We start from the raw sequence: 57,671 nt of genomic DNA on the forward strand, positions 1-57,671 counted from the left end.
GAGCGCCCACGAGCGAAGCTGGATGAGTTTCAGACCACTAATGGCCATGAATGATCCGAGTAACACGAGTTGTCCGCTCATTAACCGACCCAACATGATGAGCAAATCACCGGGGGAGCGAAACCAAGCTTGCCGCTTACTCTCAAGGAACAAATATAATGTTATCGCAGACAGAAGCAGGACGGCGCCAAACGCTGCGTAGGCGTACCCGATGATGTGCACATGGACTTTGACTTCGTGGCGTGGCAACGGGCGTGGCAATAGTCCGCCTCCCGGGGGCTCGAAGGCTTCAGCGGGAGATTGCGGAGAATTGGGAGCGGGCATATCTTCGTTCATATTTTTCTGCTTCTAGAGTAAGAAAACGTCTTTCGGCCGGATCGCGCTCCAGTACACCACTTGGGTAAGCGTATCTGTAGAAAGCAGATCCGTCAAAACAAACGGTAGCTTGGATGAGGGGGGATGGTCAGATTTTCGGTCGCTATGCAGGACTAGAATTGCCACGGTCAATAGAGGGTAAGAAGATCCCTTTGTCACAAGTATTTGTTTTTGGAACTGGCGGAAGAGTACTTCAAAACCCCAAGGGAATCGACCTTTCTACTTTCGATCGTGAGAGAGGTTTTTGAACGGGGTTGGTCTAGTATTCGGGCTGGGTCAAGATCAGATTAGCGGGAAATCGGTTCATGTGTTGTTTGGCTGACCTGGGAGGCTCCGACCGTCTGTCAGCTATACTGAGCATCCTCTTGCCTGAAATTCTGTTCCATCCCGCTCAACATGATTCTCATAACACGGGCAGTCTGGATCTCCCATATGGCGAGGAAGTTTCCCCATCCAACGATCCACAGGAAAGAGGTAAGAGAACGGGAGAAACGGGGTTCCAGTGGCGAAGCCCAAGATATGCGCAGACCAATTCACCATAACAACACTGTCATCCTGCTCCCCGACTTTTTCAAGGAGCATTTCAATTGGCATAAGAGGAATTGCAACAACGAATCCGACAACCATGCCAATGGAGTTACCGACGAGAGTGGGGATCGCCACCACAGAGTTCCTTGAATACTGACGAGCATAACACTCAGCCCAGTTCAATCCTTTCCCCCCTGTATAGCTACAGAGAGCGCATCCCGAGGAGACTACGAGAAGCAGTATGAGCATTAAGTGGGTACAAGATCGAGTTATTTTCATCATGGTCCTAATTCGCGTGAGCATGTTCTATCTATGAAGTATATTTGAGGTTGTGTATTTGGCAAGGAAGCCAAAGTGGTAAGGCAGGCAAGTTCTTTCGAGTAGGGGCAAGACTCTTTGAATTTTTCTCGCGGTAAGCCTTAGGTAGCCCACTGGATACGGGGAGCGAGGGTCACTGTGGTGGGCTCAGTTTTGGAAGATATGGCGACCCAACCAAGAATCGAACGACAAAAGCATTGTGCTAAATTTGTGCTAGAGAGCAGTTGACAAAATAGAATTAGTAGAACTGACCGCAACAGATAGAAAGGTATAAGTCTTCGATTATTCTAATTAAGCGAAAAACCAGACGAAAGATCAGGGCGTTCGAAAATCAATCAGTATCAGCCTCATAACCCAAAGGTCGAAGGTTCAAATCCTTCCCCCGCAACCAAAGCCACGTCTCAGCCGTAGTTCCTCCCGTTTACGCGCACAAGGCTCCATCTTCGTTCATGATGAATGGAGGCTGCCTCTTACCCAGCCGTATTCATTGACCCTCCCCTTTTATGACCTGGTCAATCAGAAATTATCACATGAAAGAAGTAAGTCTTTGGACGGATTCAGCACTAATGGTATAGTCCGAACAGCGTGGCATCGCGAGAGAGACAATAATGCATTACGTTCGCATTGGGAAAAAAATCGTGAATCTCGATAGCGTGAGCTATTGCGAAGTGCAGATCTGGCAAGATGCTATGAGTGTGAAAATGTTTTTCGCAGGTTCTGCGCATAACACTCCCTTAGTCTTTAGCGAAGATGAAGCGAAGGAACTCTGGAAGTATCTGGAGTATGTGGCAGAGAAACCGGTGTGATAGCCCCAGCTCGTTTTATCGACAAGTGACCTTGAATCTTCCCCAGTCTTCGCGGATCCGATTGACTCCCTTGTACACTTGTTTGAATGGATTGATTCGGCGAGCGCCTCCGTCGAGCTAAACCCAGTCACGACCAGCGTGATTCAAGATACCCTCTTCGCATCGGCCGCAGCTGAGGTGGCGGCAATCGGAATCATCCAGACGCCCCTTTTGAATTCTCGATAATATCCCATGACCTTCTTGACGTAGAGTTGGGTTTCTTTGTAAGGGGGGATTTTGCCATATCGATCAACCTTGCGTTCGCCAGCATTGTACGCCGCCAAGGCCAGCCGAATTTTCCCGTGAAACCGATCCAGCAGATATCGGAGGTGTTTTGCCCCACCGACGATGTTGTCTTCTGTATCATAGAGATTACGCACACCATGGCGAATGGCCGTCTCCGGGATCAGCTGCATGAGTCCGACGGCTCCCGCCTTGGAAATGACCATGGGGTTGAAATCCGATTCGGCCTTCATGACGGCAAGGAGCAACGCCGGTGAAACTTTATATTGGCGCGCCGCGCGAGCAACCGCTTGCTCAAGCTCCATGTCTGACACAGCTCGATGGTATCGAGCCGGAGATCCAAATTCCTTGAAGCGAGCATCTGCCGGGACGTTCGTCAGATTGACGGTTCCCGTCGGGCTCACATATTCATAGACTTGGGCGTCAGCCAGAACTGAGGGTGCAAATGGCACGACAATCACCCCAGCAACCAAGAGCCCAATAGCAAGACACAGGTTGAGGGACAGAACCACGTGTGCTTCCTTATTCTCACCATGAGTCATCTTCATTTCTCTTCCCTCCCTAGCTCCGGATTTCATGATCCTCCGTGACAGTCTCCGGATGTTTCTCGTTCGGGAATTGACTCAGTCCTGCCATGCTACTAGCGCAGTTTCCGTGCCTTTTATTGAACAGCAAAAAATGATTAATTGTAGTGTATTATCCAATACTTACGTGTTCTCATCGACCCCAACTTTTGTAGGAGCAGCAGGGTGGGGTTATTCCCTTTTTCGACTTCCTGAAGCGCATTTTGTTGTCCTTTCGCGGGATGGCGTGCCAGTGGACGGCTGTGATAGGCTTCTACGGTCGATGGTGAGAATGAGGATTGGCTAAAGATGATCAAGATCAGGTATTGCCCTCGCGTGCATTCGAATTTTCCCGTCGTGTTCACCAGTGAACGCTGCGTGGGGGAAGGAATCGTCGTGAACGTTTCCGTGCCCGGATGTGCCATTCAAAGCCGGAGCCGAATTCCGCCCGGTTCTTACTTGAAGATGAGAATGCTGGTGCCAGACACAAGCTCTCCACTCCATGTTGGGTTAGCCAAGGTTCGCTGGTCCGAAGGACGCCGTTTTGGTGTCGAATTCATCCGCATGCCTGGCGGAGATCAGGTTCGTCTTGGCCGTCTCGTTAAAACAAAGGTTCATTTTGAATCTCCCTCACCATCCAGGAGATGGCGAGGTGCACAGTGTTCTGGCGGTCGCCGACCATGTTGATAGCAGGGGCTTTGATGGGAAAGATCCTTCTTACGATTCTGTTGCTGTCGGTCAGTGGCTGTGCCGAGCCCTATACCGTCTTCCACAGTAAAACAGGGGATCCGATTTTACTTGGCCGGCGTGCTTACTCGTATAATGGTTGTCTAGAAACTATGCGGGAGGAAGCTGCTCGCCTGGGTGTTACGTTTCGTACCGTACAGGTGAAGGGTTTAACAGTAGGGCGGTCACTGCTCTGGCCATTCGAACCAGGCTTCGCGTGTGAGGCCGCCATTGGACCGGAGCGCCCGCCACAGGGTGCTTACCCCAACGTCCCCCCTCTCGCTCCTCAAGGCTGAGCAACACTACTCTCGTTTGGCTCCCCAAGTTCCCCATCGGAAAATTTGCATCGGGATCTGGCTCAAAGCTCATCATATTGAGACATGTTGACAATAGAACCCGGAGCGCAGTATTACTCACGCAACACCAATCTGATGTGCCTGATGGCTGGATTGCTTCCGAACGTAACGTTCTTCCATTTTCAATTACTAAAATATCAACAAGGAGGTGGTCCACGCTGACACAGCGGCGTGATCTGCTGGGGAGCAACATCAAAATTTTGGTGGAGTCTGTTGGCAAAAACTGCAGAATCGTCCCGTAAGGAGATATATGGAAGATTTGGTGATCGAAGAAGAAGGCACGTGTTCCGCACTGAAGATTACGCTCGGTGATTTTCTCGTCTTTATCAATTGGATGAACCAAACGGAAAAGGCCCTTGAGCGTGGCGAAATGCTGCCAGCAGTTCCCGACCTGGATTCGGGCAAGGTGAGGGGTTGGGTTCAACTCGTTCAGCGGTTGGAGGAGCGGTTCCGCCGGAGCGAGGAAAAGAAGTTGGCGCTAGAGGCCAATGTCATTGCACAGGAAGCGCAATTGGGACAACTCCTGTCCCATTTACATGCGAACATCGCCTCTCTCTACGAAAACCTCGGGCAGTCCCAGAAGGCCGAGGAGGTTCGCCGTCGAGCAGAAGCGCTTCATGTAGCCTGATAATCTGACTACCGCTCGCCCCCACAAGGGCTGGAGCTATTCTCGTCAATAATCGATACACTCTCGCACGGTGGACGGGGAGGCATTGGTGTGTCCTCATCAAAGGACCAGCCCAACAGTACTCGAAATCCTGTCTTCCTGTATCCCGAGTTTTACTGCCTGCCTAAATTACTCATTTCCTTGGTCGCATATAACCTCATGTCTATAATGAGGGCTGCACAGACTCACGGTTTAGCGAGCGGGAGGGACGAGCGGTCGGGCGCCGGAGCAGGGTTGTGCTTCCGAGCGATGAATGGCTCCTATGATCAAGGTTCTCCTCGTCGAAGATAACGACGTCGATGCCAGGCTGACGCAAGATCTGCTTGCGGAATGGAGCGTCGAGGAATTTCAAGTTGTCCATGTGACCACCCTTGCGGAAGGTCTGGCCCGCTTGACCGGTGAACGATTCGACGCCGTACTTTTGGACCTCTCACTCCCTGACGCGTTCGGTATCCCCACATTGCGACAGGTTCATGCCACAAGCCCCTCGACACCAGTTGTGGTCCTCAGCGGCGTTAGTGACCAAAGCCTGGCTCTTCAGGCCGTCCAACAGGGGGCACAGGACTATCTGGTTAAGGGTCAAGGGCACCCCGAATTGTTGGCTCGCGCAGTTCGATATGCCATTGAGCGCAAGCGCACCGAAGAACGGCTGACCTACCTCGCACAGTATGACCACCTGACCGGACTGGTGAATCGAACATTGTTTCGTGATCGACTTATTCAGGGTATGGCGCGCAGCAAGCGCCTCCAGCAATCACTCGGGCTGATGTTACTCGACCTTGACCGTTTCAAGGCGGTGAACGATACAATGGGACATGACATCGGAGATGAGTTGCTCAAGTCCGTGGCCGACCGTCTGAAGTGTTGTGTTCGAGAAGTCGATACGGTCGCTCGGATGGGTGGAGACGAGTTTACGATTATCCTGGAGGGTGTCGCATCAGAGGAGAATATTACGGTAGTGGCGAAACGGATCGTCGAAGCCATTGCGACCCTGTTCGAGATCAAGAACCGTCAGATCTCGATCGGGGTCAGCATCGGAATTACCGTTTATCCACATGATGACAAAGAAGTCGACGATTTGCTCAAACATGCGGATGACGCGATGTACCAAGCGAAACAACAGGGTGGAAGCGGATTCCGATTCTATGGATCCAACGATCAGCAGATGCCCGATCTTTTCTCCCAATTCAGCCAAACACCGAGGACGTAGCACAACTATTCTCTCTGTTCCTCACACTCTTCTGCACCATTTTCCCCCATCTCTGCTCCTCGAGCTAATTATCGGCCGATATCAGCCAGCGGCTTCTCCGTCACACAGACTCGCCCCAGAGGGTTCGGCATGAAAATGTTCGACTGTTCCAAAGCTGCACCGTCGGGTGTCAGATGACAATCCGGCGTAAGGACGATTCCCCATTGATGGTTGTCAACACAGGTGTTATCTATCAGTAATGCTTCAGCATGGTGAAACAGCAACATCCCGCTGAGCATGTTCTCTCGGCACTGGTTCCGAACCAGCTCAGGGTAACTTCCTGGGTCCCGAACAGCGATACCGAAGTGGTGATTCCCAAAACACCGATTGTCCGCGAGCCTTGGCTGGGCCCCGGCAAACACAAAGACTCCTGACTCACGATTGTGGCACACCTCGTTATCGATGAACGCTGCGCGCGACTGTGGGCCATAAATCACAACGCCAGAGAGAATGCCGTCCGTGGCGCGACACTGCGTGACCGTACAAGAAGAATCCATAAGGTTTATCGCAGAATTCTGATCGCTCCCAACGTAGCGAAAGGTAATTCCGCTGATCCGTCCACCGGGCACCTGTTGGAGATACAGCGGCCCGCCGCGACGTGAAAAAATCTGAACCTGATCTCGCCCCGCACCGACCAATAGGATCGGCCGACCAGAAATGAAAATCTTGTCCTCATAGATTCCCGGCTGAACAAAGACTTGGTCCGTCTCTCCTGCATCGTTCAACGCAGCGCTAGGCCGTGCATACGCGTTAACATCTTGGGCATCGACAATGAGGGTTTTACCGCCAAGTGGGTTTGGTGGCGGATCGAGCTTGGGTAGCGGTGTCTGCTCCACGACCATCGCCTCACTCTGCGTCTGGATCATTGGGTGTGAGGAGACAAGAAAGGACGCGGCATTATTTCGGTCGCTCAAGACGAAGTCAAGATTGGAGGCTACGGATAGCCGGTGCCGTGTCAGCGGAACACCAATCCGGAATTTGTCAAGCAGGCGAAGAGTCCTCATCCGTACAAATCTGTCTCGTCAGCACGTGACCCTTGCCAAATCACCAACCAGACGTTCGCGTCAAAGCCTCTGGTTTTCCACCGATTTTCTCCGACTGGATTTCTTCCGTTGTGGCACGGTGATTGCGACACAGCGTGACGATACGACACAAAGTTCCCGCGTCATGGAGGGGATCATGAGGAACAGGCTGAAACACCTGATGTTCGTCACTGCTGCTGTCATTTTCTCGCTCGATCTCGCTGTCGCCGCATCACCTCAAATGCAGGACACTTCCAGACACCTGTATGACCGAGTCATGGAGGAATTTAAACACAAGGATTATGAAGCGGCGCTCGCCGGCTTTCGATTTTTTCTCGAGCTTCACGGACAATCGTCGTTAGCCGCGAATGCGCAATATTGGATTGGAGAGTGCCACTACCGATTGGGGCACTACAAAGAGGCGTTGAAGTCATTTTACGATGTCGTGTCCTACTATCCGCTTAGTCCGAAGTTGGCCGCCTCTTCACTCAAGATCGGCCAGACCTACACGAAGATGAAAGATCACGAGAAAGCCCGAATGATGTATGAGCGAGTGATCGACCAGTATCCCGATAGTTCGGAAGCTGAAATCGCCAGAAAAGCGCTGGAGGTGACGGCGATACGGAATGAGCCGACCACTTCGTCCACCGATGTGACTGAGGAGCGATAGCGCTAACGATGACGGATGACCTATTCCGGGTCGACAAGACCAAGCAGCGCCATGAGCTGTGGAATCGTGTATGAGGTACGCAGAGGCAGAGTAGTGTACCGAATGCCAGCAGCCTCGACTACCGCCTTGATGACTTCCTGCCTCCTCCCCTGGCGAGCCTGAGACGCTTGATCATCTTCTAATTGAACCACCTGCTCGACTAGTCTTGAACCGGGATGGACCAGGACAAAATCCAGTCGTTTGAGCGCGATCTGCTGCAACACTTCCGATCGGACAGACCTTTCCGCATCCACACGAACAATGGACCAGAGCGGAACCTGCGTGAATACAAGGTACTGGTCTTGGACTGCCAGTCGCAGGAGGTTATAGAGGAACAGTTCCGTGTCCGTGAGCAACGCCTGCGGCTGGAGCGTCACATGGGGAGGCATTACACAGGTCCCAGTTTTGGTTTTGACGGAACGGGACGAGACAGCGAGCCACCAGATCAACAAGGCGACTCCGATTCCGAGACCGATGAGCCCCCAATCCATTGCGCCCTTACTGGCTACGGAGCTGTTCACGCCACTGAGGATTACCGGGCACGATTGTTCCCAATAACACCGGATGCGAAGCACCAGTCACCGCGGGAATATTCCCCCACTGCCCGGTGGCGGTTTGATAGGCCAGAACAGCAAACGCGACCGCTTCAAATACCTTACTATCCCATCCAAGTACCTCAAAGGTCGTCACAGGGATCGGGTCAAAAACGGTGGCGAGATGAGCCATGATGGCTCTATTGCGGACGCCGCCTCCGCCCACCACGACTTCATCAATTTTTCCATGAATCCATCGCCGAGCAGTTCCAACTGCTTTGGCTGTCCACATGCTGCAGGTAGCTAATAGATCCTCTACAGAAAGCCTCAGTTGTTGCTGTGTGGTAATCAGATCTTCGATCAAGTGTGGGCCGAATTCTTCACGGCCAGTCGATTTGGGCGGCCGCTTCGAGAGAAAGGGATGCGCCAGCAGTTTACTCAGCAGCCGATCATTTACCCGTCCCTTCGACGCGAACTTGCCTTCACGATCCATTAAGAGACGTCCAGCAGTGAGTCTCAGGATCAGGCTATCGAGGACCATGTTCGCCGGTCCCGTGTCAAACGCTTGGACGCTTTTCTGTTTCCCGCCCGGGGGTACGAAGGTGACGTTGCTGATCCCTCCCAAGTTGACGATCAATCGGCCACGGAGAGGATGCTTGAGCAAGAGCGCGTGCGCCATCGGTGCGAGAGGCGCTCCTTGCCCGCCAGCAGCTATATCACGCGGACGAAAGTTTGCGATGGTCGTGATCCCGGTTCGTTCGGCAATGACTGCCGGCTCAGCGATTTGCAATGTCGACCGAACAGCGCCGACGCCGGGCGCGTGGATCCCTTGCGGAAGATGATGGACCGTTTGTCCGTGCGATCCGATGAGGGCCACGTCGGTGGGACGGAACCGCGCTCGGCGAATCACTCGTAGCGCCGCATTGGCAAACCATTCTCCAAGAAGCGCATTGAGATGACAAATCTCCATAACCGTGCCGGAAACCGAAGCAGTTAAAATCCGCTGCTGCAAGGATCGAGGATAGGGGAGGGTTTCTGCTGCAAGGGTGCGAGCCTTCAGCGAGCGGCCACGCCCGGTAATTTCTACAAGCGCTGCATCCACTCCATCGCCGGACGTGCCGGACATCAGCCCGACAACTTTCATAGCTTTACCAGTCTCCTTTCGTTGCGTGGTGACCCACCGGAGTGGTTACGCTAATCGAAGCGTCGCAACCGGTCAAGCAGACAATGATTCAGCGACTGATAAAAGGAACACATCCGGCGTTCGTTGACAACCGTAGAGGCCGATGTTACGGTCCTCGCCCATGCCACGCGCCTGGTTGCTTTGCTTGTTTTCCGTGCTATGTGTCGCAGCCTTTCCTTTTCCAACTCACCATATCGCAGCTGCCGCCAGCCAGTCGCCTCTTCAAGTGGTTACGACCATTCCTGTCTTAAAAGATCTCGTCGAGCAAGTCGGCGGGCCGTATGTTCGAGTCACCTCCTTACTCAGCGGGTATGAAAACGAACACACCTATGCCCCGAAGCCCAGCGATTTGGTGGCAGTCCGAAAGGCACGATTGTTGTTTGAAGTCGGCCTCGGGCTTGAGGTCTGGGTCTCGTCGCTCGTCAAGGCAGCCGGCAGTCCCTCGCTCCTCATTATAACTACATCGAAAGGCATCGGGCTGGTCCGAGACCTGCCGGATCATGACGGCCCTACCTATGACAGCGGAGAGGGCGACCATGGAAATCCTCATATCTGGCTGGACCCGGAAAACGCCACCACCATGATGCGGCATATCGTGGAGGCGCTCATCAAGGCTGATCCCGCCCATACCGCGGAGTTCCGGAATAATCAAGCGGTGTATCTCCGGAAATTGGATCAACTCCGTACCGAGCTCAACGATCGACTTCGCCGCGTGACTGATCGTCGAATCATCGTTCATCATCCCGCATGGCCCTACTTTGCACGGCGATTTGGATTCCAGATCGTAGGAACGATTCAATCGCAACCAGCTAGCGAGCCGTCCGCTCTTCAACTGCAGAGCCTCATCACAACGATCAAGAAAGATCGCGTCAAGGTCATCGTGTCGGAAATTCAGCTGAGCCAAAAGCTTCCCGATCTGCTAGCGAAGGAAACGGGGGCGCGCGTGGTGGTCCTCACAACACTTCCGGGCGGTCTGCCTCACACCGAGACCTACCTCGACATGCTCCGCTATAATGTGCTCCAATTAGCCAACGCGCTTGAGCCGGTGTAAGAACGTCTCTATGCCGGCATCTGCATCCAACTCGGCTAAGGAAAACCCTGTGCACATGACTGGCTCATCGAGACCCATCATCCGTTTTGACCACGCAACCTTTGGGTTCCCTGGAGTCATCGCGCTCAAGGAGATTTCGCTCGCCGTCAATGCCGGTGAGTTCATTGGAGTCATTGGTCCGAATGGCTCAGGAAAAACGACCCTGTGCAAGGCCGTTCTAGGATTGATGGCACCCCTGGAGGGCAGTCTGAAGATCTTCGATTGTTCCTGTGAGGAATTACGCTGCCACCATCGAGCCCAAATAGGCTACTTGCCACAAAAGGGTGTCGTCGATCGCAACTTTCCTGTGACGGTCCTTGAAACCGTCATGATGGGCCGGTACGGAGCACTCGGGCTCTTCAAGAGGGCCTTGGCGAATGACCGGAAGATCGCTGTGGAGGCCCTCACGCACGTGGGGATGGAGGCATACCAAAGCACGGCGCTTGGTCACCTCTCGGGTGGCCAACAACAGCGAGTCTTTATCGCACGGGCGTTGGCTCAGCAACCACAAGTGCTCTTACTCGACGAGCCAACGACTGGGCTGGATATCACCACCCAGTATAATGTCGTTGAGTTGATCCAACACCTCCATGAAGAGCTGGGCCTCACCGTCCTGCTGATTACCCACGACATCAATATGATTCGATCGCGCGTAGACCGTCTCGTGCTTCTCAAAACCCGCCTCCATGCAGCAGGCCCTCCCGAAGAAGTCCTCAAGCCCGAGATTCTTCGCCAGGTCTATGGTAAAGACCTGGTCATTACGGAGAAAGACCTCGTCATTGTCGAGGACTATCATCACCACCACCATCACTAATTGCTCGAACCGAGATGCTTGACCTTTTGACCTACGACTTTATGCAACGGTCACTGCTCGCCGCGGCGATGGTGGGTGGGCTCTGCTCCGTCGTAGGGGTGTTCGTTATATTGCGCGGGTTAGCTTTTGTGGGCGCCGGAACATCGCATGCAGCCTTCGCCGGCGTGGCCTTGGGATACTTGATAGGCTGGCCGCCGCTCCCACTGGCAATGGCCTTCGGTCTGGCCACGGTATGGACTACCGGCTGGCTGGAAGAAAAAGGCCGAATGAAGCTGGATGTGTCGATTGGGATTCTCTATACGACGACGATGGCTCTGGCAATCCTCTTTATCGGACTGATGAAGGCATATAACGCAGAGGTGTACGGTTATTTGTTCGGGAGTGTGTTGTCTGTAACCAGCGAGGAATTACGCACGATCGCAGGACTCGGTATTCTTGTCACCGGCGCTGTCGTCATTTTCTCAAAAGAACTCTACTTTATCGCCTTCGATCAAGAAATGGCGGAGGCCTCCGGTGTGCCGGCTCGCCGGGTGTTTTTTTTGCTCTTAACTCTCGTGGCTTTGACTGTGGTTCTCTCGCTCAAAACAGTTGGGGCCATTCTTGTTTTCGCGATGATTTTGATCCCCGCATCGACTGCGTATCAGCTCACCCATAGCCTCTCGACGCTGACGTGGTATTCCGTGATCATCGGGGTGGGTTGTTCTGTCGGAGGAGTTGTGCTCTCATCGATCTGGGATATTCCGTCAGGCCCTGCCATCGTCCTGCTCGCAACGCTGCTGTTTTTTGTGGCCGTGCTGTGCTCTCCCAAAAGACAGCGCCATGCTTTGGCAAACAGTTGACCCGGTCAGTCTAATTACTATTGATTCGGCATCCAAAGTACATAAATTATTTCGTTGATTAAGGCTTCGCCGTAGGGTAGAGAATACGTTGGGTGTGTTATCCACGGAACCCTTCGCCCGACCGAAGCCCGTGCACGGCGATGATTCGATTGCACGGTGACGACTCATTTGTGAGACTTCGCGGGCATCACCCAGGTCATGAGCTTGCCGTCTTCGCGGCGCTGAATTTGTGCTAGACCAAGCTAAGATTCATGATCGTGGTTCCCATCAGAGGAGGATGTATATGATCACCGCGCGGGGGGTATTCGCTAGTTTTTTCATGATCATCATGTTCGCTATGGTCAATCCGGTTGACCGTGCGAAGGCAGAAGAATGGAAATCTCAATCAGGCGGGACCGAAGCAGGTAAGGTCATGCTGGGCATGCGCGCAGGATTTGCCCCCGTCACTCAAACGACTTCAGATTCCTTAAATACCTCGACCGACGTCGGCTCTTTGGTTAACTTTCAAGCGATGTATAGCCTCAACCAATGGCTCCTCGTCGGCATGATGTTGGAGTGGGAACGGCACAGCATGTCGTCGGGTGGCACAGACATAGGTCATCAGGACACTGTGTCCGTGTTGCCGACGGTGGAGGTGCGTCCCATCCGGTATGGCCCTCTCACCCCATACGTCAATATGAGCTTCGGCGTGAACGTGAATAGTTTCGGTGAAAGCAGTTCGATTGCCGGAACCACAATTTCTCCAAGCAACACCTTCGCCTGGCGACTTGGCTGGGGGACGGACTATATGATCACTCAACAGTTCGCGCTCAATGCTGAAATGGCCTACAAACGAAACGACGGCCACGTGACCATCAACGGCGTCCAGAATAACGATTGGAACGCTTCGTCGTTCGGGTTCTTGTTTGGTGCAAAGATGTTCTTTTAATTTTGTTGATTCTGCTCGAGGCGGAATACCGGAATTTCCCGGATTCCGCCTTCTCAGACACGCCTGAGAGAACATCAGTCATCTCCCGACAAAGCAATGACAGGTAGAGAATTGACAGAGCAGTGGCACGAAATTAATCTGCGCGTGTGTGCTTGCTGCGGCTCCAGACCATGCCTGTCTGTTCCTTCGAGCTAAAGCCGAGTTTTTCGTAGAATCCCGGCATACGCGTGCAGAGCCAGAAAAGTTCGACCTTCTTCAAGCGGGGATGGTTGAGGATACGCTGGACAAGTTCTGTGCCGATACCCTGCCCCTGATAGGCTTTGTCGACCACGATGTCCCAGATCGATGCTCGATAAATATAGTCGGTGAGCACTCGACCGAACCCGACCAGTCGGTCACCGTCCCACGCGCAGACGAACAGATCCGTGTTCGTCAACATCACTTTTGCATCGGCTTCCAGGCGCCCCTTGGCCCAGGGCGCCTGGTTGAAGAGGCGGATCAGCTTGGCGGGATCGAGTTCGCGTGGCTCAGAAAAAGTAACGGTCGACTTAGTCTTGAGGGTCGAGGGCATTGTGTACTACAGTATCTCCCGTTATTTTTCTCAACCAAACGCGCACAGTGTAAGGAATTCACCATGGTAACGCAAGTCCGTAGCTGCCCCAAGTGCTCCCAGTTAATGTGGTTGAAAGACGATCAGTATGAACGTCTCGATGAAGCCACGATTCGCGCGAGGTGCCCACATTGTGGTTCGACAGTCCGCTTCAAACTGGTTTCAGAAGGAGCGAACGCGGCGGGCCCGAAGATGGGTCACTGAAATATAAGCTGTCAGCACTCAGCGATTAGCTCTCAGCGTTAAGATGCTTTCTTCGGTAACCTTTCGCCTGGGAAACTGACGGCTGATCGCTGAAATCTTCCCCGCTCCATCACAGCCCGCGCCCGGCACCATCGAGCTCTGGCTTATTGCCGGGCAATATTTTATTCAACGCGGCCCGGTAGTCCAACAGACGTTTCTCGTCAAGCCGGCCCACTTCGATTTCGTTATCCTGCCGCATCCGTTCGAGATGATCGAGCACCGCCAAGAGCGGCTGAATGGAGCCGAGCAGTTTGCCTGCCTCGAACGCCTCAAGAGAGTCGACGAATAACTCGTTCAGACCCTTGTATGCAGTCCCTCCACTTTGGCTCCGAAAACGAGAGACGAGCCTCTCGTAATCATCCACCGCTTCCTCTTGTGGCTTGTACCCCGATGGAACAACCGACATGTGGACCACCGCTGGGAGCTTGACTGCATAGGTCTTGAGTTGCGAAATGAGGCCACCGATCGTGTCTAAGACTACGCTTGTGTCCATAGCGCACCAATGACAACAGCGGTCGAGGAGCTGACTGTATCAGGGCCCTGAGTGATTGATCAATTGGCGTTGATTCTTCGTGAAGAGTTGGAGCGTTTGTTGGACATGCGTCATGTCGGGCGGCGGAGGCATTGTGTACTCGCTGAACCCTCCGGTAACCGGATGGTGAAACCCCAGGGTCCGCGCATGCAACATGACTCGAGGAATCTCGATACCAGCGACGGAGGCCACCCTCTTCCCTCCATAGGTCTGATCACCCAGGATCGGGTGACCGAGTGAGTTGAGGTGCACACGGAGTTGGTGCGTTCGGCCGGTCTTCGGGTAAAGCAGCACATGAGCCGCCAGTTTCCCGAACCGTTGATCCACTTTGTACTCCGTGACGGACTCCTTTGGTCGCGTCGTTCTCGCCGAGAACTTCTTTCGTTCTTTCGTATCGCGCCCGATCGCGAGTTCAATCACACCGTGTCCCTTCTTCGGCACACCCCAGATCAAGGCTTCGTAAGTTCGTGTGATCGCATGGTGTTTAAACTGTGCTGCGAGGGCGCGATGGGCTTCGTCGGTTTTGGCGATCACCATTACACCAGACGTGTCTTTATCGAGCCGGTGCACTAACCCAGGTCGTTCCTTTCCGCCAATCGACGACACGGTGCCACCCGATGTCTGAAAGTGATGCAAGAGGGCATTGACTAAGGTGCCTGACCAATGACCTGGGGCAGGGTGCACCACGAGATCCGCCGGCTTATTAAGGACCAGCAGAGCCTCATCCTCGTGGAGAATCTCGAGTGGGATTGATTCGCCCTTGAGTTCCAACGGTTCCGCCTTCGGAAGGTCGAAGGCAATTACGTCACCGGGCTTAATCTTCTGGCTGGGCTTCACAACGTGACCGTTGATCTTCACACGGCCCTGTTCGATCAGCCGCTGGACAGCCGATCGCGAGATTTTGGGTTCCCGATTGACGAGGAACACATCCAATCGCTTCGGCTGTTCACCGGCTGTGACGACGAATTCGGTGTGCATGTTCCAGCAACGCTACTAAAGACGTTCGGTTGAATGCAATGGAAGATTAGTGACGACGGAGTTTGCCTCCTCTTATGAATCGGACTATCCTGGTGAGCGTGGAGGCTGGTCCGGAACGAATCGAAGGAGGCAAAGGTATGAGCTGGAGAATGGGCCTGTTTGTAGTAGTGCTGTTGTCTGGATCAGCCATCAGAGGGCATGCCGGGGATCTACCGGGCATTCCCCCTGACACGGTCGCGGACTATATTCATGCGGTCATTGAAGCGGACCGTACCTTCTACACCATCCATGTGGTGGAACGGATGCAAAAGCAGGGTGGGGCAGTTGCGGCAGAGAATTGGCGCGCCGAGAAAAGGACTCTCCCTTTGCCCGCTCAGTTCCTCATGGAAGCCAGTGATCTAGCCACCAAGACCGGCACGAAAGTGCGTTACCGACTGATCAGCCTCTGGCCGATTAATCCGAACAATGCCCCGGACGAGGAGTCGGAAAAGAAAGGCTTGGAGGCTGTGCGGCAACGTCCTGAGGAATCAGCGACCGGGGTGGTCAAAGTCGACAATCAGCCTTACTTCCAAGCAATCTACGCTGATCGCGCTGTCACTCAAGCCTGCGTCTCCTGTCACAATGCGCATCCCCATAGTCCAAAGAAAGATTTCAAGGTCAACGACGTCATGGGCGGGCTGGTGATCCAAATTCCATTGAGCAAGTAAGGCAGTTTTTAGGTCGTAACGACGTTCAACCTTTCGCTCTCGCAGCTATCACGGCCATCTGATTTTGGCGAGAGATGCGGGGTGTCGAATGACCCCCGTGAACCATGAACTGGTGATGCCGGTGAATCAACAGCGCGCGTTGCACTGCCTCCTCACTCTGGCTCTCCTCTCCGGCCATGCGATAGAGGGAGGCTATGACCGCCAGGGTCACGGCTTCACCAGCAGAGTCGTGCAGTGATTGATACAGCGTAAGCGCGCGTTTGGCAGACACTATCCCGTGCTCCGGCTGACCCATGGACTCATGCACGTAAGCCAGACGACGTTCGAGGTCAGCCTCCAGGCGCGTGTGGAGAGCCTTTTCGGCTAAAGGGAGGGCTTTCTGATAGTAGGTTCGCGCGGCTTCCGGCTGATCCAGTATCCACCGTGCGTCACCGAGCGCCAGTAGGGCCGCGAGGGTTCGTTCCTCGTCATGACGGCGTTGAGCATCCTCCAGAGCCTGCTGGAGAACCTTTTCTCCTTCATCGGCTCGACCGTCGCTGATGTGCAGGAGTCCCAGCTGTATCATTGCCTGACACGCTCCGCTAGGATTACGAGATTGGCCCGACCGCTGCATGGCTCGCTCAAACAGGCGACCAGCTTCCTCACGATCTCCCAACCATGCGGAGACTCGGCCGAGGGCCAGCAGGGCGTCAGTATGGACCGGTTGGTTGGGGAACTTGGAGAAGAGCGATACAGCTTCCATGAGTCGAGCAGCCGCAGCTTCTCTACGACCTTGACGTTCAAGAATCAATCCTATTTTTGTCAGGGCGAGAGCCTCACCCCGACGCTGTTTGCTCGTACGAAAGAAGTCCAGCGCTTGCTCATAGTAGGTCAAAGCTTCAGGAAAATGGTTCTGCACATCGTGTATTTCGCCAATTCGAAGCAGCTCGTCACCATTTAATTGTCGAGCTGACGACACTGATTGAAGGAACCACAACTCCTCGAACGCCCACGCAGCGGTAACAGGGAAAAGAAGGAGAGCAAGGAGAAGTCCTAAGGCAACCATTGCGATACCTGCGGAGGGAAGCAACAGGGGATAAACGGATCCCAAGCCCACCTGTCATGGAAGAGAATGCATTTTTGCGCGTACGAACTGGTTCTCAGGATGCACCAGCGCGGGGTTGGGGTCAAGCAGGATGCAGCGGAACAGAATACCTCTAATTCTATATCAGGGATCTGAACATGATGTGAGCGTCCTGGTACGTCGCATCGTTCTTGCGAACCGCTTCGGGAACCACCCCAAGGGCACGGAAGCCGAGCTTCTCCCACAGATGCCGCGCCACCTGGTTTTCTGAAAAAACGAGATTGAAGAGCACACCCCGATAGCCAAGCTGTTTGGCATAGTCTAGCATCAGTGCGCCCAGCAACCAGCCTAACCCGCGATTCCGCCACTCTGGCGCCACAATGAACCCCGCATTTGCGACGTGTCTTCCTCGACCGAGCCAGTTGGGCTTGAGGTAGAATGCTCCGAGCAGTTCCGGCTCTCGTTTACGCGGTCTTTCATAGGCCACCACTGTGCTTTTTCCCTTCACCCAATAGTCTTCAAACTCGTCTTGGCTGAGTCGTCGATCGTGTGGATACGAGGTACCCTCCTCTACAATCCGATCATAGAGTTTGGCCAGCAACGGCAAGTCGGAGTTCCCCGCCAACACCAGCTCAATCGGCATCCCGTTCTTGAGCCTAGCTTCAACAGGGAACTGCATGAATGGTCAGGGAACTTGTGTGGTTTGCTTCCAGTAGCTAGGCATGCCCGGCCTTGCTGGCGCGTTCGGCGATCCTTTTGCGAAGGCGGGCCTTTTCGAGGCTGATCTGAGCTTCCTTGAGATCGGACGGTAGGCCGCCCACTTTGAGGCGTTGCTCAGCCTCTGCCACTTTTTGTGCGGCACGCTCGACATCGATATCCTCAGCCTTCTCAGCGATCTCGGCTAGGATTGTCACCTTCTTCGGCGTGACTTCGGCAAATCCCCACAGGACGGACATAAAGTTGGTCTGATCGCCAATTCGATAGCGTAACTCGCCGATTTTGAGCATGGAAAGAAAGTAGGTGTGACCTGGCAGGACGCCGAACTCGCCTTCCACACCAGGTGCAATGAGTTCATCCACCTGCTGACTCAGGAGAAGTTTTTCCGGCGTCACAACCTCTAACAGAATCTTCCCTGCCATTCTTTCCTCGTGAAACGTCCCTCGTGAAACGCGAGCGTCTATTTTTTTCCCAAACTTCTTTTTCTTTCACCATCAAAAGGCGGGGGTGAGCGAGATGCTCTCAATTGCGCGCATCCACCGACCACAGTCTTATCGTGGGGGGTGCGCGAGCACGGAGGGCACTCGGTTATCCCGCCTTCTAAACCTTTCCTCCCATCTTTTCCGCTTTCGCCACCGCTTCCTCGATCGGTCCCACCATGTAGAACGCCTGTTCCGGCAAGTGGTCGTATTTCCCCTCGAGGATGTCCTTGAAGCTCCTGACCGTATCCTTGAGCTTGACATACTTGCCCGGAGTCCCGGTAAAGGCTTCTGCAACGTGGAACGGCTGTGAGAGAAAGCGCTGAATTTTTCGAGCACGGGCCACGACCATCTTGTCGTCTTCCGAGAGCTCATCCATTCCGAGAATGGCGATAATGTCCTGCAGATCCTTGTATCGTTGCAGGGTCGACTGCACACCGCGAGCGACCTTGTAATGCTCCTCGCCGAGGATTTGTGGGTCGAGAATACGCGAGGTGGAGTCGAGGGGGTCAACGGCCGGATAAATGCCCAGCTCTGCCTGCTGCCGTGACAACACCGTGGTCGCGTCCAGGTGTGCGAACGCGGTGGCCGGCGCCGGATCGGTCAAATCGTCGGCTGGCACGTAGATGGCTTGCACCGAAGTAATCGAGCCACGCTTGGTCGAGGTAATACGTTCCTGAAGCGCTCCCATCTCGGTTGAGAGGTTCGGTTGATACCCCACCGCCGATGGCATACGTCCGAGCAAGGCGGACACTTCGGATCCGGCTTGCGTGAAGCGGAAAATGTTATCGATGAACAGCAACACGTCCTGATTCTCTTCGTCGCGGAAATATTCCGCCACCGTAAGGCCGGTAAGACCAACACGGAGACGCGCGCCCGGCGGCTCGTTCATCTGGCCATAGACGAGCGCCGCCTTCGACTTGGTGAAATCGTCGGGATCGATGACCTTCGACTCCTGCATTTCGTGCCACAGGTCGTTGCCTTCGCGGGTCCGCTCGCCCACGCCCGCAAACACGGAAAAGCCTCCGTGGTGGAGGGCGATATTGTTAATGAGTTCCATGATGATGACGGTCTTGCCGACACCGGCGCCACCGAAAAGCCCGACCTTGCCGCCCTTGCTGTACGGCTCAAGTAAGTCAACGACTTTGATCCCGGTCTCCAGCACTTCGGTCTTGGTGTCCTGATCTTCCAACTTTGGGGCGGGCCGGTGAATGGGATAGGTTTTCTTTGTCTTGACCGGACCCTTTTCGTCGACCGGTTCGCCCAGCACGTTGATGAGGCGACCGAGCGTTTCTCGGCCCACCGGTACAGAGATGGGTGCCCCGGTATCCTGCACGTCCATCCCGCGTGTGAGACCATCGGTTGAAGACATGGCCACGCCACGCACGCGATTTTCCCCGAGGTGTTGGGCGACCTCAAGCGTGATCCGGATGGCTGGTTTGCCCGCGGCTTTGTTCTCTTCCTGATTCACGGTGAGCGCATTGTAGATATTGGGCAGATGGCCGGGGGGAAATTCCACGTCTACCGCCGGCCCGATAACCTGAATGACTTTGCCTGTTGCAGTCGCCACGGGATGCTCCTTTTCTAGAGTTTCCAAGTGTCCGCTCCTGAGCACCGACCCTAATTCCGGACACTCAGACCGTTCATCTTCGGCACTTTCGTCTCATTTCAATGCCTCGGCTCCACCTACGATATCCATGAGCTCTTTCGTGATCGCCGCTTGTCGTGTCTTATTGTAATAGAGGGTGACTCTCTTGATCAGCTCACCCGCGTTACGCGTCGCACCATCCATCGCAGCCATCCGCGCGGCTTGCTCTGCCGCGGACGATTCAAGGAGAATCCTGAATGTCTGCGCCTGCAAGTGCTTCATCAGCAAAGGGTCCAGCAGTTCCAGTTCATCAGGCTCGTAGAGGTAGCTGCCGCTTAACGCCTCACGGAGTTGCCCATCCTCCTCAAACGATTCGATAGGGAAGATCTGCTCGACGATGACCCGCTGTTGGAGCGCTGACTTGAATTCATTGTAGATGATGTGGGCTTCGTCAAACGCGCCCTTCGTATACGCCTCAGTGGCCCTCTCCGCGATCTCCATCCCGTGCTCGTAGGACAACCGGTCAAAGATGTCCACGTACGGCTCATGGGTTGTCCAGTGCCGGCGCTTGAAAAAGTCCCGTCCCTTGCGCCCCACGAGGCCGACTTCTACTTTCACGCCGCGAGCCTCACACTCGCGGATGAACTCCAACGCCTTGCGAACGATATTCGCGTTGAATGCGCCGCATAACCCCCGGTCGCTTGTCACCACGACGACTCGTACCATCTTGATGGGACGTTTCTGTAACAGAGGGTGCAGGTCTCGATTCACACGGCGACTGAGGTTGGCCACGACCTCGCGCATCTTTAACCCATAGGGACGAAAAGCCAGGATGCGGCTCTGCGCGCGCTTCAGCTTTGCAGAGGCCACCATCTTCATGGCCTTCGTAATCTTCTGCGTGTTCTTAACGCTGGCGATCTTCCGTCTTAGGCTTTGCAGGCTTGGCATAGATTCGACTGTCTGTTCTCAGTTTTCCGCGATCAGCTTGCCACGAGCGAGCGCTACGGCTACTTCGCGCCGTACCCCATCTTTTGTTTGAAAGTCGTCAAGATTTCCTTCAATCTGCCGCTGACCTTGTCGTCGATCTTCGCGAGGCCGGTGATCTCTTTTTTCAGGTCAGGATGGTGCTGTTGTACATAGCGCAGGAAATCTCCCTCGAACTGCTGTACCTTGTCGACCTCGACATCATCGAGAAACCCATTGACGCCGGCATAGATCGAGAGCACCTGATCAGCGACGGGCATCGGCTTATACTGTCCTTGCTTGAGCAACTCGACCATGCGGACGCCCCGCGCGAGCTGCCTTTGCGTCGCCTTGTCGAGTTCGCTACCGAACTGCGCAAAGGCCGCCATCTCTCGATATTGCGCGAGATCGAGCCGGAGGGTCCCAGCGACCTGTTTCATGGTCTTGATCTGAGCTGACCCACCGACACGCGAAACGGACAGCCCGACATTGATCGCGGGACGAATACCTGAATAGAACAGGTCGCTGCCCAAGTAGATTTGGCCGTCGGTGATGGAAATCACGTTAGTCGGAATGTAGGCCGACACGTCACCGGCTTGCGTCTCAATAATAGGTAGTGCCGTCAAGCTGCCTCCGCCGAGCTTGTCACTGAGCTTCGCGGCGCGTTCGAGCAGCCGCGAGTGCAGATAAAACACGTCGCCGGGAAAGGCTTCCCGGCCAGGAGGCCGACGAAGCAACAAGGACAGCTGCCGATAGGCCACAGCGTGTTTCGAGAGGTCATCGTACACGATCAACGCGTGCTTCCCGTTATCCCGGAAATATTCGCCGATCGCAGCGCCCGCGAAGGGTGCAAGGTACTGCATAGGTGCGGCATCGCTCGCTGTGGCCGAGACAACCAAGCTATAGTCCATCGCGTGATGCTCTTCGAGGGTCTTCACCACACGGGCCACTGTGGAACGCTTCTGACCCACCGCGACATAGATACAGAAGACACCAAGACCCTTCTGATTGATGATCGTGTCGACGGCGATGGCAGTCTTGCCTGTCTGACGATCACCGATGATCAATTCGCGCTGGCCGCGACCGATGGGGATCATGCCATCAATGGCCTTGATGCCAGTCTGTAAGGGCTCGCGCACGGACTGTCTGGTGATGACACCAGGCGCCACCACTTCGATGCGAGAACTGCGTTGGGCCTTGATCGGACCCTTGCCGTCGATCGGCTGGCCAATGGCATTGACCACGCGACCGACGAGGGCTTCGCCCACTGGAACCTCCGCGATACGGCCGGTGCGTTTGACCGGATCGCCTTCTTTGATACCCACATCATCGCCCATCAAGACGGCACCGACGTTATCTTCTTCGAGATTCAGCGTGATGCCATAGAGCCCGCCAGGGAACTCGAGCATTTCGCCGGCCATGGCTCCGTCGAGACCATAGACTTTTGCGATGCCGTCCCCAACTTGGATGACTGAGCCAGTTTCCTTGACGTCGGTTTGCTTTTCGAAGCCTTTGATCTTTTCCTTGATGATCGCGCTGATTTCTTCTGCCTTAATCTGCATGGCTACTCCTTCGTCAAGAGACTCTGCATGGCTTGTAATCGTCCGCGAATGGTGCTGTCCACAACGGTGCTTCCAATACGGATTTGAAGCCCGGCGAGATGATGTTGGTCGGTTTGAAACGTGACATCAACTTCTCGCCGGAGCACCTCGCGCAGGCGAGTTCTGATTCGATCTTGTTCTGTTTTCGGTAAGACTGCAGCGGATGAGACTGTCACCGGCTGCGTGCCTTTGGCTTGGTCAACGAGATTGGCAAAGGCATCTGCAATTTCAGGAAGGAAGGCGACGCGGTTATTTTTGACCAATTGTCCGAGAAACGCTTGGCCTACTGGAGGACATCCAAGGCGGGATCCAAGCGACGTGAGGACTGCGATTTTGTCCTCCACGCCGAACGCAGGCGAGGCTATGGCGTGGCGGAGAGAGGCCGAGGTCTTAAAGGCGTCAGCAAGCCCGTTCAATGCCGTACGGGTTGATGCGATGCTCGATTGGTCCAAGAGTTCGAAGAGGGCTTGTGCATAACGGCGCGCAACCGCTGTCTTAATCACGTCCTGGTCCGTTTACTTCTGCTTTGGGCAAAAGAAAAACATTCGTGCGGTCGGCACGAAAATGGGCGCGCCAAAGTAGCATTGGTGAGTGGAAACTGTCAATAAGTCAGCCAGGATGGAACGCGAATGCAGTGAACTAAACAGCTTTGCCTCGCATCCCATCCTGGGGAGAAACTCTGCAAGACTAGAAGGGTTGAATGATGCCGCCACCGAGTACGTGATTGCCATCGTAGAAGACGGCGGATTGTCCGGGACTCAATGCTCGCTGGGGTTGATGAAATCGGATGCGCAGAGTCGTGCTGTTGACGGGCAAAAGGCTCGCCGAGGTTTCTGGCGTGGCATAGCGGACCTTCACCTGTACATCACAAGATTCTATAGTCAGGCTTGGATCAAACAGATTCAACTCCGTCACATCGCAGGAATCACGCAGGAGACTTTCTTGCTTCCCGAGAACCACCGTATTGGTTTCGGATACCACTTTCTGAACATACAAGCGTTCTCCGACCGCAAGGCCCAGGCCACGACGCTGGCCCGGTGTGTAGAATGCAATGCCGTCGTGCTTCCCTAATTGATTTCCATCGGTATCGACGAAAAGTCCCGGCTTCCTCGCAGCGGGGGCTTCCTTTTCGATAAAGGTCCGGTAGTCGCCATGACTGACGAAGCAAATTTCTTGGCTTTCTTTGAGTTCATCAGCCGGTAAGTCCAGGGCTTCCGCTATCCGCCACACCTCTGACTTCTGCATCTCTCCGACGGGAAAGAGTAATCGCGGGAGCCACGCGGGACTCAGGCGGTAGAGAAAATAACTTTGATCCTTTATGGCGTCCGCAGCCTTTTGAATGACGCGACCACTGTTCCGAGTGGCCAGACGGACATAGTGGCCGGTCGCCACATAGTCGATGTCTCGTTCTCGTGCGAGCTCAATCAGACTGCGAAGCTTGACACGCTCATTACAGCGAACGCAGGGATTCGGAGTGATCCCCTGTTGGTATCCGGTCAGAAAATCGTCGATCACGCCGAGGCGGAATGTTTGTCTTGTATCGATGACCTCGTAGGGGATCTGGAGTTTCTGCGCGACAAACTTTGCAATACCAATCTTGCAGCAACCCCGATCTTGCCACCGCTTAGAGGGGGCGACGCTTTCGTCCTCATGCTCCCATACTTGAAGAGTGACGCCGCGGACATCGTAGCCTTGGCGAACGAGCAATGCCGCCGCAACAGAACTATCCACACCACCGCTCATGCCAAGTAATACAGTTGGGCGAGCCATAGGAGCGCTATTGTACCGGGGGGGAGGGAGGAAGGGCTAGAGGGCTGTATACGCTGGTTAGTGTGCTGCGATCGAGAGAGAGGACTGGCTCTCTGTGGGAGCAGGTAATTCATCATGCCAGTGATTTGCTCCCATGTCGCACATTCCGTGGAAATGCGACCCCTCCTCGATAGCAATCATGGGAGTGCGAATGTCTCCGACAAGGATACCGGGCTTGAGGATCTGAATTTTTTCGTTCGCCGTGATTGTCCCGTTGATTTTGCCACTATTCATCAAAACAGCTGCCGAGACGACTCCCTTGATAACGGCATGCTCGCCCACAATCAACGTACCAGTAGTATGAATTTCCCCCTCGACTCGGCCATCTACGCGAACGGTTCCGTCGAAACTCACGACGCCTTTGAAATCGACGCCTCGCCCCAGCAGCGTGAAATTCTCGTTCGATTCATCGGCCTCTGGATTCCGTTCCTTCATTGCCCACATGGTGCCCTCCTGCTTCCGCCGATTGTCACCTGGACGTAAGGATCATGGCTGATGATACGTGAATCCACTTACGAAATATCATGCCTTCCAATTAGCCGTTGACTCGTTTCACTCCGGTCGGCGTAATCATGCCAACTGTATGGAGCGAGGTTTGAGGAACCTGTTGGGCCATCTCCAAACTGCCGTTGAAGAGGACGCCATCCTCCATAGAGAGCAGCGGGGTCTTCACCGAACCGTTCACTACGGCCGGAGCGCGCAGTTTGACCTGTTCCTTGACGACGATATCTCCTGTGACTTTTCCTTTGCAGACAACCGTTCCTGCAGTGATCTTTGCCTGAAGGACGGCATCCTCACCGATCAATAGAATTCCGTCCGTGTGGATTTCTCCATCAAGATATCCGTCAATTCGGACCGTCCCGCTATACGAAATGGTCCCTTTGAATTCAACGCCCTTGCCGACGAAGGCACTGATATCTTGACCCCCTTGAGCCGGTTTCTCAGGCGTACCTTCGGCATTATCCTCTCCTTCGTTGACCTGGTCGGTCGGCTTCCTTTCCTGCCCCCACATAATAAAAAACGCCTCCTACGAGTCTGCGATTCGGCTTCTTCGGAACCTCTTCCCTGGTGGAGTTTGAAGTTGGTTGGTGTAGGCAAACACCGTACTGGTCACTAGGGGCAAGCAACAAATATGCCTCTACGTGAAAGTACGATCAGCAGGTAAAGACGGTCTGTGGGTTAGCTGAGGAGTGCTTCGAGAATCCCATCCAATTCAGGAGGTGAAAAATAGTGGATGATCACTTTCCCTCCGCGGCGCCCACTGAGAACTGTGACTTTTGTTCCCAATCGTTTTCTCAGGCGTTCTTCAACGTCGGACCAGGGTGATCGACGTGATTCTGCCCTCATACGCTTTCTTCTAAGTGTTGAAGATTGTACGAGTTTTTCTGTCTCTCTCACAGAAAGACCTCTCGACACAACAAGCTGGGCGAACCTTACCTGTGAGTCCGGATCTGTGAGCCCTAGGATTACCTTTGCGTGGCCGGTGGACAGTTCGCCAGCTTCAATAAGGTGCTGGACATCAACAGGGAGATTGAGTAAGCGGACAGTATTCGCAATAGATGATCGCTCACACCCAACGCGCTGCGCAATAATGTCCTGTGTGAGTCCAAATTCGTTCATCATGCGGTGATAAGCCTTCGCTGCGTCGATAGGGTTTAAATCTTGCCGCTGCAAATTTTCGATGAGTGCGAGCACGATCGATTCTTCATCGGTACAGTTTCTGATGATCGCCTGAATTGTGTCCATTCCAGCTTGTTTTGCTGCACGCCAACGTCGTTCACCAGAGATGAGTTCATACATCCCATCTCCCTTCCGTCGGACAAGAATCGGTTGTAGAAGACCGCTTTGCTTTAGCGACGCCGTGAGCTCTGCCAATTCTTGTGGAGAAAACGTCTGGCGAGGCTGATAGCGATTAGGAACGATGGCATCCGTTCGAAGATGCTGCACCTCCGGCAGTTCAGGCATAGGAGCAGGCTTCGATGTTGGGATTAGTGCATCGAGTCCTCTACCGAGCGCTTTTTTCTCCATGGCTGATAAACTCCTTTGCTAGAGAGAGATAGGATTGAGATCCCGCTGATGCCATGTTGTACAGATAAACCGGACGCCCGTAGCTCGGTGCTTCCGCCAGCGTTACATTGCGTGGGATCATGGTGTGGTAGACGCGGTCCCTAAAATATTCACGAACCTGCTCGGCCACCTGCCGCGCCAAGGTATTCCTCGCATCATACATTGTCAATACAATGCCTTCGACTTCGAGCCCTGGATTGAACGATTGACGAACGCGATCGATACTTCCCATCAGTCGCCCTAATCCCTCCATCGCATAATATTCGCATTGAACAGGAATCAGAACCGACTGGGCCGCAACCAACGCGTTGAGGGTTAAAATTCCAAGCGCAGGGGGGCAATCAAGAAAGACGAAGTCGAACTGCTGTTCGACCTCCTTCAGGAAATGACGAAGAACCTTTTCTCGTTCTTCGACGTTGACCAGCTCAACTTCTGCACCGGCCAGGTCAGTGTTTGACGGCAACAAGGAAAGCCCTTGTACGGCCGTCGCTTGGACGGCATCGACAAATTTCACGTAATTTATAAGACAGTTGTAGACTGTTGTTTGTAAGGATCGCGGGTCAATGCCGAGACCGCTTGTAGCGTTCGCCTGCGGATCGATATCAACGAGCAGAACGCGCTTTCCTTGAAGAGCGATTCCAGCAGCCAGATTGACAGCCGTGGTCGTTTTTCCTACCCCACCTTTCTGATTAGCGATGGCAATAATCTTTGTCATATCAGCAAGAAGAGTAGTTCCTGCTGCGGATGTTCCACGTGGAACATTTAGGAGCGTGCCCACTGATCATGCAGGTCTTTTCGCCTCAATAATCGAGATAACTCGATGCCCATATTCATACGGAAGATCGAAGGATAGCTCCTTATAGAGAGCAAAATCGTTATGTATTTCGGCAGAATCGATCGACTCAGTTCGATACAAAATTACCTGCCCTCCTTTAGCAAGCAGCTCTGTCGTAAAAGACATAATTTCGTTGAGCTTAAGGGCTCTGACAACGAGAAAGTTTGCGAGTGTTTTATCTGGTGATTTCCCATATTCCTGAATGGTCCCATCAAATGTGGAGACATGTGCGAACTTAAGAAGGCCTATCACTGATTTCAAGAATGAAGATTTCTTGTGAACTGGTTCAACCAGAACCAATTGGAGGTCCTCCCTTAGGATCTTGAGTGGAATCCCTGGAAACCCGGCCCCCGAACCTATATCGATCAAGATGCTTTTGAGCGGAAAATTGCAGATCTTCAACGCAGCCAGTGAGTCGAGAAAATGCTTGACGATGATGTCCTTTGGTGTGTCGATGCCGGTCAGGTTGATTTTTTTATTCCACCGTCTCAGCTCTGCAATGTATGTCATGAATTGATCGACATGAGTTGTCGTGAGCGATAAGCCAATCGATTCGGCCCCCGCCAACATAAACTTGCGAAGGTCTTGCTGATGTTCCACGTGGAACAATTACGTGATTCAGCAGAACACGTCAAGGGCGAAGGAGTGCAGGGATGTACTCTGTGGCCTTCAGAAGGGTGGTGCAGGAGCGCTGAGATCTTTACGGGATGGCTCTCGATACCTGCTAAGCGCAACCAGGAGTAATGAAATCGCAGCTGGCGTGATTCCTGAGATTCGCGAAGCTTGCCCAACAGACGCTGGACGGACCTTTTTCAACTTCTCTCGAACCTCCTGTGAGAAGCCTGGCACATGATCGTAGTCGAATGTTAAGGGAATCGCCTTGGTTTCCAATTTTTTAAACCGTCCGATCTGTTGAAGCTGCCGCTTGATATAGCCGGAATACTTAATCTCTAATTCAATTTCTTCAATAATTTCAATGTCTTCAATTCTATAAATCTCTAGTGCATCAAGAAGCCCTTCATATGTTGCACCTTGCCGTCGCAACAACTGAGCAATGCTATATGAACCCGAAATATCCTCGATATGTACTTCCGCGAGTCGCCCCCGAATCTCCCGATTAAGTTTTGGCCGCAGTTCTTCGAGGCGAGCCACTTCCTTTTCAATCGCATCCTGCTTACGCCTAAATTTTTCATAGACCATTTCTGGAATCAGCCCGAGCTGGCGTCCGGTCTCGGTCAGTCGCAAGTCGGCATTCCCATGACGCAGCAGTAATCGATATTCCGCGCGTGAGGTAAACATCCGATATGGTTCCCGAGCATCCTTCGTAATGAGATCGTCGATCAGGACTCCGATGTAAGCCTGTGACCGGTCCAGGATAAGCGGGGCCTGTCCGCGTAGCTTCAGAACTGCGTTGATCCCAGCCATGATTCCCTGCGCTGCCGCCTCTTCGTATCCCGACGTTCCATTGATTTGTCCGGCATGGTAAAGCCCCTCAAGCAATTTAGTTTCAAGCGTCGGGTGGAGTTGCCGCGGCGGAAAATAGTCATACTCGATCGCATAGCCAGGCTTGAGTATCTTCGCGTGCTCCAGTCCAGGAATCGTTCTTAGAATCGCGTCCTGGACATCGACCGGGAGACTGGTCGAGATCCCGTTTGGGTAAAATTCGTATGTGTCTAACCCTTCCGGTTCGAGAAAGATTTGGTGACGCTCTTTTGAGGCAAAGCGGACGACCTTATCCTCGATCGAAGGACAGTACCGTGGCCCGACCGAGTCGATGACGCCACTGTACAGCGGCGATCGATCAAGATTGTCTCGAATTACATCATGTGTCGCAGGATTCGTATGGGTGAGATGGCAGAGTCGTTGCTGATTGTGGATGCGTTTAGTTCGATACGAAAACGGCGTAGGAGGATCATCCCCCGGTTGCGGCAGCATGACCGAGAAGTCAATCGTATCGCGATCTAGCCTGGGAGGTGTCCCGGTTTTTAACCGACCAATCTCAAAGCCCAGACCGCGCATGCAATCGGACAGATGCTCGGCCGAGGCTTCGCCTGCGCGCCCGGCAGGGAAGTGGTTCAGCCCGATATGGATAAGACCCTTAAGGAAAGTACCTGAAGTTAGAATCACCGCCTTTGCTTGAACCCGCACGCCTTCCCCTGTCACCACACCAATGACAGAACCGGACTGGTACAACAATCGGTCCACTGTTCCCTGTCCAATCGTCAAGTGCGTCTGATTTCGCAATGTCTGTTGCATCGCCTGTCGATAGAGTTTCTTGTCACATTGGGTACGAAGAGCCCGCACTGCCGGACCTTTGCTCGTGTTAATAAACCGAAATTGAATACCGGCCCGGTCAGTATTCCGCGCCATTTCCCCACCCAGTGCGTCGATTTCTTTCACGAGGTGTCCTTTGGCAATACCTCCAATCGCGGGATTACACGACATTTGGGCGATTCGGTCTTCATCCATCGTAAGCAGCAAGGTGCATACACCCATCCGCGCGGCGGCCAGCGCCGCCTCGCACCCGGCATGCCCACCACCCACGACCACAACGTCAAACTGGCATTCCATCTCTTTTCACTGGCTACTTTCCGATACAGAATTCCGCAAAAACTTTCTCGAGAATCTCGTCCGTCGTAATCGCGCCGGTAATTTCTCCCAGCGCGTCGGCAGCAACTCGTAAGTCCATGGCTACCAGTTCTCCGGCAAGTTGCATCCGCACAGACTCTGACGCATGAGTCAACGAATCCTGCGCACGTCGCAGTGCCGTCCGATGGCGTACATTCGTTACGACGAGGGCCTCGTTCACTTCAAAACCCGGCGACACGAGTCGCCCTCTGATGGCGACTTTCAATTCCTCAAGACCAAGGCCAGTTTTGGCGGAAATCACGATCCTCTCTGCGCCAGAAGGCAAATCAGAGCTTTCAACCGCCCGAGTGAGATCCCCCTTGTTGAAGACGATGAGGTAGGGTAAGCCCGCAACCGTCTTCAGGATCTGTCTATCCTCATCGGTTAGGCGAACGTGCCCATCGATGACGACTAACAGCAGATCCGCGTCGGCTTGGGCACTCTGGGTCCGTTTAATACCCTCTTGTTCAACGGGATCTGTCGCCTCTCGGATCCCGGCCGTATCGACAAAGCGCACGAGGATTCCGTTAAGATCGATGGACTCTTCAATCACATCGCGTGTAGTTCCTGGAATGGGAGTGACAATGGCCCGCTCCTGATTGAGAAGCCGGTTCATCAAACTTGATTTTCCGACATTCGGTCGGCCAACGATGACAACGCGAACCCCCTCTCGGAGCATGCGACCGTCGCGTGCCGTCGCCTCCAGTTTCCCGATCACTGCGGCTGCCTTTTCGATCGCCTGTTCCAATTCTTCACGCTGAACAAATGTAATATCCTCCTCGACAAAATCAATGCCAGCTTCCACATGGGCCAGCACCCTGAGGAGGACAGACCGCGCCACCTCAATTTTCTGCGCCAACTCACCGCGCAAATGGCGCTGGGCCATCCGAAGTCCGATAACGGACTTCGCCCGAATCGTATCCAGGACCGCCTCAGCTTGTGAGAGATCCAGACGACCGTTGAGAAAGGCCCGCTTCGTAAACTCTCCCGGTGCCGCCATCCGGGCTCCTGCCAACACACAAGCCTCACAGAGTAGACCCAATACCACGGGGCCTCCGTGAGAATGGACCTCCACCACATCTTCCGCCGTGAATGAACCGGGGGCCTTCATATACACAATCATTGCTTCGTCGAAGGTGACCCCCTTTTGGGAAAGACCGTGGTCCTCGTTGGCACCCACTGTTGATGGCAGCACCAGATCTGCTAGGTAGAGCATGTGGCTTGAAACGTGGGCGAGTGATTGACCCGAGCGCAACCGGACTACTCGACCAGCGATACTCAGTGCATCAGGACCGCTAAGGCGAACGATCCCGACCCCGCCTTCCCCGGAGGCTGTTGCGATCGCACAGATGGTATCGGCGAGATCTTCACGCATGAGGGCTCATTGCAGCCCGAAAATCTGTCATCCCTGGGAATGCATTCTCTTGGAGTTATCTTTTCCTATACGCTCTGAGTTGGTCCCATGGGAAGCAGCGGCCTATTCCTAAACATATATCGGTCTGTGACGACTTGCTGCAAGATCGTCAACACATTGTTGGTAAGCCAGTACAGCACGAGTCCGGCTGGAAAATTGATGAAGAGAAACGTCATGAAGACCGGAAGGATCAACATGATCTTCGCTTGTGCGGGATCCATCGTGGTGGGCGTAATCTTCTGCTGAATAACCATGGTCGCCCCCATGATCAGCGGAAGCACGTAATAGGGATCTTGGATCGAAAGATCGGTGATCCAGAGCATGAACGGCGCCTGTCGCAAATCAATCGTCATGTAGAGGATATTAAAGAGAGCCACGAACACCGGCATCTGCAGCACCATCGGAAGGCAGCCACCGACGGGGTTCACCTTGTGGTCTCGATAGAGCTTGATCAGTTCCTTGTTCAGCCGATCGCGGTCATCCTTGAACTTCTCCTGCACCGCCAAGACTTTTGGCTGGATCACCTGCATCTGCTTCATTGACTTGTAGCTCTTATACTGCAACGGCACAAAGAACAGTTTCAGAGCCATCGTGAGAAGAATAATCGTAATCCCATAGTTGTGGGTGTACTCGTTAATGAATCGTAGAACATAGAAGATCGGCTTCGCGACCGCTTTTACGACACTCCAGCTTCCAAATATAAACCACCCGAAATCGATGGTGTCTTCCAGTCCCACATTCAACGACCGTAGTGTGTCGTACTCTTTGGGTCCTGCATAGAGTTGCAGTGATACCGTGGCGCCACCCGATAGCGAAGCTGTTCGTATGCCAGCCGAGACAATCTTGTCACCTTCTTTCTTAATCACCGCTGCTGTCGCTTGGCGGGGCATCAAAACGGAGAGAAAATATTTGTCTTGGAGCGCCACCCACTGGACAGTCCCTTTCCGTTCAAGTTCCGCCTCGGGAGTTTCCTTCTCAACCTTGCCGTCGACCATCGACGCTGATCCGATCAGACCGATGAGCCCGTCTCCCCATTCGACAACTCCGAAGTTTGTCCCCAAGCCCACATCAAACGGTTGAGTAACTCCGTCGAGTTTCACAGAAACATCGACGATATAGCTGTCATGGTGGAATGTCAGCTGCTTCTCAACGGAGAGCTGTTTGCTAGGATCCTGAAACCGGAGCGTCAGGTGTCCGACGGGATGAGAAGCATCGAGTGTGGTGAAATCTTGTTCAAGAGAATACAACCCCTCTCGCATTGCCTTATCGAGGCCCACGTCCGCCACTGTGATCGACAAGGGCCCTCGGAACTTGCCTCCGGGATAGACCAACTGTACCGGCTTTGCTTCGGGGAGAGGGGTATGGTAGCGCTTCAACTCCCAGCTCTTCACGACTCCGCCACGATTGGTTAGCTCGGCCCGGAACAAATCGGTGTCAATCGTGACCGTGTTTTCACTGGTCGGGAGACCGACTTCCAAGAGACTCGACGAAGGCTTACCCTCGTCATGTTGGCGCGCAACTTCTGCGGTGCCTTCACTGGCTTCGCGTGCAGTCCCTCTGGTTTGAGTCCGCGGTTCTTCCGGGAGAGAAGCCGGCTTCTGCTCGGACGCATCTTGAGTTGGCGGGGGTTGGGGAAGCCAACCAAGTTCTTTCAGGATGTAATCGTACCCGAAGATGATGGCCAAGGAGATAATCAAGAAAATGATGACACGTTTTTCCATGTCGCGCCCCGCTCTAAACGAAAACTTCCGTCCTCTTCATCGAACTGGATCAGCCCCTCCGGGATGAAAGGGGTGACACTTGGCTAATCGACAGATCGCCAGACCAAATCCCTTCAGTACACCATAGCGGCTGATGGCGATTCCGGCGTATTCAGAGCAGGTTGGCTCAAAACGGCACGCAGGGCCGAGCAACGGAGAGATCCAATATCGGTAACAGACGAGCAATCGGACACAGAGGTGCCGCACTCTAGTCCTCTTCGGTTCGAAGGAGGTGGTGACGAGCAAAAGATGAGCGCCACGCCACTTTCAAGGTCGCAAACGGTTGAGTCAATGCATCACGCTTAGGGAAGACCAAGACCGCTGGTTCGGCCAGCAGGTCCACATGGATCTGCCTCACCAGTTCTCGAAAAATGCGTTTCGCACGATTTCTTCGAACCGCATTCCCAAACCTCCGGCCGACGATAATACCGACTTGCCCTCCGTCCACACCAGTCCGGTACACCAGTAGGTTGAACAATGCCGTCGAAATCCGTCGGCCATGTTGTTTCACGAACTCGATGTCGCGGCTATTCCGCAAGAACAAGCCCTTGTCGCCCTTATACTCCGGCATCGTTGGTGTCTTTACGAACGACTCTCTCGCCAGGCCTCCCCCTCAAGGCCCATCCGAGGCCAACGACGACAACCTGGCCTCAACTGTATCTGTAAGAGACTTGCTGATGGGAGGAAGAAAACAGAGGCTGAGGGCCGTACTCGGAGCCTTCCAACACCGTATTACACGGTCAGGCGCGCTCGTCCTTTGGCTCGGCGCCGAGCCAAAACCTTCCGGCCATTCTTGGTGCTCATGCGTTTGCGAAACCCGTGCTCGCGCTTTTTCTTTAGGTTTGAAGGCTGTTGAAACGTGAATGACATGCAATAGCTCCTTGCGACGAAATCCGATCCACGGTCGCGGTATTATAGGGTTGGGGTCTCACTCTGTCAAACTCGCGATTATGGTAAGACATCGAGTTCTCATAACAACAACAAGGAACCGATCGTGGGGTTACTGCTCATCGGATCTAGTCCTTATAATCAATTCTCGTGAATTTTCCCATTATTTGAGGCGTTTCTGCGCGAAATCACGCTAGACTGCCACAGAATTTTGAGGAGTTCTGTATAAATAGATCCGCTAAATTGTTGTGAAAACATGAGTTTTTGATAAAATTTGTGCTGGTCACCCTGGCATTGAGTTTGCGATTGGCTAGTGGGTTTATCATTGGAATTCTGAGCGAAATCCAGACTGGACTGCAACAATAGTAACAAAAGCATGGCCACGCCAAACCTTTACTGGAGGAGGATGACATGACGGAAAAACGACTGAACTTCGCGCTCATTGCCCTCGCCCTCGTCCTTGTGACTGGGTGCGCGAAACCACCCACAGAGCAAATCGAGGCAGCGGAAAAGGCCGTAGCAGAGGCTCAACAAAGCGGCGCTGCCACCTATGTGGCAGAGGAATACACAAAGCTCGAAGGTGCCTTGTCCGCTCTTAAGAAGGAAGTGGCCGACCAAGATACAAAGTTTGCGTTGCTGCGGGACTACGGAAAGGCCGAACAACTGGCCATTGCAGCGAAGACGGATGCGGAGCGAGTCAAGGGAGAAGCGGAAAAGAAGAGAGAAGAAGCAAAGACTGCCGCGTTACAAGCCCAGCAAGCCGCTCAAGAATCAGTCAGGGTCACGCTCGACCTCGTGGCGAAAGCCCCCGCTGGCAAAGACCGGGCGGCATTGGAGGCAATCAAGGCTGACGCCGACGCGCTGAAAGCTTCCTTGAACCAAGTCCAAATAGCGATCGACAAAGCCGACTATCAAGCGGCTCAGAAACAGGCGGAAGCGATTCGCGAGAAAAGTGCTGCGGTCTCTCATGAAATCGAAACCGCGTTGGCCAAAATCGGCAAGGGGAAAGCACCGGCGAAAAAGAAATAAGCCAGGCAGCTTATGACGAAGCATCAACGACTCATGTATTCGTTCGCATCCGGATGTGTGTTCCTCGTCTTGGTGGTAATCTTGACCGCCTGTACGGAGGCCGTGCCACAAGATGTGGTCGAAGCGATTGAATCAATTGATCGAAACCTCATGGACCTGCGGGCCGCGGAACTGGCACCCGATGACTATAGCCGATTTGCCCATCAATGGATAGCCCTCAAGGCTCGTGTTGAAGCCGAAGAAGACCTCATCCACTGGCCATGGGAACCCAATGAACTCGATCTGGCCCTTCGAAAGCTCTACGAAGAAGGCATCCAGACAGTCGCACGGGTCGCAGATCAACGCAAGGTGCTCCGAGAGACAGCTGAACACAAGCTTACCGCTGTCGAGAATCGTTTCCAGGTTCTAACCGACCAGGTGGGAGCAATCGATAGCCGACTTGTCCTCGGTCAACAGTTGATCGAAACCGACCTCCTCGTTAAGCAGGCACGAGCATTTTTTGAAGATGGAAAATTCGAGCGATCAATCGAGGCATCTGACAAGGCTGGACAGATGCTCACCTCCCAGGCCACCGTGTTGAGCAACGAGTTAGGGCGGTACGCCGATCACGGCCGGATTGGCCGATGGCAACGGATGGCGAAGGATACGATTGCATGGTCACAACGCCACCACACGAGTGCGATCATCGTGAGCAAGGCCGACCGTGTGCTGACCCTCTACAAGAACGGCCAGAAGGTGCTATCATACCCGGTGCGACTTGGGTTCAATGGAATCCGCGAGAAACGATACCAGGGAGACGGCGCTACGCCGGAAGGACGTTATCACATCACGGGTAAGCGCGGGCAGGGGCAAACTCAGTTTTATCGGGCCTTGCTGCTCGATTACCCGAATGAGGAAGATCGCCGCCGGTTTCACTCGGCACGGAAGACCGGACTGATTCCAGCATCAAAAGGAATCGGTGGACAGATCGAGATCCATGGAGTCGAGAACGAGCTGATGGCGCAAACGTTGGGCTGCGTGATGCTCGAAAACGCCCAGATGGTCTATCTGTACGACCGAGTCGAGAAGGGAACTCCCGTGACCATCGTTGGAGCCCTCCACGAGCACAATTCTGTTGCCGAAGCGCTCGCCAATCTTGGACAGCGGAACACTATCTGAGCAAGCCATATGATGAAACAGGTGATACAGACTCTGTACCCCGGATTGATCAGCCTGGTGCTTCTTCTCACCTTGGCCCCAAGCAGCGGACTCTCGTCGCCAGATGCCTCGGCTGCTCCCCCCAAACCAACTGATCCAGCTACCTTACGGCAACTCCAAGGCCGTTACTATTCGCTCAGTAGACAGCTCGCTCAATTGATGCCGGGTCAACCCTATATCCTGGTCGATACTGCGCGTAACCACTTGTACATCCGACACCGTGACCGTGTCATGCTCGACGCGCTAGCCTCGACCGGGAGTGGCACCATTTTGGATAAGCCTGGCGAGGCCCAGAGCCAATGGGTCTTTGACACACCGCGAGGCGAGTTTTTCGTCCAATCGAAACTCACGAATCCCGTGTGGGTGAAACCTGACTGGGCCTTCATTGAAGAAGGTCTCGCCGTCCCCAAGAACCAAGCGGAACGGATGGAGCCAGGCGTCCTCGGAGAGTATGCGCTCGGATTTGGCAAGGGCTATTTCATCCATGGCACGCTTTACACTAGACTACTCGGGAAAAATGTGACCCACGGGTGCATTCGACTCAACGACGAGGATCTCAAGAGTGTCTATCGGCTTGCAAAGGTCGGTACGCCGATCATGATTTTCTAACCAGCTGCGGCCCAACGCAGCCTCCATGACGTTCATCCCCTCTCTCTTTTCTCTCATTCTGACTTTGATTCCGATGACATCGACTGTTGACCCTTCATCGCGACCGTTTGTGGATGTCACCGACGCGGCGGCACTCCAAGAAGCCACACGGGTTCTTGCCGAAGAAGTGAAGGTAGCTGCTCGGCCTCAGACCTACGTGCTCATCGATCTCCCTGCAAATACTATCTTGCTCAAAGGCCGCGGCATAGAACTCCACCGGATTCCGATCAAGCACTGGAGCACTTCGGATCAGCATGAACTCATCATGACCTTTCGATTAAAGGAACGTCCTCTTGTCACCCGTCGGAAGATCGACCCTTCAATCAGTCCCGAACAGGAACCGATCTCCTTGGCTGACATGCCAACGGCCTATTCTCTGCAATTTACTCCGGCATTGACGATTACACTCGATTCCTATGGGCAAGCGAGTCTTTGGGGAATGGCAGCGCACTTCGTGAGGCAATGGTGGAGACTGGTCATCAAATGGTGGCGTGCGATCTGGACTGAAGCTAATTCCGCTGTCGCACCCGAGCTTGACCTCACCGTGAGCGTCGATGATGCACAATCATTGGCCTGGATGCTAACCGATGGCATGCCGGTGCTCATTCGCCGACCCATCCACTAGGTTCTTGAAGCCATTCGCGTTTACACGATAGAAACTTACCGTGCGTTCGACTCCACGATTAAAACCTCCTCGTACGGACATGTCGCTGCTCATTTCGGTCATATCCCGAGTTGCTGAACTTCGATACCTGAATAAAGGACCTCAGGGCCGCACCTCATTCTCGTCTTCCTTGGTCGAAACATTTTTCGATCGTGATCAGCTCGCCACCTGCACGCCTTCGATTATGGCGATCCCACGAAACCTCCCGCTGATCCCTGGGTGTGATTGAGGGGGCGACTGTGGTAGTGTTTCTGATCGCTGGATCGAATAAAGCCGAAAGGTGAAGACAGTTCTTGAAGCCGGTATGGACTCCGGTCGTATACTGCTGAGCTCTCTCATGACAAAGACAGCGGAATGCCTCTTGTGACCAGTAAATTACCCCGCAGCGGGGATCTCACGATTGAGTCAGCATAGATTGCGCTCTGCGAGGAAGAAGAGATGATCCTGGCCGGAGACATCGGTGGCACCAAAACTCACCTCGCACTGTATGAATGGTCGACGGAACGGGTCGAGCCGGTGCGATTGGAGACATTCCACAGCGCCGATTACGCCTCATTGGAAGAGATGCTGGCGGAATTCCTGGTCCCACCAAAACCTTCGACATCTGTCGACGAACTCGGGCAAGCCAAAGTCGAGCCCGAAGAACCTCCTTCACCGCCCAAGCCGGACGAACGGATGACGATCAAAAGTGCCTGTTTCGGTGTGGCCGGGCCTGTGATTGAGAACAAGAGCCATACGACGAATCTACCCTGGTTCGTCGACGGCACCTCGCTGGCAAAGCGATTCGATATTCCACACGTTCGCCTACTCAACGACCTCGAGGCGATGGCCAACGGGATTCTGCTCCTCCGTCCCGATGAACTGTTCACGTTGAATGCCGGTACGCCACTATCCCAGAAACAGGCGATCGCGCTCATCGCTGCGGGAACCGGGTTGGGAGAATGTATTCTTTATTGGGACGGGACAAAGTATCGGCCCATGCCTTCTGAGGGAGGCCACGCAGATTTCGCACCCAACAGTGACATCGAGATTGAATTGTTACGGCATGTTCGCACACAGTACCTGCATGTCAGCTATGAGCGAGTATTGTCTGGCCCTGGTCTCCACACCATCTACGAATATCTCCGCGATACAAAGAAAAATGAACCGACATGGCTGGCGGAGAAGATCAAGACCGGTGATCCATCGGCGGAAATCGCGGAGGCCGGCCTGAAAGGCCAGGCTGAGATCGCCAAACAAACACTCGATCTCTTCGCCTCGATCTATGGGGCTGAAGCAGGGAATCTGACTCTCAAAGCGATGGCGATCAACGGCATCTATCTTGGAGGGGGGATAGCCCCTAAACTCCTTCCCAAATTGAAGGACGGAACCTTCATGAAAGCGTTCACGAACAAAGGGCGATACAAGCGCCAGATGAGCAGTATCCCCGTTTACGTCGTCATGAATCAGCGGACGGGTCTCATCGGTGCTGCATCCATTGCCGCAGAGTTGGCCCAGGCATGACCATCATTGATTCCGATTCATTGAAACGCATGGCGGCGCTTAAGGCCGTCGACTACGTCAAGGACGGCATGGTCGTCGGACTCGGGACCGGTTCAACCGCCAGGCACATGGTGGTAGCACTGGGAGAGAAGGTACGAGCCGGGATGAAACTACGCGGTGTCCCGACCTCCCACGAGACAGCGGAATTGGCCATGAAGTGTGGAATTCCGCTTATCGACACCGAAAACACCTGGACGACCGATGTGGCGATCGACGGGGCTGACCAAGTGGACCCACACTTCAACCTGATCAAAGGGGGCGGAGGCGCTTTGCTCAAAGAAAAAATCGTTGCGGCATCCGCCAGGCAATTTATCGTGTTGGTGGACCATACCAAACGGGTGCCAGTGCTCGGTCACTCGTTTCCCCTTCCGGTCGAGGTGATTCCCTTTGGCTGGGGAAACACGGCTCGTGCCATCGAAACCCTCACGAAGAGTCACGTGGTACTGCGACAACGGAACGGCGCTCCGTACGAGACAGAAGCAGGACATTTCATCGTAGATGTGCACCTCGCACGGATCGACAACCCGCGCGAGCTCGAAATTCACCTCAATGAGATTCCCGGCGTTGTTGAAACGGGACTGTTTGTTGGTCGGACCGATTTATTGATCGTCGGCACACCGCAGGGAGTCGAGACGCACCGAGCCGTGAGGACATGAGTGAGCCCATCAGCAGACGAGACTCGCTTCGATCCATCGTGCGGCGTGCACGGTCTCTGCTGGCGATTCCTGCATTGAATGCCTTTGGCCTTGTTCTTCCCTCATCACCAACCACGCTCATCACCGAACGACCGAAAGGTGAAGATATGAAGCATGTTTCTCCATCGCAGGCTGTCGATCCATATCGGCTTCCTCGGCACGTCGTGCCAACCCGGTACGACCTTCAACTTGAGCCGAATTTCAAGACGGCAACGTTCTTCGGAGAAGAAACGGTCACGGTGACGATCACGCAGCCAACCGCTGAGATTCTGCTCAATGCCGCCGAACTTACCATCCGAGCTGCTTCGCTTCGGGCAACGGATGGAACCAGTTACACCGCCACGACGATCGAACTCGACGATACGTTACAACGCTGCAGGCTTGCCTTCGCGACCTCTCTTACGCCGGGGACGTGGACCCTTCGACTGACTTTCGCCGGCGTCTTGAACGATAAACTCCGGGGATTCTACCGGAGCACGTATAGGGACCGGACGGGCACGACCCATTCGATCGCGGCCACGCAATTTGAAGCCACCGACGCGCGCCGCGCCTTTCCCTGCTGGGATGAACCGGATTTTAAGGCTGTGTTTGCCGCTACCTTAATCGTTGATCCATCGCTCACCGCGGTCTCCAATACTCCGATTACCTCCGCGAGCGTCGAGAACGGGAAGAAGATTGTCCGATTCTCAGACACGATCAGAATGTCCACCTACCTTGTGGCCTTCATCGTTGGAACCCTCGAATCGACCGATCCAACGATGGTTGGTCAGACTCCGATCCGCCTTTGGGCGATCCCAGGGAAAACCCACCTCGCACACTTCGGACAGGACATTGCGGCAGCTTCGCTCTCATTCTTCGAACGGTACTATGACATTCCATATCCTGGCCGCAAACTCGACCTTCTCGCCATTCCGGATTTCGCGTCGGGCGCGATGGAGAATCTTGGGGCGATCACGTTTCGAGAGACGGCGCTCCTTGTAGATCAACGCGCTGCCACCCATGCAGAGCTGGAGCGGGTCGCCGACGTTGTCGCCCATGAGAACGCCCATATGTGGTTCGGCGACCTCGTGACCATGTCCTGGTGGAACGGATTGTGGCTCAATGAAGCCTTTGCCACCTTCATGGAAATGTTGGCGGTCGACGCCTGGAAACCGGAATGGAAACGCTGGGAGTCGTTCAGCATGTCACGTGCCGCAGCCTTCTCGGTCGACGGGCTTCAGAACACGAGACCGATTGAATATCCGGTTCGCGCTCCGAAAGACGCGGAGGCGATGTTCGATGTGTTGACGTATGAAAAGGGGGCTTCGGTGTTGCGAATGCTGGAGCAGCACATCGGCCCAACGGTGTTCCGGAACGGAGTGCGTGATTACTTGCGAACGCACGCCTACGGCAACGCCGATACGAAAGACCTCTGGATCTCACTGGGCCAAGTGGCGAAACAACCGGTGCCGGAATTAATGGAGGGATGGATTTTCCAGCCCGGTTTTCCACTTGTCACCGCCAGCGTCAATCAGTCGTCTGAGCTGGTTTTGACCCAACAACGTTTCAATTACCTCGATGATGGGCAGTCACAACACGCGCGAGGACAGCGGTGGCATATTCCGGTTCAAATGCGAGTCGTCATTGGAGACAAACCCACCACCTCACGCCTGCTCTTGGAAGAGACAGAAGCACGATTCCCCGTGCCGAGCGAGTTCGATTCTCTGTTCCTCAACGAGGGTGGACATGGGTTCTACCGAGTCCGTTACGCGCCCGATCTCTTGGCTCGCCTCTTGAAAACCGGGCTCGACAAACTGGCTGCTGTGGAACGGTTTGCGCTGATCAACGATGCATGGGCCATTACCATCGCCGGACTCATGCCGATCACCGAGTATCTCGACCTCGCGGCGCAGTTCGCGACCGACCGCGACAAGAACGTGTGGGCCCTCATGTTAAACTCCTTCGCATTTTTGAACCGTCTCATCGATTCGGACGTACGGCCGGCGTTGGAATCCCTGGTACGGCAACGAGTGAGCCCCGCCGTTATGGACATCGGCTGGACGCCGAAACGAGGAGAATCCGAACTCACTGGACAACTACGAAGCGAATTGATCACGGCGCTCGGGAAACTCGGAAACGATCCGCTGACCCAGCAGCGCGCGGCAGAACTCTATGCTGCGTTCAAAACAAACCCGGCGGCGATCCACCCTGATCTGGTCCCCGCCGTCGTGTCGACTCTGGCATTTACGGGTGACCAAGCCCGTTACGAGGAATTTACTGAACGGTTCCGTACTGCCTCGACCCCGCAAGAAGAGCGCCGCTACCTGTTTTCGCTGGCAGAGTTCCGACACAAGCCGTTGTTGGAGCAGACGCTGGCGCGCACGCTGAACGGGGAAACTCGAACTCAGGATGCTCCGTTCCTGATCAGCGCCGTCATGGGCAACGTCCACGGACGCGAGCTGGCATGGGCCTTCGTCAAAAACAATTGGGATCAGATGGATCGGCTCTTTCCGAAACAAGGCCTGCGTCGCATGTGCGGCGGCATCGCTGCATTGACAACACCGGAACTTGAACGAGATGTCCATGCGTTCTTCACGTCCCGCAAGATCGATCTGGGCGGAAAAACGCTGGACCAGTACCTGGAACAGTTAAGGATCGCGGTGAACATGCAGGAGCGAGATAGAAAGCAGCTGTATGACTATCTGCTCGCATTCGCCGATCGGGCAGCAGGAGCACGATTGTGACCAATCAGATTGAGTTTTTGAGATACCCTGGCCGCGATATAACTAGTTTCGGGAAGGACGCCAAGGGGAAATCTATCTCATGACGATAAAAGGAAACATCTTTCACGTCGTCCCTTACTGACCCGTCAGACCTCTCCTGCGCAAATCCCATCAAATGGCACGACAGAATTGAATGAAGCTTGTAAGAAGCCGCATTGCCTCTGCTATCTTCAGCTCTTATATTTTACATCCTTCAGCCATTCCTAGGATCGACGTTTATGTGGTGCTACCGTCGCTCCAGAATCACCACACTTCTTGGTCAGCTGCTGGTTGTATTTGCTATCCCACTCACTGGATGCGGTGGTGGAAGCAACTCAGATAACGGCACCACACAGGGCGGGGGGCCGCCACCGTCGGTCAGCCTTAAACTGCAAACCGTTCGGACAGGATTCTCGGCTCTCACCTTCTTGACCGCACCACCGAATGACAACGCACGCCTCTTCGTGGTCGAGCAAGCAGGGCGGATTCAGATTCTCGATCGGATGACCGGAACTCCCAATCCAACCCCGTTCATCGATTTCACTTTAATGGCCCCCTCGCCAATCTCCAGCGGGGGTGAACGAGGCCTGTTAGGATTGGCCTTTGATCCCAGCTACAACGCAAACAAGCAGTTCTACGTCTTCTACACCGACCAGTCCGGCAATCCGACTGTCGCTCGGTACATGCGAAACGCTCTGAATCCTGATCTGGCCGATCAGTCGACCGGTGTGGTGATCGTGTCCGTCTCCCATCCTATTAATACGAGCAACCACAACGGCGGGATGCTTGCGTTTGGACCGGATGGTTGTCTATATGCCTCAGTCGGCGATGGTGGCACTGGGGGCGCGCCGGCCCAGATTACCGGCTCGTTGCTCGGGAAGATCCTGCGGTTGAACCCCAATGCCCCTAGACCGCCAGCAGCCTGTACGAACTCTGGGCCGAACCCCTTTGGAAACGAAGTCTGGAGCTATGGACTTCGAAATCTCTTTCGATTTTCGTTCGATCGTGGAACGAAGAATCTTTTTATCGCAGACGTGGGAGAAAGCACAGAAGAGGAAATCGATATTGCGACCGGGCTTCTGGCTGGAGCAGGAGTGAATTATGGATGGAACATTATGGAGGGATTTCTGTGCTTTCCGAGCCTTTCACCCTGCCCACCACCAGCTGGTCTAACGTTACCAGTACTTGAGTATGATCACAGTCAAGGCTGCGCCATTATAGGCGGTTACGTATATCGAGGATCGGTTATTCCCGCGCTCCCGGGAACCTATTTCTACGGTGACCTCTGTTCCGGGTTTGTCCGAAGCTTTCGTTTCGTCGGTGGACAGGTTACTGAACAAAATGAGTGGCCGCTTCTTGCTCCCGGCGGCAGCATTACGAGCTTCGGCGAGGATGCTCAGGGGGAACTTTACATCCTGACGTCGCAAGGAAGCTTGTTTCGGATAGTCCCCAACTGATCATCGAGCGATTGGTTGCCGTAGCACAGAAGCTCTCGAATGGACAGCAGGGGAAGCGCTCGCGAGATGGTTGAGAAAACCCGCTAAAACTCCTATTCGTGTCTCAGCACCGCCAGAGGACGTTGGCCCAACAAACGGTAGGTGCTAAGAAACCCAACGGCCAAGGTCAAGAGGACAGTTAAGCTGATATCAATTAGCAGAACGCTCGGCTGGAGGCTCCATGCGAGTTCGAAGAAATAGGTCAGCACCGCCCACGTCAGCAGACTCCCGAGCAAGATACCGATGAGACCAGCAACTCCTCCCAACAGCGCATATTCCGCGGCGAAGGACCGTGCAACGAGACCGCGCGTTGCGCCCAATGCCTTTAGGATCACCGATTCATACAGGCGCCGGTAGCGTGTCGCAGCGAGAGCTGCCGCCATGACCAATCCACCGGCCAATACACAAAACGATGCGACGGCGCGAATCGCCAACGAGAGCCGATCAAGGACGCGGGCAAAGTTTTGGAGGACATCGCCGACATGAATGGCACTGACGTTCGGAAACGATGCCACGACCGCCTGTTGAATCGGCACTTCTTCCTCGGACGGCACGCGCAGCGTTGCCACATAGGTGACCGGAGCGCCATCGAGCGATCCCGGTGAGAGAATCATGTAGAAATTGGTCGAGAAGTTTCCCCATTCAACCTTCCGAATACTCCGCACCTCTGCCGAGACGATAGCGCCCTGAATGTCGAGGTCGACCGTGGAACCGACATCCAAGCCCAGATGTTTCGCCGCTTCTTCTTCGACTGACAGCTGCGGTTTTGCAAAGGCCTCTCCCTGCTTCCACCATTCGCCTTTCACAATTGTGTTGTCCTTCGGAACCTGATCTAGAAAGGTCAGGACGTATTCGCGCGCGGCGTACCAGTTCTTTCGTTGCTCTTGCTTGTCAGTCTCCTTCTTCTCTTCCTGTTCACTCTCTGAGTCTATTTTTATTGTTTCCCCGTTGATCGCGTGGAGTCGAGACCGAACCAACGGTGTGAGGTCTGGCTTCCTCCCGGGAAGCTGCTGGTGGACGATCTGCACGAACCTATCCGCCTGATCAGGCTGGATGTCGATGAAAAAGAACGTGGGTGCATCACTCGGTCGACTGTCGCCGACCTGCTGAAGCAGCGCATGTTCCACGAGCGACACAGTTGCGATTGCCATCACTCCGATTCCGATCGCCACCATGATTCCGACGGCCTGGCCACCTGGTCGAGCAACATTGCTGAGTGCCTGCCGAAGGCTCAACGACTTCGGTATGGGCAGCAGCCGAAGTCCGAACACCAGGAGTTTGGCCGACAGAGCGAGAAATACAACGGCCAAGATGAGCGCACCGACAAACAGGAGGCCAATACGCCATGATTCTGCCTGCCAGACCGAGAGACCTACTAATCCCACGACGAAACCACACGCCGTAAAAAGTTTCAGCCGATCGCACAATCCCCATCGCGCCTGCCACTGGCGTGGTGTCGTGAGATCATCAACTTGCATCGGCTCGACATCACGTCGAAGAATTGCAGCAGGCTTCATGTTTCTGATCGTCAGCAAAGGCCACAGCGCAAAGAGCAACGTCGACAAGAGTCCCAGTGCCACTCCCTTCACCACAGGCCATAGGGAAGACACCGACAGCTCCGGCGAGAATCCCAATTGGTCCAGGAGATCGGAGGCGAACAGGTTCGTCACGAGTGTGGGAAGGCCGCGTTGCAGACCGATCCCAATCGCGGCACCGGCAAGGCTGCCGACCAGGCCAAGCCACATCGCTTGCAGCGCATAGGCTTTGATCACCGTTGCGGAATCCGCCCCTGCCGTCTTGAGGATAGCGATCGTCTGCAGTTTCTCCCGCAGAAACGCATGAATAGACGTCGCGACGCCTAGCCCTCCGATAAACAACGCTGTCAGGCCGATCAATCCGAGATACCGTGTGAGCTGTTGGAGATACTGCTTGAGCTGAGGTTGGGCGTCCTGATAGCCAGACACGCGTACAGAATCCGTGGCCAATCGACCCCGTAGTTCAGGTATAAGCGAACTCGTCGAGAGATTCGCAGGAAGTGTGAGGAGGTACCGCTCACGAACCCGACTGCCGGGCTTGATCAGCTCAGCGGCACTCAAGCCATCCCGCGAGATCAGCACGCGCGGCCCTAGGCTGAAAGCGTTGGCCATCCGATCCGGCTCAGTTCGAACGATACCTGTGATCACGAACAGAGCTTGCCCAATTTTGAGACGTTCGCCGACAGAGAGACCCATGCGAATGAGCAAGGATTTCTGTACCACCGCTCCGAAACAGGGAGTCCCCCCGCATCGGCGGATGTCGGGATGTAGCAATGTATCGAGGGATTCAGTTGGTTCAAGCCGTATCGTTCCATACAAGGGATAGGCCTGTTCCACTGCCTTTAATTCAGCAATCTGTGTCGCTGACACACCTGATCCACCCTGATCTACCCGCGCGGCCATCGCGATGAGTTCGCTCACGTGAGTAGTCGTGATGCCCCGTGTCGTGAGAGAGGTCAACACGTCCTGCCCTTTTGCCGAAAGCGGATGAGATAGACGCATTTCCAAATCACCGCCGAGTAGTCCGCGCGCTTCACGCATCACGGCTCGCTCCACATTGGCAGCGAATAGTGACACGGCTACCAATGTGCCGACACCAACGGCGATGCAGACGAAAAAATACAGAAAATGTTGCCAGCCCCCCCTGGTTTCTCGCCACGCCATGGCGAACAGAAACTTATTCACGAGGGGGACTCTCCCGAGGAAACCGTCTCGTCGGTTTCCTCGTCGGATTCGATGCGGCCATCCCGCAACGTGATCACGCGCTGCATGAGCGAGGCAACATCTCGCTCGTGCGTAACCAACACCAGCGTTGTGCCGTAGTCACGATGGAGGTCGAGTAAGAGCCCGATGATGTGTCGACCAGTACCCGAATCAAGATTGCCGGTCGGTTCATCGGCCAGCAGGATTGGAGGTCGACAGGCGAACGCTCTGGCCACCGCGACCCGCTGTTGCTCACCTCCGGACAATTGCACCGGATAATGGTGAAGACGGTCCTGCAAGCCAACTGCGTCCAGGAGATCGCTAGCGCGCCTCTTCACTGAAGAAACTCCGGTCAACTCAAGTGGGACCATGACATTTTCGAGCGCGGTTAAGGTTGGGATGAGGTGGAACGATTGAAAGATATACCCAATCATTTTTCGTCGGTACCGCGCGAGCGCACTCTCCGACAAAGTGGTGATATCCACTCCGTCGAGCACGACGGAGCCAGAGGTCGGACGGTCTAATCCAGCCATCAGACCCAAAAGAGTCGACTTTCCGCTGCCGGACGGCCCCACGATCGCGACCATTTGTTTCGATGGAATAACGAGGTCGATCTGATCAAGAATCGTGACCGCCCGTCCACCGGCGGCCAACCGCATCGACAACCCCTTTAAGACGATCATGGCAAGAATTCCTCACGATACTCGAGCGAACCCGACCGTATTATACTGTACTCCTATGCCAGACCCCGCACCTTTGCGCAGGTTCTTAGTCAGCCTGACAGGACTGTGGTCTTTGCTGGTGATACTCGCCCCAATACCCACGGTCTCGTTACCGCCGCCTTCGCATGCCTCAACGACGTCCTCGACCAACGGTGTGACGTCATCCGTCGAGCAGCCGCGAATCGTCGCGTTTGGTGACAGCCTGACGGCCGGCCTGGGAGTCGGACCTGCGGAATCTTACCCCGCGCAGCTGCAACGACGACTTGATGAGTTGGGCTATCACTATCGCGTGGTCAACGCGGGAGTCAGTGGAGAAACCACGGCGGGAGGAGCCCGGCGTGTGGCCTGGGTGCTCAAGAGCCGGCCCGTCATCGTCATCCTGGAACTTGGAGCCAATGACGGGTTACGCGGACTCAACCCCGAGCAAACGCAGGCGAACCTGGAACACATCATTCAGCAGCTCCAGGAGGCCAAGGTCACGGTCGTGTTGGCCGGCATGAAGCTACCGCCTAACTACGGTGCCGAGTACACCAGAGCCTTTGAATCGATCTATCCTACTTTGGCTCGACGGTATCATCTCGAACTGATTCCGTTTTTCCTCGACGGAGTAGCCGGATCGATCAAACTGAATCAAGCCGATGGAATACACCCTACCGCGGAAGGCTATCGCATTATTGTTGGGAAGATCCTGGAAACGGTACAACCCCTGCTGAAGCAGTGAAGGAGGTCCGCCGCGATGATGGGGACCGTGAAAAACACGGACACCAGGCCTTCTAAGAGGATCAAGGGGCCTGGTGTCCGCTACTCTCGGAAAGAGCGGTTAGCTCTTTTTCAAAAACGTGTCGTAGACACCGTAGGCGAGAATGACTCCGATCAGCGTGTAATACATATAGCTAATTCCGGAATAATCCGGCCCACCTTCGCCTTTCGGTTCGTTGGCCAGTGCCAGGGAGACGCCGACCAGTAGCACAGAGCCCGCGAGCGTACCAAATCGTGCAACCATCTTTCTCATACCTATCCTCCTCGAATCGGATAACATAAAAGTGGGCGGCATTGTACTGAAGTTGGCTTTCGAGACGCAAGAGGGTTTGAATGCAAACGGACCGATGGTAGCTGTAAGGGATGCGTTATTGAGAGGGGCCGGACTTTGTGAGGGTCCTCAGGGCCGTGGCCACTTCTCTGAACGATGCGGCGAGTTTCTCGAGCTGAGTCCCTTTTGAGAGCATGTCTCCTGCAATCGACTTGAGCTGGTTGTCATACCCACCGACTTCGGTCGCAAGATCCGCGACTCTTGCCAATGTGCTCTTATAGGTTGCAAGTTCCTGCATGGCCTCTTGGTGGGCGACCTGAGCCGTCTTGACCTCTGCCATGGATGCCTGAAGTTGGTGGGTCAGCCGTCCGACATAGGCTTCCCGGTCTCGGATGTCGGACTCCAAACTCAACTGAATTTCCTCTCCTTCCCGGCGACGTTCGTCAAGATTTCTGATGGCATGCGCCCAGGCAGCCACCTCGCCGCTCAGTTTGGAGGAATCGGGCAAGGGTTGACCTCGTTCCACGGCTTTCATGGCTGGTTGCAACCATTCGATGAAGGCCATCACCTCACTCAGTTTCAGATCGCCCATGGCAGAACCCCCTGCGGCCACGGATCCGTTCCCGTTCGGCGGGCTTGCTGCAGGCTGTACGGTGGGAGCTGTCCTTGCTTTCCGACTGGTGCGTGGCTGAGCCCATCGATGGTATTCCAGCAACACCGCGATGCAATGGCGGCACATGGGTTCTTCCGGCAACGCGCAACTGCATTTCGACACCAGGTGCCCATCCTTCAGCCGGATCGTTTGTTCGTACAATCCCGAGCTGCCGATTACTGCCGAGGAGATCTGTGATTCATCCGCTTCAACGATGCGGACTCGATTTTCCGTGACGTATTGGTTCCCGATTTGGAAAGCACCCCGATCCACAACTGACTGAATCATAGGGGGGTCGAGGAGGCTGAGTCGCTCCGCTGAGCAGGGAATCTTGTTTCGCATCCGTTACAGTCCCACGTTTGAAAGGACCCGTATGATGTTCCGGGGTAGTCTGGAACGGACTGACCCAACTGTCAAGCGTTCGCCCGGTTCTGGCAGGTGCAGACCTGCTGATCGAAGGACGGTCTAATGGCTAAGGCCTAGATGGGCGGAACCATGGAAGCGTTTCATATTGAAGACGTCGTAAATCGGCGCCTTTGCTCCTAAATTCTCAGGTGGGTGCCATCACAAAACGGTGGCTTCTTTGTATGCTTACAGCCGCAGAACGCCACCCGTTTCTTTTCGTCAAAGGTGACCTCGATCGGAGCGAAATCCGTTCCCGTATGGGATCCGTCACAGAAGGGTTGTGTTTTAGATCGGCCGCAACGACACCAATAGATCGTCCCAGGTCCAACCTCCAACACATAGGGATTGCCTTGCGCAATGATGAGCTGATCAGCCATGTTGTCCCCTCGTTGTTTCTTACACCAGTTGCCTGAGTAACAGAACCTATCGACAGCGGCGTGGCGGCCCTTGAACTCCGATAGGTGTCAGCCAGATATAATCTGCAATTTTGTCCCGAATCACTTCCTCCAACTCCGAGACCCGGTTTCTCTCAAAGGACATCATATAAATACTCAGCTGGCGGACAGGCCAACCAGCTCTACGGGTCACTCGATTCGGCACCGGAAGCTGGTATTGAATGTGACCCCCGCCTGTGTAGCTCACTACTGGGCCCGCCAAAGGATCCTGAGCAGAGCGAATGGTTGCTAGCCGTTCCACTATCGTCTTAGCCATGCCTTCATCACGCACCATCGAGGCCTCATACATCGACTGATAGAGGCTCTCCCCTCCCCCATGACATTGTTGGAGTTGCGTGATTATCCGCTCGCGATACAACGGCTCATCGACAATCGTTTCATCCTGCATCCCCCATTGGGCCATCTCAGGATCGGACCTCGCCGCCACGAGTCCTTTCTTCATGACCATTTTCACTAAACCTTTTGGAGGATTCAGCGCCACAAGCGAGAGCTGCCGATCCTTCGCAAGCTGAACCAGGGGCTCGTAGTCTTCGAATGGCCCTCCCCAATTCTGGAGCCAGTGACTTTGTTCGATGAATACAGATCGGTCGCGTTCCTGCCCTGAGGTATACCGATCGAGAGCCGGTTGACCATCCCAGCCGAACATTTCCATGGCCAGGCCCGGCTTCCGTCCCCGCTCAATGAGCCCCCTCATAACTTGGAGAGCTGCCTCGATGTGGTACCGGTTGTGGTGCTCTTCCCCCAGATAAACGACATCTTGCAGAGCCAACTCCCTCATCACATCATCCATTCGAATCACCTGGCCACTGACAGCGTTGATGACCTGCCATTCATGGAATCGCTCTCGGTTTTGGACGAATTGAGAAGACGCCGGTTCGCCGGCGGTGCAAGCCGCGATGCTCATGAGAGCCACCCCCAGCAGGACAGAACTTCTGTGAAGCCGATCGAAGAGACGACGTCCTTCAGATTGACCCTGAGCCATAGGCCTTACCTAACACAGCTCCCTGGGACCGGCAAGCAGACAACCTTGACGCTCTGAGAGCAGCCCGTTATGCTACCTCGCTCTGCCGATCACCAGCAGGAAGTGTTGTGCAGCTCTCGTCCATTTTACGGTGGCATGACCTCGCACGCCCAAGTCCTGGCAGATTTTCGATCGCAAATCACCAGGCTCCTGCAAGAGCGAGACGCCCAATGGCAAGCGTCGCGCCGCCTCGTCGGTGTCGATCGTCTCGGCGCCACCCTGAAACGGCTGCTCGAAGAGGCACGCCGCGTCGAGATTCCAATTCCCGTCCGCGACGCCATTGAAGTCGCGCTCAAGCAGGGTGAGGCAGCTACGCTCCAAGAGTTGATCGGGCCTCGACTCAAGGAACTAACGGGACTCCCCCCGACCAAGGCCGTTCGCGCACTCTGCGTCTGGTTTGACCTGGTCGAAAGTCCGACATCGCAATGGCCTCTGCCGCTGTTGTCACATGAAACGGTCTCGACGTTCATCCAACAGCATGACAATCCCTTTGATTTATTGCTCAAGGCAGATATGGCCTCGCTGTTGGACATCGGAGCGGGAGACCTTTTCTTTGCCAGTGAACTCGCCGATCAGTACATGCCGCGCTTTCAGCAACAAGGCCGCCAGTTGACGCTCCATTGTCTCGATCGACTTCTTCCTGATTCGAAACTCGGCGGACCTTTGCATCCCGGACGCCAGCGACTGGATGCGCTTCGGACAAAACCAGGCCTCTCGTTTCAATTCTTTCGTGACCAAGACATGTTTGCTTCAGAAGAACTGATACGTGCGGGACGGATGGCGCCACGCTATACCATCGTCACCTGTTGGGCACCAGCCACTCCCACGTTTGCCTATGAACCCACGAGACTGTCTGTCGATGTGATTACGGGCGAGCTCCGTCGCACAAAAGGCTCGTTCCGTCAAACGCGCTTCGAAGGCGAAACAGCCCTTGAAGTTCAACACGGCGACCGAGCTCTGTTGTTTCCACCATGGAAGTTTGAGATCAGGGGCCCGCTCGCATTGCTGGATCTTATGTCCCGCCTGGGCGTACTGTGTATTCTAGGAGCCGTTGACAACCAAGTGTTTTGGGAACTCCTCGCTCAGCTCCTCGAGGATGAACGGTATCGACCGCACGATCTTCCATTCACCGTGCAGACGATTCCAAATGTGTTCGGTGAGGCCTTCAATCGACTGGGAAGCCTCGAAGTCGGCGACACACTGAATCTGACTGATGTGGGACCAATCCGAGCACAATTGCCACGTGTGTTGCCGATTCGATCGGGAGCGATGGGGCCCTACTGCTTTTCCTCAATCCAGATTCGTCGGGGAGCGGTTTTCCCCAATGTTCCAGCCAGTAGTACAGCTCGACGATTCCGCGATATGGTGGAGGAAACCACTCCGTGGTTCCTTTGCCTCGTGCCGGAACGTCCGTGAGGCGGAATAACCCCGCGCTTTCATTCGACAGCACCGCAACCAATCCGAACACCGATAACGACAGAAAACCGCTGAAAAATTGACCGTCTATCGACCCTTTGTTAGACTTCGACAGTGTCCATCCACACATCATTTCTAAACCACCCCAACCCCTAAACTCACCATGACATCGGGGCATAGGATCCGAGCCATCCAGGATAATATCGCGTGCGTCATCAAGGGAAAACCGCACGTCATTGAAATGGCGGTAGTCTGCCTTCTGGCGCGAGGTCATCTGCTCCTGGAGGATGTTCCCGGCGTCGGCAAGACCACGCTCGCACACAGTCTGGCCCGTTCACTCGACTGCTCCTTCAAACGCATTCAGTTCACCAGCGACCTCCTGCCGTCGGATATCGTAGGTGTATCGATCTTCAATCGGCAAAAACAGGGGTTCGAATTCATGCCTGGCCCCATCTTCGCAAATGTCGTCTTGGCGGATGAGATCAATCGAACGACGCCGAAGACGCAGAGCAGCCTCTTAGAGGCGATGAGTGAAGCGCAAATTTCCGTCGACAACCAGACCTATCCCTTGCGCCAACCGTTCATGGTCATCGCGACACAAAACCCGGCTGAATTCCATGGAACGTTTCCCTTACCGGAATCTCAACTCGATCGATTCCTGATGCGTCTGCGTATCGGCTACCCCGCGGCAGAAGAGGAACGCAAGGTGCTCGACCGTCCCCATTCGCTCCACCCGGCGGAACATTTACAGCCTGTGGCGGCAGTTTCAGATGTCCTCGAACTTCAGGCGCGCGTCGAACAAGTTCACATCGAAGAGAGCCTGATGGACTACCTACTTGCCATTGTGCACGCCACCCGTCAGAGTGAATTCCTCGCATTGGGTGTCAGCACAAGAGGCGCGGTAGCGCTCAGCACGAGCGCCAAAGCCTTAGCACTCGTTCGTGGCCGAGACTATTGTCTCCCAGAGGACATGAAAGAGTTGGCCCCCGCTGTTCTCTCCCATCGCATCATGGTGAATCGAACCCACAGCATGCGGGCGCAGAATTTTGAACAGGCTGAACAGATCGTGTCGGATATCGTGGACACGGTTCCCGTTCCCGTATAAACACCACGAATCCTGAATGGAACACCCACCATGAAGATATTGGTGGACCACTTAGCCTCGTTCCTTCGCTGGCTCCTGAACCGGCTGTCTGTTCGTCGCTCGATTCGCCTTACATCAGAAGGGACTCGCTTCCTCCTCTTCACCCTTGGAATCGGGATTGCCGCCATCAATACCGGCAATAATCTCTTCTACTTGCTGCTGGCGATGATGTTGAGCCTCATCGTGATTTCTGGGCTCCTGTCCGAATACAGTCTTCGACGCCTGGAGTTTCGTCGACATTTTCCCGATCTGATCACTGCCCAAGACCCGACGACGGTTACTCTCTCGGTGACCAATCGCAATGGTCACATTCCCAGTTTTTCTCTCCATCTGCTTGATATTGTCGACGGCATTGATATCGATCGCGGCATGTGGATTCGTCACCTCCCTGCTCGGCAAGCAGTCCTGCTCTCATATTCGCTCGTGGCTGCCAAACGAGGCTGGCTCAAGCTCGACGGCCTTCGAGTTCAGACCTTGTTTCCGTTCGGTCTCTTTCTCAAGCGGGCGCTGTTTCGTATGCCGTCGCAGCTTCTCGTCGGGCCTCAGATCAAACCGATGGCTGTCCGATTCGTGGACGAACTGGTTTCGCAAGGCCAGGGACACTCGTTCCCGCGGCACGGCCATGGAACGGAACTTCATAACCTTCGTCTCTACCAGCCAGGGGATGACTCCCGGACCATTCATTGGATGTCCACAGCCCGCACTTCTCAGCTGATCGTCCGTGAGACCGAAACCGATGACCAGCGGCGCCTCACAGTTGCATTATCGACCACGGCGCCTCGCCAGAATGACGCGTTGTTTGAACGAGCCGTCATCTTGGTCGCATCACTTCTATGGGAACTGTCTCAACGATCGTACTTCGTTCGACTGGTGGTCGGGACAGCGGACTCCGGCTTTGGAGCAGGCACTGCGCACTTCGGAACGATCCTGCGTTTGCTGGCTTTATGTCAACGCCGGAACCCGAATGACAAGGAGACACCGTGTTATTGTCATGACGGCCAAGACGGGTATCTACTGGCTGTCATCCCGTGGTCCGACCCCACAGCATCTGCGGCATGGGCAGACGCAGATCGACTGCTCGATGAAACGCAGCTAGAAGAGCTCACCCATGGCCATTGACCAAACCTTCCGATTCAGCTCCCTGCTGCTGGCTGCCTCGGCCTTTACTGGTCTGGTATTGGCGCACGCGGTCCCGCTGTGGCTAGCCGTCCTGACAGGCATCATCTTGAGCCTCACGCTGCTGCAGACTGCGGGCGTGATGGCACATCGAATCATAGCGGCAGGGACTATGGTGCGATCGGTGATCTGGAATCTCGTTCTAATCGCGGCGTTCATCGGTTTTATCCTGGACCTCTTCCTCATCTCGCGGGAACTCCTCCCGGCCGGCATCCACTTTCTGGTGATTCTCCTCACCATCAAGCTGGCCTCACTCCGCGAGCGGCGCGACTTTCGTCATCTGTATGCCATCAGTCTGATGGCCATTTTAGCTTCCGCCGCCTTGACGACCGATGTCTGGTACGTCCCGATCTTTCTGCTCTATCTCCTGGCCGCCGTCTGGACGCTCTTGCTCCACCACCTCACCGATAATGCTCGTCAGGCTGATACATCTAGGAGCGCTGTCGCTCTCAGCCATCGAATAACCAGCAGATTTTTCTGGCTCACAAATGGTATTGCCCTGACCACGTTCGGTATGACGCTCCTCATCTTCTTTATCATGCCCCGCGTCGGCACGGGATGGGTGCAAAAATCCCAGAACGCAGGGCTTCGCGCGACAGGATTCTCTGATCGAGTCGATTTGGGCACGATCGGCTCGATCAAGCAAGATCCGAGCATCGTGATGCGTGTGGAGCTGCCGGATCAGGCGACGGATCGACACGAAGCTCTCTACCTCCGGGGCACTGCGTACAATTATTATGACGGCCGCGCATGGAACTCGAATCCCGTGTATCGCCGTTCGCTGGCTATGTCGACGGAAGGGACATTTGTCGTCCGGTCAGGAGGGATCCGGTCATATGGGCATTCGTCACTACCATTGCGACAGGACATTCTCCTGGAAGCGCTCGACACCTCCGTCTTGTTTGCCGCACCAATTGCCGAGTCAATTAGTGGAGAATTTCCTGCTGTTCAAGCCGATACCATGGGCGGACTTCACTTGCCGTTTCCATCGACGTCACGCATCCGATATTCCGTCACCTCGCAACCGCGTCAGATGACGCCGGATGAACAATCGGCTCCTGTGCTGGATTATCCGGAAGCCATTCGCCGCCACTATCTTCAAGTGCCAAAGATTTCAGACCAGGTGGGCGAATTAGCGCAAGACATTGTGCGCAAAGCCACAGGCCCGTACGAAAAGGCGCTCGCAATTCAGGAACATCTTACCCAAAACTATCGATACAGTCTGGACGTCGAGACGTCCACCATCGAACATCCCGTCGAGGATTTCCTCTTCGTCCGAAAAACTGGATATTGTGAGCACTATGCGACTGCCATGGTGATCCTCCTCAGATCCGTAGGCATCCCGGCGCGATTGGTAACGGGATTTCTCGCAACGGAATGGAACGAGTACGGTGGATACTACACGGTCCGTCAACAAGATGCTCATGCCTGGGTGGAAGTGTTTTTTCCTCGTTCAGGCTGGATTACCATGGATCCCACGCCAACGGTTGGCACCTCTATGGCCGGATCTCGGGGAGAGATTCTGCGAAGGCTGGGCGAGTCGTTTCGATTGTACTGGGATCGACTATTCGTTCGGTACAGCGCGGCAGATCAACTGACGTTGGTCTATGGAATCCGACAAAGCAGCGATATCCTTCGCGATCACATCAGCACCATGTTCTCCAGCTTCTTGTCCCCTTTGACTCATCTAGTTGCTACACTTACACCCAACGCGCGAGCGTCTCAGCAAGGGGCCTTATGGTTCTTAGGCGGCTCAGCTCTTTTTGGTCTTGTAGTCCTCGCAACATTGATCTGGAGGAAAACGCAGTGGAAAGCAGCCGCTCAGAACGGCGGTGCGCGTCATCACCGAGCCATCGTGGGGCTGTATGTCCAAATGAGAAGAGTTGCAGAACGAGAGGGCATCACACGATCCGTTTCCACCACTCCGAAAGAGTTTGTGCAGCAGGTTCATCATCGGTGTGTTACTGCAGGACCGTCGGCGGCGGGATTCATTGAACTGTATTGCCGTGTGCGGTTCGGCCGTCATTTGCTCACGCAACAAGAATTCGCACAAGCGACAGAATACGCTAATTCTTTCCGTCGGATTCTACGAACGAGTTAACGATCTCTTTCCAGCTCTGCCCCACCGCGTGTTCCCTTCGCGCACTGCACCAGCTCGACCCAACGGGAGAAAATTCGTTTCCTCTTACCACCTCGGTTCCTGATTTCCATCGGTTATTCGAGGCTTAAGGAACACGAAACTCTCGCCGTTGGTCAGAATTACAGCAACAGGGGTTAGGAAGGTGACATGGGCTGGAGCGGGAAACGGGATTTGAACCCGCGACCCTCGCCTTGGCAAGGCGATGCTCTACCACTGAGCTATTCCCGCTCACATTTTTACGGAGAGGGACGGGATTCTACTGAGCAAGGGAGGGGCTGTCAAGCAAGCCAACGAGACTGAATTTTTCGCTATTTTTCAGCGTTACAGATTGCCCACATGCTACGAAATAGTAACGCGACGATACTTTTCGTATGTATATGAAATTAAAAGTATTATTGAGAAGCGCACGTCATTCCAGCATATCCGCGATACACCAACTACTCACAGCACTGCTCAGATCACATCTCAACGGAAGCAAGGATTTAAGAACAATTGACATTGATATCAACTGCTTACGATTATAATCCCATCCCCGATCTAGAGGACCTTTATGGTTCGATTATTGCGAAAGTATGCAGCCCATGATGTCCAGAAACAACAACTGTAGTGGCTGTGAAATCTTTGCTTAGTCGACGTCAGTCAGGCCTCATGCGGTTGACGCCTGGACAGCTTTTCAACGAAGGGAGGTGGTCAGGGTTTTTGTTGTGTCTCCGTGAAGAAGAGGTGGGCTGACTGAAGCCCTCAACATTAGGAGGTGTCACTCATGTTTTTATCACGTCGGCAGTTTTTGAAGGCGACAGCGGGGACGGTGGCGGTGGCGGCCTTAGCCGATAAGGCGCTCGCGTTGACCGCGCTGCAGCCGGTGATCGAGGTCGGGAACCCCTTGGGGG

Annotated in this window: 57 protein-coding genes and 1 tRNA gene (2 of these 58 running past the window's edge); 24 read left to right on the forward strand and 34 right to left on the reverse strand. The window is 54.5% G+C overall.

What is annotated here, in order from left to right:
- A protein-coding gene (locus tag VEI50_08850) for a hypothetical protein (protein ID HXX75224.1) crosses the window boundary here: on the reverse strand, window positions 1-336 show its 5' portion. It extends 129 nt beyond the left edge of the window; the window shows 336 of its 465 coding nt (coding positions 1-336); it begins with the start codon at window positions 334-336; its stop codon lies off the left edge, out of view.
- 1,493 nt (window positions 337-1,829) lie between these two features.
- Between VEI50_08850 and VEI50_08855 the strand changes: the two genes are divergently transcribed.
- Window positions 1,830-2,027, forward strand: a complete 198-nt coding sequence (locus VEI50_08855) for a hypothetical protein (protein ID HXX75225.1) — start codon at window positions 1,830-1,832, stop codon at window positions 2,025-2,027.
- Between the two features lie 143 nt (window positions 2,028-2,170).
- Here the strand turns inward: VEI50_08855 and VEI50_08860 are convergent, their stop codons facing one another.
- Window positions 2,171-2,857 carry a lytic transglycosylase domain-containing protein gene (locus VEI50_08860; GenBank protein ID HXX75226.1) on the reverse strand — a complete coding sequence of 229 codons (687 nt, stop codon included), beginning with the start codon at window positions 2,855-2,857 and terminating at the stop codon, window positions 2,171-2,173.
- Window positions 2,858-4,204: 1,347 nt separating this feature from the next.
- On the opposite strand from VEI50_08860, the gene VEI50_08865 reads away from it, so the two are divergent.
- Both VEI50_08865 and VEI50_08870 read left to right on the forward strand, forming a co-directional pair.
- The gene (locus VEI50_08865) at window positions 4,205-4,582 is read left to right on the forward strand and encodes a hypothetical protein (GenBank protein HXX75227.1); all 378 of its coding nucleotides are present in this window, start codon (window positions 4,205-4,207) and stop codon (window positions 4,580-4,582) included.
- 301 nt (window positions 4,583-4,883) lie between these two features.
- Complete coding sequence (locus VEI50_08870) at window positions 4,884-5,831, forward strand: GGDEF domain-containing response regulator (protein ID HXX75228.1); 948 nt, start codon at window positions 4,884-4,886, stop codon at window positions 5,829-5,831.
- 68 nt (window positions 5,832-5,899) lie between these two features.
- Here the strand turns inward: VEI50_08870 and VEI50_08875 are convergent, their stop codons facing one another.
- Window positions 5,900-6,736 carry a right-handed parallel beta-helix repeat-containing protein gene (locus VEI50_08875; protein HXX75229.1) on the reverse strand — a complete coding sequence of 279 codons (837 nt, stop codon included), beginning with the start codon at window positions 6,734-6,736 and terminating at the stop codon, window positions 5,900-5,902.
- A 313-nt stretch (window positions 6,737-7,049) separates the two neighbouring features.
- Between VEI50_08875 and ybgF the strand changes: the two genes are divergently transcribed.
- Complete coding sequence (gene ybgF, locus VEI50_08880) at window positions 7,050-7,562, forward strand: tol-pal system protein YbgF (GenBank protein HXX75230.1); 513 nt, start codon at window positions 7,050-7,052, stop codon at window positions 7,560-7,562.
- Window positions 7,563-7,582: 20 nt separating this feature from the next.
- On the opposite strand, the gene VEI50_08885 is transcribed toward ybgF, so the two are convergent.
- Together VEI50_08885 and VEI50_08890 are read right to left on the reverse strand one after the other, a co-directional pair.
- The gene (locus tag VEI50_08885; GenBank protein ID HXX75231.1) at window positions 7,583-8,122 is read right to left on the reverse strand and encodes a DUF2726 domain-containing protein; all 540 of its coding nucleotides are present in this window, start codon (window positions 8,120-8,122) and stop codon (window positions 7,583-7,585) included.
- Complete coding sequence (locus VEI50_08890) at window positions 8,100-9,278, reverse strand: anhydro-N-acetylmuramic acid kinase (protein ID HXX75232.1); 1,179 nt, start codon at window positions 9,276-9,278, stop codon at window positions 8,100-8,102. Before VEI50_08890 ends, VEI50_08885 begins: the two co-directional genes overlap by 23 nt.
- Window positions 9,279-9,438: 160 nt before the next feature.
- Here VEI50_08890 and VEI50_08895 point away from each other — a divergent pair, with 160 nt between their 5' ends.
- The 4 genes from VEI50_08895 (at window position 9,439) to VEI50_08910 (ending at window position 12,988) form a co-directional block, all read left to right on the forward strand.
- Window positions 9,439-10,368: a metal ABC transporter substrate-binding protein gene (locus VEI50_08895; GenBank protein HXX75233.1), complete on the forward strand. Its 930-nt coding sequence runs from the start codon at window positions 9,439-9,441 to the stop codon at window positions 10,366-10,368.
- 55 nt (window positions 10,369-10,423) lie between these two features.
- On the forward strand, window positions 10,424-11,221 hold the full coding sequence (locus tag VEI50_08900) for a metal ABC transporter ATP-binding protein (protein ID HXX75234.1): 798 nt from the start codon (window positions 10,424-10,426) through the stop codon (window positions 11,219-11,221).
- Between the two features lie 14 nt (window positions 11,222-11,235).
- Complete coding sequence (locus VEI50_08905; protein ID HXX75235.1) at window positions 11,236-12,060, forward strand: metal ABC transporter permease; 825 nt, start codon at window positions 11,236-11,238, stop codon at window positions 12,058-12,060.
- 283 nt (window positions 12,061-12,343) lie between these two features.
- Complete coding sequence (locus VEI50_08910) at window positions 12,344-12,988, forward strand: outer membrane beta-barrel protein (GenBank protein HXX75236.1); 645 nt, start codon at window positions 12,344-12,346, stop codon at window positions 12,986-12,988.
- 133 nt (window positions 12,989-13,121) lie between these two features.
- Here VEI50_08910 and VEI50_08915 read toward each other — a convergent pair whose 3' ends face one another.
- The 3 genes from VEI50_08915 to VEI50_08925 all read right to left on the reverse strand — a co-directional run bounded on the left by VEI50_08915 (window position 13,122) and on the right by VEI50_08925 (window position 15,351).
- Complete coding sequence (locus VEI50_08915) at window positions 13,122-13,559, reverse strand: GNAT family N-acetyltransferase (protein HXX75237.1); 438 nt, start codon at window positions 13,557-13,559, stop codon at window positions 13,122-13,124.
- A gap of 352 nt (window positions 13,560-13,911) precedes the next feature.
- Window positions 13,912-14,334 (reverse strand): hypothetical protein, encoded by a 423-nt coding sequence (locus tag VEI50_08920; protein HXX75238.1) that lies wholly within the window; start codon window positions 14,332-14,334, stop codon window positions 13,912-13,914.
- 39 nt (window positions 14,335-14,373) lie between these two features.
- Window positions 14,374-15,351 (reverse strand): RluA family pseudouridine synthase, encoded by a 978-nt coding sequence (locus VEI50_08925; GenBank protein HXX75239.1) that lies wholly within the window; start codon window positions 15,349-15,351, stop codon window positions 14,374-14,376.
- A 137-nt stretch (window positions 15,352-15,488) separates the two neighbouring features.
- On the opposite strand from VEI50_08925, the gene VEI50_08930 reads away from it, so the two are divergent.
- Complete coding sequence (locus VEI50_08930; GenBank protein ID HXX75240.1) at window positions 15,489-16,058, forward strand: DUF3365 domain-containing protein; 570 nt, start codon at window positions 15,489-15,491, stop codon at window positions 16,056-16,058.
- Window positions 16,059-16,083: 25 nt separating this feature from the next.
- Here the strand turns inward: VEI50_08930 and VEI50_08935 are convergent, their stop codons facing one another.
- Window positions 16,084-16,623, reverse strand: a complete 540-nt coding sequence (locus VEI50_08935; GenBank protein ID HXX75241.1) for a tetratricopeptide repeat protein — start codon at window positions 16,621-16,623, stop codon at window positions 16,084-16,086.
- A gap of 30 nt (window positions 16,624-16,653) precedes the next feature.
- Between VEI50_08935 and VEI50_08940 the strand changes: the two genes are divergently transcribed.
- Window positions 16,654-16,998, forward strand: a complete 345-nt coding sequence (locus tag VEI50_08940) for a hypothetical protein (protein HXX75242.1) — start codon at window positions 16,654-16,656, stop codon at window positions 16,996-16,998.
- 262 nt (window positions 16,999-17,260) lie between these two features.
- Here VEI50_08940 and VEI50_08945 read toward each other — a convergent pair whose 3' ends face one another.
- From VEI50_08945 to rpmH, 18 genes are all read right to left on the reverse strand, one after another.
- The gene (locus tag VEI50_08945; protein HXX75243.1) at window positions 17,261-17,800 is read right to left on the reverse strand and encodes a GNAT family protein; all 540 of its coding nucleotides are present in this window, start codon (window positions 17,798-17,800) and stop codon (window positions 17,261-17,263) included.
- 37 nt (window positions 17,801-17,837) lie between these two features.
- Window positions 17,838-18,260: a F0F1 ATP synthase subunit epsilon gene (locus VEI50_08950; GenBank protein HXX75244.1), complete on the reverse strand. Its 423-nt coding sequence runs from the start codon at window positions 18,258-18,260 to the stop codon at window positions 17,838-17,840.
- 178 nt (window positions 18,261-18,438) lie between these two features.
- Window positions 18,439-19,887: a F0F1 ATP synthase subunit beta gene (atpD, locus tag VEI50_08955; GenBank protein HXX75245.1), complete on the reverse strand. Its 1,449-nt coding sequence runs from the start codon at window positions 19,885-19,887 to the stop codon at window positions 18,439-18,441.
- Between the two features lie 93 nt (window positions 19,888-19,980).
- Complete coding sequence (gene atpG, locus VEI50_08960; protein ID HXX75246.1) at window positions 19,981-20,853, reverse strand: ATP synthase F1 subunit gamma; 873 nt, start codon at window positions 20,851-20,853, stop codon at window positions 19,981-19,983.
- A gap of 59 nt (window positions 20,854-20,912) precedes the next feature.
- Entirely contained in the window at window positions 20,913-22,430 is a 1,518-nt protein-coding gene (gene atpA, locus VEI50_08965) for a F0F1 ATP synthase subunit alpha (protein ID HXX75247.1), read from the reverse strand.
- A gap of 2 nt (window positions 22,431-22,432) precedes the next feature.
- A complete protein-coding gene (gene atpH, locus VEI50_08970; GenBank protein ID HXX75248.1) occupies window positions 22,433-22,972 on the reverse strand; it encodes an ATP synthase F1 subunit delta in 540 nt (179 codons plus the stop codon).
- A gap of 184 nt (window positions 22,973-23,156) precedes the next feature.
- Complete coding sequence (gene mnmA / locus VEI50_08975) at window positions 23,157-24,239, reverse strand: tRNA 2-thiouridine(34) synthase MnmA (protein HXX75249.1); 1,083 nt, start codon at window positions 24,237-24,239, stop codon at window positions 23,157-23,159.
- 57 nt (window positions 24,240-24,296) lie between these two features.
- Entirely contained in the window at window positions 24,297-24,722 is a 426-nt protein-coding gene (locus VEI50_08980; protein ID HXX75250.1) for a polymer-forming cytoskeletal protein, read from the reverse strand.
- 91 nt (window positions 24,723-24,813) lie between these two features.
- The gene (locus VEI50_08985) at window positions 24,814-25,290 is read right to left on the reverse strand and encodes a polymer-forming cytoskeletal protein (GenBank protein HXX75251.1); all 477 of its coding nucleotides are present in this window, start codon (window positions 25,288-25,290) and stop codon (window positions 24,814-24,816) included.
- A 167-nt stretch (window positions 25,291-25,457) separates the two neighbouring features.
- A complete protein-coding gene (locus VEI50_08990; protein ID HXX75252.1) occupies window positions 25,458-26,243 on the reverse strand; it encodes a ParB/RepB/Spo0J family partition protein in 786 nt (261 codons plus the stop codon).
- A 40-nt stretch (window positions 26,244-26,283) separates the two neighbouring features.
- Window positions 26,284-27,123: a ParA family protein gene (locus VEI50_08995; GenBank protein ID HXX75253.1), complete on the reverse strand. Its 840-nt coding sequence runs from the start codon at window positions 27,121-27,123 to the stop codon at window positions 26,284-26,286.
- A 3-nt stretch (window positions 27,124-27,126) separates the two neighbouring features.
- Entirely contained in the window at window positions 27,127-27,780 is a 654-nt protein-coding gene (gene rsmG, locus VEI50_09000; GenBank protein ID HXX75254.1) for a 16S rRNA (guanine(527)-N(7))-methyltransferase RsmG, read from the reverse strand.
- Window positions 27,781-27,849: 69 nt separating this feature from the next.
- Window positions 27,850-29,751, reverse strand: a complete 1,902-nt coding sequence (gene mnmG / locus VEI50_09005; GenBank protein ID HXX75255.1) for a tRNA uridine-5-carboxymethylaminomethyl(34) synthesis enzyme MnmG — start codon at window positions 29,749-29,751, stop codon at window positions 27,850-27,852.
- A gap of 13 nt (window positions 29,752-29,764) precedes the next feature.
- A complete protein-coding gene (gene mnmE / locus VEI50_09010) occupies window positions 29,765-31,183 on the reverse strand; it encodes a tRNA uridine-5-carboxymethylaminomethyl(34) synthesis GTPase MnmE (GenBank protein HXX75256.1) in 1,419 nt (472 codons plus the stop codon).
- Window positions 31,184-31,248: 65 nt separating this feature from the next.
- Window positions 31,249-32,943, reverse strand: coding sequence for a membrane protein insertase YidC (yidC, locus tag VEI50_09015; protein ID HXX75257.1), 1,695 nt, complete (start codon window positions 32,941-32,943; stop codon window positions 31,249-31,251).
- 36 nt (window positions 32,944-32,979) lie between these two features.
- Complete coding sequence (gene yidD / locus VEI50_09020; protein ID HXX75258.1) at window positions 32,980-33,189, reverse strand: membrane protein insertion efficiency factor YidD; 210 nt, start codon at window positions 33,187-33,189, stop codon at window positions 32,980-32,982.
- A gap of 1 nt (window position 33,190) precedes the next feature.
- Window positions 33,191-33,553: a ribonuclease P protein component gene (gene rnpA / locus VEI50_09025; GenBank protein ID HXX75259.1), complete on the reverse strand. Its 363-nt coding sequence runs from the start codon at window positions 33,551-33,553 to the stop codon at window positions 33,191-33,193.
- A 161-nt stretch (window positions 33,554-33,714) separates the two neighbouring features.
- Window positions 33,715-33,852: a 50S ribosomal protein L34 gene (rpmH, locus tag VEI50_09030; protein ID HXX75260.1), complete on the reverse strand. Its 138-nt coding sequence runs from the start codon at window positions 33,850-33,852 to the stop codon at window positions 33,715-33,717.
- Window positions 33,853-34,281: 429 nt separating this feature from the next.
- Here rpmH and VEI50_09035 point away from each other — a divergent pair, with 429 nt between their 5' ends.
- The 8 genes from VEI50_09035 (at window position 34,282) to VEI50_09070 (ending at window position 43,843) form a co-directional block, all read left to right on the forward strand.
- Complete coding sequence (locus tag VEI50_09035; GenBank protein HXX75261.1) at window positions 34,282-34,899, forward strand: hypothetical protein; 618 nt, start codon at window positions 34,282-34,284, stop codon at window positions 34,897-34,899.
- Window positions 34,900-34,932: 33 nt separating this feature from the next.
- The gene (locus VEI50_09040) at window positions 34,933-36,057 is read left to right on the forward strand and encodes a L,D-transpeptidase (protein HXX75262.1); all 1,125 of its coding nucleotides are present in this window, start codon (window positions 34,933-34,935) and stop codon (window positions 36,055-36,057) included.
- A gap of 21 nt (window positions 36,058-36,078) precedes the next feature.
- Window positions 36,079-36,705, forward strand: a complete 627-nt coding sequence (locus VEI50_09045; protein ID HXX75263.1) for a L,D-transpeptidase — start codon at window positions 36,079-36,081, stop codon at window positions 36,703-36,705.
- Between the two features lie 73 nt (window positions 36,706-36,778).
- Window positions 36,779-37,369 (forward strand): hypothetical protein, encoded by a 591-nt coding sequence (locus tag VEI50_09050; protein HXX75264.1) that lies wholly within the window; start codon window positions 36,779-36,781, stop codon window positions 37,367-37,369.
- Window positions 37,370-37,846: 477 nt separating this feature from the next.
- On the forward strand, window positions 37,847-38,911 hold the full coding sequence (gene glk / locus VEI50_09055) for a glucokinase (protein ID HXX75265.1): 1,065 nt from the start codon (window positions 37,847-37,849) through the stop codon (window positions 38,909-38,911).
- The gene (gene rpiA / locus VEI50_09060; protein ID HXX75266.1) at window positions 38,908-39,606 is read left to right on the forward strand and encodes a ribose-5-phosphate isomerase RpiA; all 699 of its coding nucleotides are present in this window, start codon (window positions 38,908-38,910) and stop codon (window positions 39,604-39,606) included. The genes glk and rpiA overlap by 4 nt, the downstream gene beginning before the upstream one ends.
- Window positions 39,603-42,368 (forward strand): M1 family metallopeptidase, encoded by a 2,766-nt coding sequence (locus tag VEI50_09065; protein HXX75267.1) that lies wholly within the window; start codon window positions 39,603-39,605, stop codon window positions 42,366-42,368. Before rpiA ends, VEI50_09065 begins: the two co-directional genes overlap by 4 nt.
- Window positions 42,369-42,625: 257 nt before the next feature.
- Window positions 42,626-43,843 (forward strand): PQQ-dependent sugar dehydrogenase, encoded by a 1,218-nt coding sequence (locus VEI50_09070; GenBank protein HXX75268.1) that lies wholly within the window; start codon window positions 42,626-42,628, stop codon window positions 43,841-43,843.
- 92 nt (window positions 43,844-43,935) lie between these two features.
- On the opposite strand, the gene VEI50_09075 is transcribed toward VEI50_09070, so the two are convergent.
- Window positions 43,936-46,602, reverse strand: a complete 2,667-nt coding sequence (locus VEI50_09075; protein HXX75269.1) for an FtsX-like permease family protein — start codon at window positions 46,600-46,602, stop codon at window positions 43,936-43,938.
- Window positions 46,599-47,303 carry an ABC transporter ATP-binding protein gene (locus VEI50_09080; GenBank protein ID HXX75270.1) on the reverse strand — a complete coding sequence of 235 codons (705 nt, stop codon included), beginning with the start codon at window positions 47,301-47,303 and terminating at the stop codon, window positions 46,599-46,601. The genes VEI50_09075 and VEI50_09080 overlap by 4 nt, the downstream gene beginning before the upstream one ends.
- A 193-nt stretch (window positions 47,304-47,496) precedes the next feature.
- Between VEI50_09080 and VEI50_09085 the strand changes: the two genes are divergently transcribed.
- Window positions 47,497-48,063 (forward strand): arylesterase, encoded by a 567-nt coding sequence (locus tag VEI50_09085; GenBank protein HXX75271.1) that lies wholly within the window; start codon window positions 47,497-47,499, stop codon window positions 48,061-48,063.
- 99 nt (window positions 48,064-48,162) lie between these two features.
- Here VEI50_09085 and VEI50_09090 read toward each other — a convergent pair whose 3' ends face one another.
- From VEI50_09090 to VEI50_09105, 4 genes are all read right to left on the reverse strand, one after another.
- A complete protein-coding gene (locus VEI50_09090; GenBank protein ID HXX75272.1) occupies window positions 48,163-48,354 on the reverse strand; it encodes a hypothetical protein in 192 nt (63 codons plus the stop codon).
- Window positions 48,355-48,469: 115 nt separating this feature from the next.
- Window positions 48,470-49,312: a hypothetical protein gene (locus VEI50_09095; GenBank protein ID HXX75273.1), complete on the reverse strand. Its 843-nt coding sequence runs from the start codon at window positions 49,310-49,312 to the stop codon at window positions 48,470-48,472.
- A gap of 254 nt (window positions 49,313-49,566) precedes the next feature.
- Entirely contained in the window at window positions 49,567-49,806 is a 240-nt protein-coding gene (locus VEI50_09100; GenBank protein HXX75274.1) for a CDGSH iron-sulfur domain-containing protein, read from the reverse strand.
- Between the two features lie 46 nt (window positions 49,807-49,852).
- A complete protein-coding gene (locus VEI50_09105) occupies window positions 49,853-50,788 on the reverse strand; it encodes a ChaN family lipoprotein (protein HXX75275.1) in 936 nt (311 codons plus the stop codon).
- Window positions 50,789-50,935: 147 nt separating this feature from the next.
- On the opposite strand from VEI50_09105, the gene VEI50_09110 reads away from it, so the two are divergent.
- The 4 genes from VEI50_09110 to VEI50_09125 all read left to right on the forward strand — a co-directional run bounded on the left by VEI50_09110 (window position 50,936) and on the right by VEI50_09125 (window position 56,742).
- Complete coding sequence (locus VEI50_09110) at window positions 50,936-52,321, forward strand: hypothetical protein (GenBank protein HXX75276.1); 1,386 nt, start codon at window positions 50,936-50,938, stop codon at window positions 52,319-52,321.
- A 163-nt stretch (window positions 52,322-52,484) separates the two neighbouring features.
- Window positions 52,485-53,426, forward strand: a complete 942-nt coding sequence (locus VEI50_09115) for a MoxR family ATPase (GenBank protein HXX75277.1) — start codon at window positions 52,485-52,487, stop codon at window positions 53,424-53,426.
- A 30-nt stretch (window positions 53,427-53,456) separates the two neighbouring features.
- Window positions 53,457-54,584 carry a DUF58 domain-containing protein gene (locus tag VEI50_09120; GenBank protein ID HXX75278.1) on the forward strand — a complete coding sequence of 376 codons (1,128 nt, stop codon included), beginning with the start codon at window positions 53,457-53,459 and terminating at the stop codon, window positions 54,582-54,584.
- Entirely contained in the window at window positions 54,574-56,742 is a 2,169-nt protein-coding gene (locus VEI50_09125) for a DUF3488 and transglutaminase-like domain-containing protein (GenBank protein HXX75279.1), read from the forward strand. The genes VEI50_09120 and VEI50_09125 overlap by 11 nt, the downstream gene beginning before the upstream one ends.
- A 192-nt stretch (window positions 56,743-56,934) precedes the next feature.
- Here the strand turns inward: VEI50_09125 and VEI50_09130 are convergent.
- A tRNA-Gly gene (locus tag VEI50_09130) sits at window positions 56,935-57,009 on the reverse strand.
- Between the two features lie 535 nt (window positions 57,010-57,544).
- On the opposite strand from VEI50_09130, the gene VEI50_09135 reads away from it, so the two are divergent.
- Window positions 57,545-57,671 carry the 5' end (the start) of a molybdopterin-dependent oxidoreductase gene (locus VEI50_09135; GenBank protein ID HXX75280.1) on the forward strand. 3,311 nt of this gene lie beyond the right edge of the window, so only the first 127 of its 3,438 coding nucleotides appear in the window; its start codon is at window positions 57,545-57,547; its stop codon lies beyond the right edge, outside the window.

The organism is Nitrospiraceae bacterium, assembly GCA_035623075.1.
Taxonomy (GTDB): Bacteria; Nitrospirota; Nitrospiria; order Nitrospirales; family Nitrospiraceae; genus DASPUC01.

Coding starts and splice junctions, on each gene's coding strand:
- atpG (HXX75246.1), bottom strand. CDS start 20,853: ATGCCAAGCCTGCAAAGCCTAAGACGGAAGATCGCCAGCGTTAAGAAC.
- VEI50_09040 (HXX75262.1), top strand. CDS start 34,933: ATGTATTCGTTCGCATCCGGATGTGTGTTCCTCGTCTTGGTGGTAATC.
- VEI50_09100 (HXX75274.1), bottom strand. CDS start 49,806: ATGGCTGATCAGCTCATCATTGCGCAAGGCAATCCCTATGTGTTGGAG.
- VEI50_08935 (HXX75241.1), bottom strand. CDS start 16,623: ATGATACAGCTGGGACTCCTGCACATCAGCGACGGTCGAGCCGATGAA.
- VEI50_08875 (HXX75229.1), bottom strand. CDS start 6,736: ATGATCCAGACGCAGAGTGAGGCGATGGTCGTGGAGCAGACACCGCTA.
- glk (HXX75265.1), top strand. CDS start 37,847: ATGATCCTGGCCGGAGACATCGGTGGCACCAAAACTCACCTCGCACTG.
- ybgF (HXX75230.1), top strand. CDS start 7,050: ATGAGGAACAGGCTGAAACACCTGATGTTCGTCACTGCTGCTGTCATT.
- VEI50_08985 (HXX75251.1), bottom strand. CDS start 25,290: ATGTGGGGGCAGGAAAGGAAGCCGACCGACCAGGTCAACGAAGGAGAG.
- VEI50_08865 (HXX75227.1), top strand. CDS start 4,205: ATGGAAGATTTGGTGATCGAAGAAGAAGGCACGTGTTCCGCACTGAAG.
- VEI50_09065 (HXX75267.1), top strand. CDS start 39,603: ATGAGTGAGCCCATCAGCAGACGAGACTCGCTTCGATCCATCGTGCGG.
- VEI50_08990 (HXX75252.1), bottom strand. CDS start 26,243: ATGCCTGAACTGCCGGAGGTGCAGCATCTTCGAACGGATGCCATCGTT.
- VEI50_09050 (HXX75264.1), top strand. CDS start 36,779: ATGACATCGACTGTTGACCCTTCATCGCGACCGTTTGTGGATGTCACC.
- VEI50_09090 (HXX75272.1), bottom strand. CDS start 48,354: ATGAGAAAGATGGTTGCACGATTTGGTACGCTCGCGGGCTCTGTGCTA.
- mnmA (HXX75249.1), bottom strand. CDS start 24,239: ATGGCTCGCCCAACTGTATTACTTGGCATGAGCGGTGGTGTGGATAGT.
- VEI50_08915 (HXX75237.1), bottom strand. CDS start 13,559: ATGCCCTCGACCCTCAAGACTAAGTCGACCGTTACTTTTTCTGAGCCA.
- VEI50_08870 (HXX75228.1), top strand. CDS start 4,884: ATGATCAAGGTTCTCCTCGTCGAAGATAACGACGTCGATGCCAGGCTG.
- VEI50_08905 (HXX75235.1), top strand. CDS start 11,236: ATGCTTGACCTTTTGACCTACGACTTTATGCAACGGTCACTGCTCGCC.
- VEI50_09110 (HXX75276.1), top strand. CDS start 50,936: ATGCTACCTCGCTCTGCCGATCACCAGCAGGAAGTGTTGTGCAGCTCT.
- VEI50_08860 (HXX75226.1), bottom strand. CDS start 2,857: ATGAAGATGACTCATGGTGAGAATAAGGAAGCACACGTGGTTCTGTCC.
- VEI50_09035 (HXX75261.1), top strand. CDS start 34,282: ATGACGGAAAAACGACTGAACTTCGCGCTCATTGCCCTCGCCCTCGTC.
- VEI50_09105 (HXX75275.1), bottom strand. CDS start 50,788: ATGAGCATCGCGGCTTGCACCGCCGGCGAACCGGCGTCTTCTCAATTC.
- yidC (HXX75257.1), bottom strand. CDS start 32,943: ATGGAAAAACGTGTCATCATTTTCTTGATTATCTCCTTGGCCATCATC.
- VEI50_08855 (HXX75225.1), top strand. CDS start 1,830: ATGCATTACGTTCGCATTGGGAAAAAAATCGTGAATCTCGATAGCGTG.
- VEI50_08950 (HXX75244.1), bottom strand. CDS start 18,260: ATGGCAGGGAAGATTCTGTTAGAGGTTGTGACGCCGGAAAAACTTCTC.
- VEI50_08925 (HXX75239.1), bottom strand. CDS start 15,351: ATGCACACCGAATTCGTCGTCACAGCCGGTGAACAGCCGAAGCGATTG.
- VEI50_08980 (HXX75250.1), bottom strand. CDS start 24,722: ATGTGGGCAATGAAGGAACGGAATCCAGAGGCCGATGAATCGAACGAG.
- VEI50_09120 (HXX75278.1), top strand. CDS start 53,457: ATGAAGATATTGGTGGACCACTTAGCCTCGTTCCTTCGCTGGCTCCTG.
- rpiA (HXX75266.1), top strand. CDS start 38,908: ATGACCATCATTGATTCCGATTCATTGAAACGCATGGCGGCGCTTAAG.
- VEI50_09115 (HXX75277.1), top strand. CDS start 52,485: ATGACATCGGGGCATAGGATCCGAGCCATCCAGGATAATATCGCGTGC.
- VEI50_08930 (HXX75240.1), top strand. CDS start 15,489: ATGAGCTGGAGAATGGGCCTGTTTGTAGTAGTGCTGTTGTCTGGATCA.
- VEI50_08895 (HXX75233.1), top strand. CDS start 9,439: ATGCCACGCGCCTGGTTGCTTTGCTTGTTTTCCGTGCTATGTGTCGCA.
- VEI50_08900 (HXX75234.1), top strand. CDS start 10,424: ATGACTGGCTCATCGAGACCCATCATCCGTTTTGACCACGCAACCTTT.
- VEI50_08890 (HXX75232.1), bottom strand. CDS start 9,278: ATGAAAGTTGTCGGGCTGATGTCCGGCACGTCCGGCGATGGAGTGGAT.
- VEI50_08945 (HXX75243.1), bottom strand. CDS start 17,800: ATGCAGTTCCCTGTTGAAGCTAGGCTCAAGAACGGGATGCCGATTGAG.
- mnmG (HXX75255.1), bottom strand. CDS start 29,751: ATGGAATGCCAGTTTGACGTTGTGGTCGTGGGTGGTGGGCATGCCGGG.
- VEI50_08910 (HXX75236.1), top strand. CDS start 12,344: ATGATCACCGCGCGGGGGGTATTCGCTAGTTTTTTCATGATCATCATG.
- rpmH (HXX75260.1), bottom strand. CDS start 33,852: ATGTCATTCACGTTTCAACAGCCTTCAAACCTAAAGAAAAAGCGCGAG.
- VEI50_09070 (HXX75268.1), top strand. CDS start 42,626: ATGTGGTGCTACCGTCGCTCCAGAATCACCACACTTCTTGGTCAGCTG.
- rnpA (HXX75259.1), bottom strand. CDS start 33,553: ATGCCGGAGTATAAGGGCGACAAGGGCTTGTTCTTGCGGAATAGCCGC.
- VEI50_09095 (HXX75273.1), bottom strand. CDS start 49,312: ATGATTCAGTCAGTTGTGGATCGGGGTGCTTTCCAAATCGGGAACCAA.
- VEI50_09125 (HXX75279.1), top strand. CDS start 54,574: ATGGCCATTGACCAAACCTTCCGATTCAGCTCCCTGCTGCTGGCTGCC.
- VEI50_08920 (HXX75238.1), bottom strand. CDS start 14,334: ATGGACACAAGCGTAGTCTTAGACACGATCGGTGGCCTCATTTCGCAA.
- mnmE (HXX75256.1), bottom strand. CDS start 31,183: ATGCGTGAAGATCTCGCCGATACCATCTGTGCGATCGCAACAGCCTCC.
- VEI50_09080 (HXX75270.1), bottom strand. CDS start 47,303: ATGATCGTCTTAAAGGGGTTGTCGATGCGGTTGGCCGCCGGTGGACGG.
- atpA (HXX75247.1), bottom strand. CDS start 22,430: ATGCAGATTAAGGCAGAAGAAATCAGCGCGATCATCAAGGAAAAGATC.